The following is a 54,500-nucleotide window of genomic DNA, read 5'->3' on the forward strand; positions in this document are numbered from 1 at the left end:
GGCGAGCACCGCAGCGAAAGGCGGATCAGGGCCGCGCATGTTTGAGCGAAGCGAGTTTGCGCGGACCCCGCCTTTCGTGAGGAGCAGCAGCGAAGTCCGAAGGACCGCAGTCGTCTGCCGCCCACAGGCCTACCGCCCGCCGACGCCCCGACCCCGATGAAGGCACTAAACCAACGTCAGCACCGCCTCACCAATCCCCTCGAACGAAGCCCGCACCGAAGCAGGCCCATCGAGCCAGACCATCCCGCACCAGGACCCCGTGGTGAGCACGCTCCCCGCCGCCAACTGGTCATGGCGCGCCACCGCATGCTGCAGCCATTGCGGCGCCATCCACATCGGGTCGCCGCACGGATGCGCGCCCTGGTAGCGGCCGACCGGCTTGCCGTCGACTTCCAGCGTCGCGACCTGCGCCGCCCAATCGACCGGCCGGATCGGCACCCACTCGCCGATCACCAGCGCACCGTTCGACTGCGCATCGACCAGCCGCAGCGGCGCGGGCGCCTTGTCGGCCCCCTGCCAACGGAAGTCGACCAGTTCGATGGAGACCGTCATCGCGTCGAACAGCGCTTCGGGCGCCTGCACGGCGCGGGCGGCGAGGTCCGGTGCGCTGACGTCGCGCGCCAGGCGGAAGGCGACCTCGATCTCGATGCCGAGGCGGTGAAAGTCCTTGGCTTCGAGGCGGCCGGGCGAGGCCCGGACGAAGGGCGCGGGAATCCGGGCGAAGGTGGCGACCGAGGTGGTCGTCGGGCCGCCGCCCTTCCAGGTGCTGGGTGCAGCCGGGTCGGCGTCCCAGCCGAGTTCGACGGCCACGTGGTCCTGCAGTGCATAGATCTCGTCCGACGACAGCGGCATGTCGTGCCAGGGGGTGTCGTCGGCGGCGATGCCGCTGCGGCGGGCGGCGACCAAAGCGGCCGCAATGTCTTGGAGGGTGTCGTTCATGGCACGCCGAAGTCTGCCCGAATTGGCCCGGCCGCGAGAAACCCGCTAAAATCGCTGGCTATCCAAAATTTGCCGCCGCTTTTCAACTGCAATTTCGGGAATTCGTTTTCGATGCGGCAGAACTGCAATAGCGCCACGGCCTGCCGCGCGCAGCGGCCAACCAGCCAGACAACGTTATGAAAATCGCTCAAGAAATCCGCGCCGGCAACGTGATCATGCACGGCAAGGACCCGATGGTCGTCCTCAAGACCGAATACAGCCGCGGCGGCCGGAACTCCGCCACCGTGCGCATGAAGATGAAGAGCCTGGTGGCCAACTTCAACACCGAAGTGGTCTTCAAGGCCGACGACAAGATCGACCAGATCGTGCTCGAGAAGAAGGATTGCACCTATTCCTACTTCGCCGACCCGCTCTACGTCTGCATGGACGCCGAGTACAACCAGTACGAAGTCGAAGCCGAGAACATGGGCGACGCCCTGAACTACCTCGAAGACGGCATGGCCGTCGAAGTGGTGTTCTACGAAGGCAAGGCCATCTCGGTCGAACTGCCGACCAGCGTCGAACGCGAAATCACCTGGACCGAACCCGCCGTCAAGGGCGACACGTCGGGCAAGGTGCTCAAGCCGGCCAAGATCGCCACCGGTTTCGAAGTGCCGGTCCCCCTCTTCGTCGCACAAGGCGACAAGATCGAAATCGACACGCGCACGGGTGAATACCGCAAGCGCGTCTGAGCGACCTGCACACCACCAAGGCTCCTGACAGGAGCCTTTTTTCATGGCGCCGCACCATCGCGGCCCGAAGATTGCACTGGAGCCCCGCATGACCAGCAAGACCCACGATCTCCACGACAAGCGCCTGGCCGATGCCTGGGCGACGCTGCAGGCCCATTCGGACAAGGGCCTGCCGCTCGATCGCGATCCGTCGCGTCTGGCCTTCGCCGACCCCGAGTTCCTGCTGCGCCGTGAAACCCGCGGCCTGCGCATGCAGCTCGAGTTGATGAAGCCCGACCTGCAGATGCGCGAGCACGGCATCGAGAACACGGTCGTCGTGTTCGGCAGTGCGCGCTTCCGCAGCGAGGAAGAGACCCGCGCCCTGATCGCCCAGGCCGAGGCCGCCGGCGACGCCGCCGCGGCGCAGCGCTGGCAGAAGCTCGCACGCAACGCGCACTACTACGAGCAGGCGCGCGCCTTCGGCAAGCTGGTGGCCCAGTACAGCAACGACAAGGAACCCGAAGACAAGCTCTTCATCTGCACGGGCGGCGGCCCCGGCATCATGCAGGCGGCCAACCGCGGCTCCTACGAAGGCGGCGGCCTCAACATCGGGCTGGCCATCGCGCTGCCGATGGAAGAGGAAGCCAACCCCTACGTCACGCCGGCGCTGAGCTTCAAGTTCCACTACTTCGCCATCCGCAAGATGCACTTCATGATGCGGGCGAAGGCGCTGGTGGCTTTTCCCGGCGGCTTCGGCACGCTCGACGAGCTGTTCGAGGTGGTCACGCTGGTGCAGACGCGCAAGGCCAAGCAGGTGCCGATCGTGCTGTACGGCTCCGACTACTGGAAGCGGCTGATCGACTTCGCCTTCCTGGCCGACGAAGGCGTGATCTCGCCCGAGGACGTGAAGCTGTTCGAGTACGTCGACACGCCCGGCGACGCCTGGGACGCGATCAAGCGCTTCTACGAGCTTTGAGCTTCCAGACGGTGTGGCTGCCCATCGCCACCACGCCGCCGACGATCCAGAACACCCCGCCGATCCCGATGACCGCCCCGGCGGCGCCGAAGAGCATCGGCATGGCGACGCTCGACGCGTTGATGGTCATCAGCCGCAGTCCCAGCGCCTCGCCATGACGGCTGTGCGGCGTGATCTGGTGCAGCATGCTCATCACCATCGGCTGAACGGCGCCGAGCGAGAAACCCAGCACCACCGAGCACAAGCCCATGCTCCAGGCCGACGCCAGCAGCGGATAGACGCAGAACAGCGATGCGGTGACGAGCGTCGACGTGAGGATCACCCCGCGCTCCGAGGTCCGGTTGGCGAACAGCGGCAGTGCCAGCCGCACGACGACGGCGGCGATCGCGAAGGCACCCAGGATGCCGCCGATGACCGACGCCCCCAGGCCGCGCTCGTGGCCCAGGATGGGCAGCACGAAGGCGTGCACGTCCCAGCTCGACGATTGCAGCCAGTTCACGAAGAGCAGGCGGCGGAACATCGGCTCGCGCAGCAGGTCCCAGGCGCGCGTGGTCACGGCGCTGGCCGGCACCGGCGTCGGTGCCGGTTCGTGCGCCTTGCGCACCAGCAGCCAGCACACGATCGGCATCAGCGCCAAAGCCCCGAAGGCCACGCGGAACGCCGTCAGGTCGGCGGGCGCACGCCCCGCATGGTCGATCAGCAGGCCGGCCACGAAGGGGCCGACGAAGTTCGCCGCGGCCGGCGCGATGGCCAGCCAGCTGAACACGCGCTTGAGGTCGTTGGGACTCTGCGCGGCACGCCCGACGTGGCGCTGCAGCGCGATCACGGTGGCGCCGGTCGCGCCGCCGGTCAGCAATGCCGAGACGCACATGACCGGGAAGACCGGCCACACCAGCACGAGGCCGGCACCGAGCGATGCCGCGACCACCGACAGCGCCAGCGGCCGCCGCAGCCCGTGGCGGTCGGCGAAGCGGCCGGCGGGCAACGCCAGGAAGACCTGCGTGAGCGCGAACAGCGAGATCAGCAGGCCGACCGACGCCGCGCTGTAGCCCTGCTGCAAGGCCAGCAGCGGCGTGGCCAGTCGCATGCCGGCCATCGTCGCATGCAGGAAGACCTGCGCCGCGATCAGCCGGAGCAGCTCGCCGCCTCTCACGGCGCGCCGTCGTCCTCGGGGTCGGCCGCGGGCAGCAGGGCCTGCGCCTGCAGTTCGGGCAGCGCCTCCACGCCCTTGAGCGCGCGGCGCATCTGGCGCTGCCGCGTGTCGGCCTTGTCGATGGTGTCGGAGGCCTTGGCGACCTGTTCCTTGATGCGCTCGACCCATTCGCCGAAACGGTTGAATTCGGTCTTGACTGCGCCCAGCACCTTCCACACCTCGGAGGCCTGCTGTTCCAGGGCCAGCGTGCGGAAGCCCATGTGCAGGCTATTGAGCATGGCCAGCAGCGTGGTCGGGCCGGCGAGTGTGACGCGGTGCTGGCGCTGCACCGCGTCCATCAGGCCGGGGCGGCGCAGCACCTCGGCATAGAGGCTCTCGACCGGCAGAAACAGGATCGCGAAGTCGGTGGTGTGCGGCGCGGCCAGGTAGTTCTCGGCGATGGACTTGGCCTCGCTGCGGATGCGTGCCTCGAGCGCCTTGCCGGCCACCTCGACCGCCAGCACGTCGGCGCGCTCGTGCGCGTCGATGAGCCGCTCGTAGTCGTCGCGCGGAAACTTCGCATCGATCGGCAGCCACACCGGCGCGCCGTCGGCGCTGCGGCCGGGGAAGCGCACCGCGAAGTCCACGCGCTGGCCGCTGCGCGGCTTGGTCTCGACCTGCTTGGCGTACTGCTCGGTCGTGAGCACCTGCTCGAGCAGTGCCTCGAGCTGCACCTCGCCGAACACGCCGCGCGTCTTCACGTTGGTCAGCACGCGCTGCAGGCTGCCCACGCCGACGGCCAGCGTCTGCATTTCGCCCAGGCCTTTGTGCACCTGGTCGAGCCGGTCGGCCACCTGCTTGAAGCTCTCGCCCAGCCGCGCCTCGAGCGTGCTCTGCAGCTTCTCGTCGACGGTCTTGCGCATCTCGTCGAGCTTGGCGGTGTTGGTCTGCTGCAGCTGGGCGAGCTGCGTCTCCATGGTCGCGCGCACCTCGGCCAGGCGCCGTGCGTTCGATTCGCTCAAACCCTGGAGCTGCGTGTTGAGCGTGTCGGCCAGCGTCTTCTGCATCAGCGTGAGCTGCTGGGCGAAGGCGTCGATCTGCGCGTTCTGCGTGCGGGTGGCTTCCGCGCCCTGCTGCACCAGCGCGGCCTGGAAGCTGGCGAAGTTCTGGCCCAGTTCCTGGCGCGTGCTGCGCGCCGAATCGGCCACCTCCTGCCGCAAGGCGCGTTCGCTGCGCTCGGTGCCGTCGGCCAAGGTGGCGAAGGTGGCCAGCAGTTCAGCGTGGCGGTCGGGCGCGGGCCGCCGCATCAGCAGCGCGATGAGAAGGATGACGGTCAGGGCCGCGAGGCCCAGCAGGATCCAGAGTCCGATTTCGGCAGTCGACACGTGAGAGCAGTCCGGTTATTTCTTGGGGGTGGCGATGGGCGTCAGCGGACCCTTGCCGCCGAGGAACGAGATCAGGTTGTCGGCCGCCAGGTCGGCCATGGCGCGGCGCGTGGGAAGGGTCGCGCTCGCGATGTGCGGCGTCAGCACCACGTTCGGCACGGTGAGCAGCGCGGGGTTGACCGTGGGCTCGCCCTCGAACACATCCAGGCCGGCCGCGGCGATGGTCCTGTTGCGCAGCGCTTCGGCCAGGGCCGCGTCGTCGACGATGCCGCCGCGCGCCAGGTTCACCAGCGTGGCGGTGGGCTTCATCTGCTTGAGCTCGGCCGCGCCGATGGCGTGGTGCGAGGCGGGCGAATACGGCAGCACCAGCACCAGGTGGTCGGCGCGCTTGAGCAGGTCTTCCTTGCTGACGTAGCTGGCCTTCAGTTCGGACTCGATCGATGCGTCGAGCCGCGAACGGTTGTGATAGATCACGTCCATGCCGAAGCCCAGCGCGCCGCGCCGCGCAATGCCCTGCCCGATGCGGCCCATGCCCAGGATGCCCAGCGTGCTGCCGTGCACGTCGGCGCCGGCGAACATGTCGTAGCGCCATTTCTTCCATTCGCCGCGGCGCAGGAAATGCTCGCTCTCGGTGATGCGACGCGCGGTCGCCATCAGCAGTGCGAAGCCGAAGTCGGCGGTGGTCTCGGTCAGCACGTCGGGCGCGTTGGTGGCCATCACGCCGTGGCGCACCATCGCGTCGACGTCGAAGTTGTTGTAGCCGACGGCCATGTTGGCGCAGATCTTCAGGTCCGGGCAGGCGGCGAGCACGGCCTCATCGATCTTCACGCTGCCGGTGGTGAAGGCGCCCTGCTTGCCCTGCAGCCGGCGGATCAGTTCGTCGCTGGACCAGTCGGCGTCCTCCTGGTTCGCCTCGACCTCGAAATGCTGGGCCAGCTTCTCGAGGGTCTCGGGGAAGACGGCGCGGGTGACGAGAACGTGAGGCTTGTCGGACATGAGCGGCTCCTGTGGATCAGCGAAAGAAGACGAAGGTGACGAGCACGAACAGCGGGATCAGGCAGGCACCCGACCAGGCCATGTAGCCGAAGAAGCTGGGCATGCGCACGTCGCGGTCTTCGGCGATGGCCTTGACCATGAGGTTGGGCGCGTTGCCGATGTAGCTGTTGGCGCCCATGAAGACGGCGCCGGCCGAGATGGCGGCCAGCGTGCTCGCATAGGTCGTCATCAACGCGGCCGGGTCGCCACCTGCGGTGTTGAAGAACACGAGGTAGGTCGGCGCGTTGTCCAGGAAGGAACTCAGTGCGCCGGTCGCCCAGAAGTACATCGCCGGGTCGGGCTGGCCGTCGGGCCGGGTCACCGCCGCCACCACCGCGCCAAAGGGCCCTTGGGTGCCGGCCTTGAGCATCGCGATGACCGGCACGATGGTCAGGAAGATGCCGGCGAAAAGCTTCGCCACCTCGGCCATCGGCCCCCAGCCGAACTGGTTGTCGGCATGCACGGCGGCGGGCGTGATCTTCAGCGACAGCAGCGTGATGGCGATCAGGCCGATGTCGCGTACCAGCCCCGGCAGGCCAACCGGCGTGCCGTAGATGTCGAAGACGACGTCGGACTTCCAGGTGCCGCTCATGAGCACCAGCGCGATCACGGCGCCCAGCAGCCAGAAATTTCTGGCGCCGTCGAAGCCGATGCGCGGGGTGTCGGGCGTGGGGTCGACCGGCAGCACGCCTTCCTTGCGGTAGTAGTGACGATCGATGCACCAGAACATCGCGAGCAGCACGCCCGTCACGAACAGCGTCTCGGGGAAGATGTGGCGCACGGTCCAGAAGAACTCCACGCCCTTCAGGAAGCCCAGGAACAGCGGCGGGTCGCCCAGCGGCGTGAGCGAGCCGCCCAAGTTCGAGACGATGAAGATGAAGAAGACCACCACGTGCGCCTTGTGCACCCGGTTGTCGTTGGCGCGGATGAGCGGGCGAATCAGCAGCATCGACGCGCCGGTCGTGCCCATCAGGCTGGCGAGCACCGCGCCGATCGCCAGGATCGCCGCGTTGAGGCCCGGCGCGCCATGCAGGTTGCCCCGGATGTGGATGCCCCCCGCGACGGCGAAAAGCGCCGTCAGCAGGATGATGAAGGGGATGTACTCCGCCAGCAGCGCGTGCACGAGCTGCGTGCCGGCCAGCGACGGCCCGAAGACGGCGGCGAAGGGCAGCAGGAAGGCGAGCGCCCACGCCGCGGCCACCTTGCCGAAATGATGGTGCCAGAACGACGGCATGAGCAGCGGCATCAGCGCGATCGACAGCAGCAGCCCGGCGAAGGGCACACCCCACAGGGGCGACAGGCGGGCGCCGTCGAATTCGGCGGCATGCGCCAGGGCGGGAGACAGCAAGGGCAGCGCCAGCAGCGCCAGACGGCGCGACACCTTCTTCATCGGTCGATGCACTTTCAGGGCGAGGGTCACGCGATCTCGAAGACCTGGCGCAGGTAGGCCAGGTACTTCTCGTCGTCGCACATGTTCTTGGACGGCGTGTCGGACAGCTTGGCCACCGGCTGGTCGTTGCAGCGGATCATCTTGATGACGATCTGCAGCGGCTCGTAGCCCAGGTCGTTGGTGAGGTTGGTGCCGATGCCGAAGGCCAGCTGGCAGCGGCCGCGGAACTGCTGGTAGAGCTCGATGGTGCGCGGCACGGTGAGGCCGTCGCTGAAGATCAGCGTCTTGGTGCGCGGGTCGACCCGGTTCGCGATGTAGTGCGCCAGCATGCGCTCGCCCCACTGGAAGGGGTCGCCGCTGTCGTGGCGGGCGCCGTCGAACAGCTTGCAGAAGTACAGATCGAAGTCGCGCAGGAAGGCACTCATGCCATAGACGTCGGACAGCGCGATGCCCAGGTCGCCACGGTACTCGCGCGCCCACGACTCGAAGCCGAAGATCTGGCTGTCGCGCAGCCGCGGGCCGAGCGCCTGGCAGGCCTGCAGGTATTCGTGCGCCATGGTGCCCAGCGGGATCAGGCCGAGCTTCATGGCGTAGAGCACGTTGCTGGTGCCGGCGAACTGCGGCAGCTTGGCGCCCAGCTGCACCGGCGCCGTCACCGCGCCCAGGCGGGCGATCAGGGTGCGCAGCACCTCTTCGTGCCATTCCTTCGAGAAGCGCCGGCGCGTGCCGTAGTCGGCGATTTTCAGGTCGGACAGGCCGTCGGCCTGCAACTCGCCGATCTTGGTTTCGAGCCGGCGGCGGCCTTCCTCGATGTCGGGGCGCTTCTGCGTGTTGCGGAAGTAGACCTCGTTGACGATCGCCAGCACGGGAATCTCGAAGAGGATGGTGTGCAGCCACGGCCCCTTGATGCTGATGTCGAGCTCGCCCGTCGGCAGGGGCGTGATGTCGATGTACTTCTCGTTCAGGCGGAACAGCCCGAGGAAGTCGACGAAGTCGCTCTTGATGAAGCGCATCGACCGGAGGTAGGCCAGTTCGGGCTCCCGGAACTGCAGCGAGCAGAGGTGGCGCACCTCCTCGCGGATCTGGCCGGCGAACTGCGCGAGATCGACGCCCGGATTGCGGCACTTGAAGCGGTATTCGACGCGGGCACCGGGGAAGTGGTGCAGCACCACCTGCATCATCGTGAACTTGTAGAGGTCGGTGTCGAGCAGGCTTTGAATGATCATGGTGCGGCGCGCGTGTCTCTGGTGTCGGCGTGCGCTCGATTATCACGGTCCCCGTCGGCTTGTGCCTACGCCCCCCGCCCGGAGCGTCCTACCCGGACGGCGCCCCCCGCCCGTGACAGTGCGTTCACGCCAGCCGGAGTGCCTTCGCCCGTGAAGGTACGGCGCTGGTGAATCGCAACATTCACGAAGGAGAAGCGTCATGAACAAGGACACCATCGAAGGCAACTGGAAGCAGCTCAAGGGCAAGGTCAAGGAGCAGTGGGGCAAGCTGACCGACGACGATTTCGACGTCATTGCCGGCAAGCGCGACCAGTTGCTCGGCCGCATCCAGGAACGTCACGGCATCAGCCGCGACGAAGCCGAAAAGCAGGTCAAGGCCTGGGAGAGCGCCGAAGGCCGCACCCCGGCCGCGCTCTGGTACGAAAAGTACTGATCCGCCCTCTTTCGCCCATCCAAAAATCAATCCAACAGACTCACCGGAGAACTCTCATGAAGAAACATCTGCTCATGCTCGCCATCGCCTCCACCTGCTTCATCGGCGCCCAGGCCGGCGCGATGACGAAGGACGAGTACAAGGTCGCCAAGGAAAAAATCGAGGCCGACCACAAGGTCGCCAAGGCCCAGTGCGACACGATGAAGGACAACGCCAAGGACGTGTGCAACAAGGAAGCCGACGGCAACCAGAAGGTGGCCAAGGCCGAACTGGAGCAGGCCTACAAGCCCACCGCCGCCCACCAGCGCAAGGTGGCCGAAGAAAAGGTCGACATGGCCTATGAAGTCGCCAAGGAAAAGTGCGACGACCAGACCGGCGACGCCAAGGACGCCTGCGTGAAGCAGGCCAAGGCCGACGAAGCCAAGGGCAAGGCCGACATCAAGGCCATGAAGAAGATGTAATTCGCGCCCCCCGCGAGCAGCATGAAACGGCGCCCTCGGGCGCCGTTTGTCATGATGGACGCCGCTCAGGCCTGAAGGTCGGCGACAACCTGCCGAAGCGCATCCGGCAGCGGGACCGGCCGCTGCGTCTGCCGGTCGACGTAGACATGGACGAAGTGGCCCTGCGCGGCCGCCGTGTCGGCCCCCTCGGCGAAAAGCGCGATCTCGTAGCGCACGCTGGACGTCCCCGCCTGAACGACGCGGATGCCCGCCTCCACCGTCTGAGGAAAGGCCAGCGGCGCGAAGTAGTTGCATTGCGTCTCGACCACGAATCCGATGGTCTGCCCCTGGTGGATGTCGAGGGCGCCGCGCTCGATCAGCAACGCATTCACCGCCGTGTCGAACCAGCTGTAGTACACGACGTTGTTGACGTGCCCGTACATGTCGTTGTCGGCCCAGCGGGTGGGAATGCGGCGAAAGGCGCGGTAGCCGTCGCGGCGGTGGGGGCGGGGGCGCGGTGTCGTCATGGCGCGGAATTCTGCCAGCGGGTGCCGGCGGCCGAAACAAGGCCGAAACCCGCCCATAAGGCCGCTTTAGAACCCGCCTTCTAAATTGCATCGCCGTACACCAAAAGGCTTGATCGCCTGGCCCAGCTCCCTATACTGGAGGCCATGCTGCACCGCAACATAGAGACGAGACAGGCGCAGCGCAAACGTGATCCATTCCTCAACCCTTTCCGGAGTTACCACCATGGCACTGACCGCTGACCAAATCCTCGCCGCCCAAAAGGCCAACCTCGAAACCCTGTTCGGCCTGACCACCAAGGCGTTCGAAGGCGTCGAGAAGCTCGTCGAACTGAACGTGACGGCTTCCAAGGCCGCCCTGAGCGAAGCCGCCAGCACCACGCAAGCCATGCTGAGCGTCAAGGACGCACAGGAACTGCTCGCCCTGCAAGCCAGCCTGTTCCAGCCGCTGGCTGAAAAGACCTCGGCCTACAGCCGCCACCTGTACGACATCGCCCAAGGCACCGGCGCCGAGTTCTCCAAGGCCTTCGAAGGCAAGGCGGCCGAAGCCCAGCAAGCCTTCGTCGGCCTGGTCGACAGCGCTGCCAAGAACGCACCCGCCGGCTCGGAAACCGCCGTCGCCGTGATGAAGAGCGCCGTGGCGGCCGCCAACAACGCCTTCGAGTCGGTCCAGAAGGCCGTCAAGCAGGCCTCCGACGTCGCCGAAGCCAACTTCAACGCGGTCCAGACCACCGCCGTGAACGCTGCCAAGAGCACCGCCCAGACCGCTTCGCGCAAGCGCTGAGCCACCCCTTGTCTCCTCGGGTCCCTCGGGATCCGATTCAAGCCCCACCTTGGCGAGAACCTCGGCGGGGCTTTTTTTCGTCCGGCTCTTCGATAATCGTGCGTTCAACATTCTCAGGAGACACACGCATGCAGATCGAAGGCAAGGTTTTCATCGTCACCGGCGCCGCCTCGGGCCTGGGCGAAGGCACGGCACGGATGCTCGCGGCCAACGGCGCCCAGGTGGTGGTGGCCGACATGCAGGCCGACAAGGGTGAAGCGGTCGCGCGCGAAATCGGCGGCGTGTTCGTCAAGTGCGACGTCACGCAGGAAGCGGACGGCCAGGCCGCGGTCGATGCCGCGCTCAAGCTCGGCAAACTGTTCGGCCTCGTCAACTGCGCCGGCATCGCCATCGGCGAGAAGACCGTGGGCAAGAACGGCCCGCATGGGCTGGCGGCTTTCACGAAGACCGTGACGATCAATCTCATCGGCAGCTTCAACATGATCCGCCTGGCGGCCGACGCCATGGCCAGGAACGAGCCCGAAGCCACCGGCGAGCGCGGCGTGCTGATCTCGACCGCCTCGGTGGCGGCCTACGACGGCCAGATCGGCCAGGCCGCGTACAGCGCCTCGAAAGGCGGCATCGTCGGCATGACGCTGCCGATCGCCCGCGACCTGGCGCGCAGCGGCATCCGCAACATGACGATCGCGCCCGGCATCTTCGGCACGCCCATGCTCTTCGGCATGCCGCAGGAGGTGCAGGACGCGCTGGCCGCCAACGTGCCCTTCCCCTCGCGCCTGGGCACGCCGGCCGACTACGCCAAGCTGGCCAAGCACATCATCGAGAACGACATGCTCAACGGCGAGGTGATCCGCCTCGATGGCGCGATCCGCCTGGCACCGAAATAAGCTCTCCCCCGAAGGCTTGCCCACTTCGTGTGGCAGCGCCTCCCCCCGTCCGGGGGCAACACCAGCGGCCCGGCGAAGCCGGTTCCGCGGTGTTCCTGGCGAAGAAGTTCTATGGCGCAGGGACTGGCTGCTCGCGGTCCAGACGCTCGTACTGCGCGATGACCTGGGCGCCGAAGAGCACCAGCGTGGCAGCGATCTCCAGGCTCAGCAGCACCACGATCGCCGTCGTGAGGGAGCCGTAGACGACATTGACCTGGGACAGGGTCGAGAAGTACCAGACCAGCAGGCGGCGCGTCACCTCCCACAGCACGGTGGCCGTGACGCCCCCCAGCAGGGCATGCCGCAGCGACAGGCGCCCCACCGGCATCACCAGGTACAGCGAGGTCAGCATGAAGATCTCGCCCCCCAGCCCCAGCAGGTAGAGCAGCACGCCCGAGACGCCCGACAGCGACCAGCTGTGGCCCAGCAGGTCGACGCTCTCCTGCCCGATGAGCTGCAGCGCGCCCGACACCAGCGTGACCAGCAGCAGCCCCACGCACAGGCTCAGGATGTAGAGGTAGGGCATCACCGCCGACACCAGGAAATGCCGGGAGCGCTCGGATTTGCGGTGATGGAAGATGTTCGCCATGGCGCTCTCCAGCACGGTGAAGGCGAGCGAGCTGAAGAAGATCATCGTCACCAGCAGCACCGGCCCGAGCACGTCGCGGTGCGCCAGGAAGTTGCGCAGTTCGGCGACCACCGCGCGCGACTGCCCCGGCAGCAGCCATTCGAGGTAGCGGCCCACGGTGGTGAGCAGTTCGCCCTGGTCGATGACGTGCGACAGCACGATCACGCTGAGGATGAGCAGCGGCACCATCGACAGCAGGGCGTAATAGGCCACCGCCCCCGCCAGCAGCAGCCCCTGGTTCGCCTTGAAGCCCTTGACGGCCGACCAGAGAAACCGGAACGGGTGCTGCAGCACCAGAGACAGATGGGGGAAGCGGCGGGCGTTCATGGGGCGAGGGCGTGGAGCGGCCAGTATGACCGCGCCGCATGCCCGCGCCATGTCAGGTATCCATTGCGCCGCGCGCCACCCGCAGCCAATGAAACCGGTGCGGCCAGAGGCCAGGGCACCCGCGGAACTGGCTTCGCCAGGCCGCTGGGTGCGCCCCCTTGAGGGGGAGGCGCCGCAAGGCGCATCGGGGGTGGGTTTCATTTCAGCCGCATGCGTATGATTTGCGGCTCCCTCCATGACCATCCCTCCCTCATTCATCCAGGAACTGATCGCCCGTGCGGACGTGGTGGAGATCGTCGGGCGCTACGTGCAGCTCAAGAAGGCCGGCGCGAACTTCATGGGGCTGTGCCCCTTCCACGGGGAGAAGTCGCCGTCGTTCTCGGTCAGCCCGACCAAGCAGTTCTATCACTGCTTCGGCTGCGGCGCGCACGGCAACGCCATCGGCTTCCTGATGGAGCACGCCGGCATGGGCTTCGTCGAGGCCGTGCACGACTTGGCCGGCCAGTACGGCCTGCAGGTGCCCGAGGACGACGCCTCGCCCGAGGAGCGCGCCCGCGCCGCCGGCCAGCGGCAGAAGCAGGCCACGCTGTCCGAGGTGCTGGAGAAAGCCGGCGAGGCCTACCGCAAGCAGTTGCGCCAGTCGCCGGGCGCCATCGACTACCTCAAGGGCCGCGGCGTGTCCGGCGAGGTCGCCCGGCAGTACGGCATCGGCTACGCACCGGCCGGCTGGCGCTCGCTGGCGAGCGTCTTCCCCGACTACGACGACCCGCTGCTGGCCGAAAGCGGCCTTGTCATCGTCGGCGAGGAGGAAGACGGCAAGCGCTACGACCGTTTCCGGGACCGCGTGATGTTCCCGATCCGGAACGTGAAGGGCGAATGCATCGGCTTCGGGGGCCGCGTGCTGGGCGACGAGAAGCCCAAGTACCTGAACTCACCGGAGACGCCGGTCTTCAGCAAGGGCCGCGAACTCTACGGCCTGTACGAAGCCCGTGCGGCCTTCCGCGACCGCGGCTACGCGCTGGTGACCGAGGGCTACATGGACGTGGTTGCGCTGGCGCAGCTCGGCTTCCCCAATGCCGTGGCCACGCTGGGCACGGCCTGCACGCCCGAACACGTGCAGAAGCTGTTCCGCTTCACCGAGTCGGTGGTGTTCAGCTTCGACGGCGACGCCGCCGGGCGCCGGGCGGCGCGCAAGGCGCTCGACGGCGCCCTGCCCTACGCCACCGACGTGCGCAGCATCAAGTTCCTGTTCCTGCCGGCGGAGCACGACCCGGACAGCTTCATCCGGGAGCACGGCGCCGAGGCCTTCGCCCGCTTCGTGAACGAAGCGACACCGCTCAGCCGCTTCCTGGTCGAGGCGGCGCGCGAAGGCTGCGACCTGGGCACCGCCGAAGGCCGCGCCCACATGGCCGCCAACGCCAAGCCGCTGTGGAGCGCCCTGCCCGACGGCGCCCTCAAGCGCCAGTTGCTCACCGAACTCGCCGAACTCGTGCAGCTGGGCGCGGCAGACCTGAGTTCGCTGTGGGCACCCACGGCGCCTCCCCCTGCCCGCCAGCCCCCCCCGCCGCCCGCGGCCGCAGCGCCCCGCTACGAAGACGACGGCACGCCGATCACCTACGGGCGCCAGGGCGGCAAGGGGCGCGGCGACTGGCGCGACAAGCCCGGCCGCGGCAACTGGAGCGATCGCCGCTCGCCATCCTCGTCATCGGGCAGCGTCGGGCGCACGCGGCTTCGACCGCCCGGTCGCGCCGATGTCGCCGCCCGCCTGCTGATGTCGAACATGCACGAATGGGAAGCGCTGTCGCACGAACTGCACGGCATGCTGTGTGACCTGCCCGGCGAGCATGGGCAACTCTTCACCTGGCTCGACGGCCAGTGCCACGAGCACGGCGTGCAGCCCTGGGCCGCCTTGCGCGAAGGCCTGCGCGGCCAGCCCTTCGAGGCATTGGCCGAGCGGCTCATGACCGAACCGGAGGGGGGCTCCATCGCGGAGGCGGAGGGCGAGCAGGACGCCGGCGCCGCCAAGGAACTGCGCAACGTGCTGGATTTCATGCTCGACGACCTGCTCAAGGCTCACCAGAGCGAGGCCATCGCGGCGGTGGGGAGCGACCCCTCCGCCCTGGAGCGCTACAAGGCCCTGGAGGCGCGGCGCCTGGAACTGCGCCACCGCCTGAAGCCCTCCGTGGCGGGCTGAAAGCCCGGTCTCCCTCTTGAAAAGCCGGGATCTGGCTATAATGTAGGGCTTCGTCTCGCGACGAATGAGGCAAGAGCGACAGCAGCACCTCCGGGCCGACCCCACGCGCAATGCACTTCCCGACGGGAAACGGGTCAATACACCGCAAGGACTGCACACCAAATGTTCGCCCGACATCTTGCTTCTTGAGGGACTCGGTTCCTCGTTTCGAGGAAATCCGTTTCCTCGTGTTCCCCTGTGTCCGTGCCCGCGCCGGGTCTGTGGCGCCTGTGATTCCGCTTGTTTCATTCTTGTTCCACGAGGTCGTATGCCCAGTACAAAGAAGCCTGCCGTGTCCGTCGCCAAGAAGCCCGCTTCGGCCAAACCGTTGAAAGCGGCAGCATCGCCTGCACCTGCAAAGAAGAGTGCCGCCGCGCCCAAGGCGACTGCCGCAACGAAAGTGAAATCCGTGCCCACGAAAACGCCCTCCGCCGACCCCGTCAAGACCGCCGCCCTGAAGGCCGCACCTGCTCCCGCCACCGCCAAGAAGGTCGGCCGCCCGCCCAAGGCGGCCGGCGCTGCCACGCCCGCCACCGGCGCCAAGCGCGGCCGCAAGCCCAAGGCCGGCAACGAGCCCAAGGACATCGAAGAAGACTTCTCCGACGTCGAAGCCGAGTTCGCCGAGGAAGAACCTGCGGCTGCAGCAGGCACGGAGACGGCCACCGTCGAGAAGGTCAAGCCGCTGCGCATGAAGATCAGCAAGGCGAAGGAACGCGCCTTGATGAAGGAATTCGGCCTGGACGAAACCGTCCTGTCCGAAGAAGACATGGCCAAGCGCCGTCAGCGCCTGAAGACGCTGATCACGCTGGGCAAGACCCGCGGCTACCTGACGCAGGGTGAAATTTCCGACCACCTGCCCGACAAGCTGGTCGATGCCGAGACCATGGAAGTCGTGGTCACGATGCTCAACGACCTCGGCGTGGCCGTCTACGAACAGACGCCCGATGCCGAGACGCTGCTGCTGAACAACACGGCCCCCACCGCGACCACCGTCGAGGAGGCCGAAGAAGAAGCCGAAGCCGCGCTCTCCACCGTCGACAGCGAATTCGGCCGCACCACCGACCCGGTGCGCATGTACATGCGCGAAATGGGCACGGTCGAACTGCTGACGCGCGAAGGCGAAATCGAGATCGCCAAGCGCATCGAAGGCGGCCTGATGGCCATGATGGAGGCGATCTCCGCATCGCCCGCGACCATCGCCGAGATCCTGCGGCTGGCGGCCGACATCCGTGAAGGCAAGGTCGTCATCTCGACCATCGTCGACGGCTTCTCGAACCCCAACGAAGCCGACGACTACGTGGCCGAGGAAGACTTCGACGAGTTCGACGAGGAAGACGACGACGACGGCAAGGGCGGCTCCAAGGCGCTCACCAAGAAGCTGGAAGAACTCAAGCGCGACGCACTCGAGCGTTTCGACCGCATCGCCGAGCTCTTCGAGAAGGTCCACAAGATCTACGACAAGGAAGGCTACGGCACGCCGGCGTACGCCAAGGCCCAGCAGTCCCTGTCCGAAGAGCTGATGACCATCCGCTTCACGGCCAAGACCATCGAGAAGCTGTGCGACCTGGTGCGCACGCAGGTCGACGACGTGCGCAAGAAGGAACGCGAACTGCGCCGCATCATCGTGGACAAGTGCGGCTTCCCGCAGGACGATTTCATCCGCGACTTCTCGGGCTTCGACAAGAACGGCAACCGCATCGCCTCCAACCTGCTCAACCTGAAGTGGGTCGAGAAGCAGGCTGCCGCCGGCAAGCCGTGGAGCACGGTGATGGCCCGCAACATCCCGCCGGTGCAGGAACTGCAGCAGAAGCTCGCCGACATCCAGTCGCGCGTGGTGGTGCCGCTCGCCCAGCTCAAGGAAATCAACAAGCGCATGAACGAGGGCGAATCGTCCTCGCGCGATGCCAAGAAGGAAATGATCGAGGCCAACCTGCGCCTCGTGATCTCCATCGCCAAGAAGTACACCAACCGCGGCCTGCAGTTCCTGGACCTGATCCAGGAAGGCAACATCGGCCTGATGAAGGCGGTCGACAAGTTCGAATACCGTCGCGGCTACAAGTTCTCGACGTATGCCACATGGTGGATCCGCCAGGCGATCACGCGCTCGATCGCCGACCAGGCGCGCACCATCCGCATCCCGGTGCACATGATCGAGACGATCAACAAGATGAACCGCATCTCGCGCCAGCACTTGCAGGAGTTCGGCTTCGAGCCCGACGCCGGCATCCTGGCCGCGAAGATGGAGATCCCGGAAGACAAGATCCGCAAGATCATGAAGATCGCGAAAGAGCCGATCTCCATGGAAACGCCGATCGGCGACGACGACGATTCGCACCTGGGCGACTTCATCGAGGACAGCAGCAACACGGCCCCGATCGAGGCCGCGATGCAGGCCGGCCTGCGCGACGTGGTCAAGGACATCCTCGACTCGCTGACGCCGCGCGAAGCCAAGGTGCTGCGCATGCGCTTCGGCATCGAGATGTCGACCGACCACACGCTGGAAGAAGTCGGCAAGCAGTTCGACGTGACGCGCGAGCGCATCCGCCAGATCGAGGCCAAGGCGCTGCGCAAGCTCAAGCACCCGTCGCGCTCGGACAAGCTGCGCTCCTTCATCGACACGCTGTAAACGGGCTCTCCCCCAGGTTGGCTCACTTCGTGCAGCCGCCCACCCCCTCACCGGGGGCAACACCAGCGGCCCGGCAGAGCCGGTTCCGCGGTGTTCGCGAAAAGAAGAAACCAGAAGGCGCCCACGAGGCGCTCTTCTTTTTTGGAAGCAGGAGGCACCCATGAACCCCGATGCCCAAACCCTCTGGAAAGCCCCGCGATGGGCGCTGGCCATCCTGCTCGCGGTGCTGGGCATGCTCGGCCCCTTCTCGATCGATACCTACATCCCGGCCTTCTCGGGCATCGCGAAGTCGATCGGCGCGACGCCGGTGGAGATGCAGCAGACGCTGTCGGCCTACCTCTTCGGCTTCGCCTTCATGAACCTGTTCCACGGTGCGCTGTCGGACAGTTTCGGGCGCCGGCCGGTGGTGCTGTGGGGGCTGGCCGTGTTCACGCTCGCATCGCTGGGCTGCGCGATGTCGCAGACCATCGGGCAGCTGGTGCTGTTCCGCGCGCTGCAGGGCCTGTCGACGGGGGCGGGCATCGTCGTCTCGCGCGCGGTGATCCGCGACATGTTCCCACCGGCCGAGGCGCAGAAGGTGATGGCGCAGGTCACCATCTACTTCGGCGTGGCGCCGGCCATCGCGCCCATCGTCGGCGGCCTCCTCTTCGTGCACGCCGGTTGGCACGCGATCTTCTGGTTTCTGGTGGCCGTCGGCGTGGTGCTGTTCGCGGCCAACTACAAGCTGCTGCCCGAAACGCTGCACGTCACGCAGCGCCAGCCTTTCAACGCGCGCCACCTGATGCGCGGCTACTGGGAACTCTGCTCGGACCCGCGCTTCCTGCTGCTCGCCCTGGCCAGCGGCGTGCCCTTCAACGGCATGTTCCTCTACGTGCTGTCGGCACCGGCCTTTCTGGGCGACCACCTGGGCCTGGCGCCCACGCAGTTCTTCTGGTTCTTCCTGCTGACCATCGGCGGCATCATGGCCGGCGCCTGGGCCAGCGGCCGCATGGCGGGCAAGGTGACGCCCAAGCGGCAGATCCGCGATGGCTTCGTCATCATGCTGGTCACCTCGGCCGCCAACGTCGTGGTCAATGCACTGTTCGAGCCGCATGCGCTCTGGGCGATGTGGCCGATCGCGATCTTCGCCTTCGGCTGGGCGCTGATGGTGCCGGTGATCACGCTGCTGGTGCTCGACCTGCACCCCGAGCGCCGCGGCATGGCGTCGTCGCTGCAGGCCGTCATCGGCTCGACCGCCAACGGCCTGGTGGCCGGCGTGATCGCACCGCTGGTGATGCACTCGACGCTGGGGCTGGCCGTGACGTCGATCCTCATGATGGGCGTCGGCCTGGTGGCCTGGGTGTGGCTGCACGGGCGCTGGCCGGACATCGGCCGGCAGGTCGCCCGCTACTGACGCGCTCTCGCGCTCGGCCGCTCAGGCCGCGACGGCCTGCCGGCGCCTGGCGTCGTGGTATTCGCCGGTGCCGCGCGCAATCACGCGGTCGGTCGCCAGCACGTCGCCCGGCTGGTACTCCGGCTGCCCGGCGATGCGTTCGTACAGCGGCGCGAAGTCGATGGTCGCCAGGTCGAGCAGGTCGGCCAGGCTGTCGATGACGAAGTAGCTCTCCTGGAAATCGTCGATGCGGTAGTGGGTGCGCATCACCCGCTCCAGATCAAACCCGATGCGGTTCGGCGACGGGTCGTCCAGCGAGAACACGCTCTCGGTGCGCGACGACGCGATGCCCGCGCCGTAGATGCGCAGCCCGTCCTTCTGCTGGATGAGGCCGAATTCCACCGTGTACCAGTAGACGCGCGCCAGCTTGTCGAGCACGCCCAGCTTCTTCGCGCGCAGGCCGCCAATGCCATAGGCCTGGATGTAGTCGGCGATCGCCGGGTTCATCAGCATCGGCACATGGCCGAACACGTCGTGGAACACGTCGGGCTCTTCCAGGTAGTCGAGCTCGTGCGGCTTGCGGATGAAGTTGCCGGAGGGGAAGCGTCGGTTGGCCAGGTGCTCGAAGAACACCTCGTCGGGCACCAGGCCCGGCACGGCCACGACCTGCCAGCCGGTGCGCTGCAGCAGCACCTCGCTCAGTTCCAGAAAGTTCGGAATCTGGTCGGCACCGATCGGCAGGTTCTTCATGCCTTCGACGAACTCGTCGCAGGCGCGGCCGGGCAGCAGCTTCGTCTGACGCTCGAACAGCGTCTTCCAGACCGCGTGCTCGGCCGGCGTGTAGTTCGCCCAGCCCTGGTCGATGGTCCAGTCCGGCCGGTCCGGCCTGGCCGCGTCGCCTGCGGCGAGGCCGTGCTTGGTCGCCTCGGCGGTCCGCATGCTCAGGCCTCGGCGGTGTCGAGAACGCCGCGGCGGATCTGGTCGCGTTCGAGCGACTCGAACAGCGCCTTGAAGTTGCCCTCGCCGAAGCCGTCGCGGTAGTCGCCGCGGCGCTCGATGAACTCGAAGAACACCGGCCCCAGCATCGGCGTGGAGAAGATCTGCAGCAGCAGGCGCGGCTCGCCGCCCTCCGTGGTGCCGTCCATCAGGATGCCGCGCGCCTGCAGTTCCGGCACGTTCTGGCCATGGCCCGGCAGGCGGCTGTCGAGCATCTGGTAGTAGATGTCGTTGGGCGCCGTGGCCGTCGGTACGCCAGCCAGCGCCAGCCTGTCGACCGCATCCTTCAGGTTGTCGCAGATCAGCGCGATGTGCTGGATGCCTTCGCCGTTGAACTGCATGAGGAACTCCTCGATCTGGCCGCCGCCCTTCCTGGATTCCTCGTTGAGCGGGATGCGGATCTTGCCGTCCGGCGCCGTCATGGCCTTCGACGTGAGGCCGGTGTATTCGCCCGAGATGTCGAAGTAGCGGATCTCGCGGAAGTTGAAGAGCCTCTCGTAGAAGTCGGCCCAGAAGGTCATGCGGCCGCGGTACACGTTGTGCGTGAGGTGGTCGATGAGCTTGAGGCCATGGCCGACCGGGTGGCGGTCCACGCCCTCGATGAACTCGAAGTCGATGTCGTAGATCGACTTGCCTTCGTCGAAACGGTCGATCAGGTATAGCGGCGCGCCGCCGATGCCCTTGATGGCCGGCAGGCGCAGTTCCATCGGGCCGGTGGCGATCTCGATCGGCTGGGCGCCCAGTTCGAGCGCGCGGTTGTACGCCTTGTGCGCGTCCGTCACGCGGAAGGCCAGGCCGCAGGCCGAGGGGCCGTGCTCGGCCGCAAAGTAGGCCGCCTGGCTCTTCGGCTCGCGGTTCACGATGAAGTTGATGCCGCCCTGGCGGTACAGCACGACGTCCTTGGAGCGGTGCCTGGCGACCAGCGTGAAGCCCAGCATCTCGAACACCGGCTCGAGCACGCCCGGCGTGGGCGATGCGAATTCGACGAATTCGAAGCCTTGCAGGCCCATGGGGTTGTCGAAGTGGTCAGCCATCGTGTGTCTCCAGAAATTGCGGGTAGGGTTGTCGTCGATGCTAGGCGCTCGCGGCACACGATTCCTGCAACTTGCGGCCCTGCGATGGTCGATCACGCAGGATTCCTGCAAAATCCAGCGCATGAGCGCTCCAGTCGAACTCGACACCATCGATCTGCGCGTACTTCGCGCGTTGCAGGCCAACGGCCGCGCCACCTACGACGAGCTGGCGGCCCAGGTCAGCCTGTCATCGTCGGCGACGTTGCGGCGCGTCAAGCGGCTGGAGGAATCGGGCGTGATCCAGGGCTACGTCGCCCTGCTGCGGCCCGAGCGCGTCGGCCTGCCGCTGATGGCCTACATCAACGTGCGGCTCGAGAAGCACACCGAGAGCCACAAGCGCAGCCCGATGGACGCCTTCCGCGCTTCGATCCAGGGCTGGCCCGAGGTGATCGAGTGCCACTCGCTCACCGGCGACATGGACTACCTGCTGCGCGTGGTGGTCGCCGACATGGCGCACTACTCGCGCTTCGTGATGGACACGCTGCTCAAGCACCCGAGCGTGCAGGACTGCAAGACCAGCTTCGTGCTCGACCGCGTCAAGACGACGACGGCGCTGCCGATCTGAGGCGTCCGCCGCTCAGGAGGTCAGCTTCGACACGACGACGGAGTCGTCCACCGGCGGATCGATCTCGCCGGTCAGGATCCTCGAGGCCTGGGTCGCGCAGTGCCCGGCGGCGGTCGACTGCGCGCCGATGGCGTGCAGCATGGCCTCGCGCTCAGCGGTCGTCATCTCCATCGAGACCTTGCCCAGGTCGAGCGCCGCCGCCATCGCGTGGCGCGCCGCGACCAGGTACAGGTGGGAAGCGGCGCGCATGCGGTTGGCCTGCTGCGTGTCTTCCCGCGCGGTCGACGAGCCGCGCTGCGCCAGCTCCGACAGACCGGACAGGTCCGTCGGCTCGAAGTGGGTCACCGGCAGGCGGTCGAGTTCGCTGGCGGCGATCACCATGGCCAACGCCTTGTTTGCTGCGGTCACGGTGGACCGGTGACTTTCTCTCATTTTGAAATCCCTCCGCGCTGATGGAGGCGCATTCTCGCGCAACGACGCCGCCGTGGCACGCAGGACGACCCGGGGGCGCCTGCCTCACCCATGACCTCAGCGCGCCACGCCGAGCAGGCGGTCGAGCACCTCGGGTTGCGTGCGCAGCACGTCGGCGCGCTCGGCGTGCACCAGCCGCCCCTGGTCGAGCACCACGGCATCGTCGGAGATCGCCAGCACCGCCTGCGGGTGCTGCTCGACGATGATGGCCGCCAGCCCCTCGTCCCGCGTGATGCGGCGGATGGCGCGCAGCAGCTCTTCCACGATGATCGGCGCCAGGCCTTCGAGCGGCTCGTCGAGCAGCATCAGGCGCGGGTTGAGCACCAGGGCGCGCGCGACGGCGAGCATCTGCTGCTCGCCGCCCGACAACTGCGTGCCCAGGTTGCCCTTGCGCTCGGCCAGGCGCGGGAACATCGCGTAGACGCGCTCGGGCGTCCAGTGGCCGGGGCGTGCCACGGCCGTGAGGTTCTCGTGCACCGTGAGCGACTTGAAGATGTTGCGCTCCTGCGGCACCCAGCCGATGCCCGCGGCGGCGCGGCGGTGCGGTGCCAGCCGGTTCAGTTCGATGCCGCCCAGCGTGATGCGCCCGCCGTGCTGCCGCGTGGCGCCGGCCAGCGTGTTGATCAGTGTCGTCTTGCCGGTGCCGTTGCGGCCGAGCAGCGCCAGCGTGCGGCCTTCGGCCAGCGTGAGCGAGATGCCGGTGAGCACCACCGCTTCGCCGTAGCCCGCGCTCAGGTCGTCGATCTGCAGCAGCGCGTCAGCCATGCGCCGTCCCTTCTGTCCCTTCTCCGAGGTACACCGCCTTCACGCGCGGATCGGCGGCGATTTCTTCCGGCGATCCTTCGGTCAGCACCGCGCCGTTGACCAGCACGGTCATGCGGTCGGCGAAGCTGAACACCAGGTCCATGTCGTGCTCGATCAGCAGCACGGACACATCGGCCGGCAGGGCGGCCACCGTTTGCAGCAGTTCCTCGCGCTCGCCGGCCGGCACGCCGGCCACCGGCTCGTCGAGCAGCAGCACGCGCGGCTCGCAGGCCAGTGCGATGGCGATCTCGAGCAGGCGGCGCTTGCCGTAGGCCAGTTCACGCGTCGGCTGGCGCGCCACCTCGGTCAGGCGGAACTGCGCCAGCAGTTCGGCGGCGCGAGCGACCACCGCCGCATCGCTGCCGAGCGGGCGCCACCACTGCGCCGCCACGCCGCGGCGCTGCGACACCACGAGCGCCAGCGTCTCCAGCGGCGTCATCGAATCGAAGAGCTGGTTGATCTGGAAGGTGCGCACCAGCCCCTGCGCCACCCGGCGGTGCGGCGCCAGGCGGGTGATGTCGCGGCCTTCCAGCACGATGCGTCCGGACGTGGGCGTCAGCATGCCGGTGAGCAGGTTGATCAGCGTGGTCTTGCCGGCGCCGTTGGGGCCGATGAGCGCATGGCGCGCCCCGCGCCGCAGGTCGAGCGTCACGTCGTGCGTGGCCACGATGCCGCCGAAGCGCATCACCAGGCCCTGGGCGGAAAGGACAGTGTCGCTCATCGCTTGAACATCTTCCACGGCTTGAGCAGCCGCTCGCGGCCGACGAGCATCAGCAGCACGAGGATCAGGCCGATCCAGAACATCCAGTACTGCGGCGTGACGGACGACAGCGTGTCCTGCAGCAGCTTGAAGACGACCGCGCCCGCGATGCCGCCGTAGAGCCAGCCCACGCCGCCGATCACCAGCATCAGCAGCACGTCGGCCGAACGGTCGAAGGCCAGCACGTCGAGCGAAGCGAAACCGGTGGTCTGCGCCAGCAACGCACCGGCCGCGCCCGCCACGGCGGCCGCCACGGTGTAGATCACGGCCATGCGCGAGACCACCGGAATGCCGACGGCCATCGCGCGCAGCCGGTTGTCGCGAATGGCCTTGAGCGTGGCGCCGAAGGGCGAGCACACCAGCCGCCGCATCAGCAGGAAAAGCAGCAGCACCACCGACAGCGAATACCACGCAGCCGTGCGGCCGTAGAGGTCGAAGTCGAACAGGCCCAGCACCGGCCCCATGACCACGCCCTGCAGCCCGTCGGCCCCACCGGTGAGCCCGTCGAGCTTGTTCGCCAGTTCGAGCAGCAGCAACGCGGTGCCGAGCGTGACCATCAAGCGCGTGAGGTCACTGCCGCGCAGGATGGTCACGCTGGCCAACGCTCCGAGCGCGGCCGACAGCCCCACTGCGACCATCAGGCCGACCGTCGGGTCGGGCATGACATGCTTGGCGAACAGGGCCGCGGCGTAGGCACCGAAACCGAAGAAGGCCGCATGGCCGAGCGAGACGATGCCGGTGTAGCCCAGGATCAGGTCGAGCGACATCGCGAACAGGGCGACGATGGCGATCTCGTTGACCATCAGCGCGTGCGAGGGCATGGCCCATGGCAGCGCGAAGGCCAACGCCCAGACGACGAACTCCCACGGGCGCCAGCGCGCCGGATCGAGCAGGCGCCTGCGCAGCGCGTCGGTCCGAGGGCCGTCCATCACCTGCCGCCCCGCCGCGTGAACAGGCCCTGCGGGCGCCACATCAGGATCAGGATCATCAGCAGGTAGACCGTGAAGGCGCCCATCTTCGGGATGAAGTACTTGCCGGCCACGTCGGCCACGCCCAGCAGCATCGCCGCCAGCAGCGGCCCGGTGATCGACGAGGTGCCGCCGACCGCGACCACGATGAGGAAATAGATCATGTACTTGAGCGGGAAGCTCGGGTCCAGCCCCAGGATCTCCGCCCCCAGCGCACCGCCCAGCCCGGCGAGCCCGGAGCCGACCGCGAAGGTCAGCAGGAACACACGGTTCACGTCGATGCCCAGCCCGGCCGCCACGCGTGCGTCGTCGACCGCCGCGCGCAGCCGGCTGCCGAAGCGCGTCTTCGACAGGATGAGCTGCAGCACGATGGCCAGCACCGCGCACACCGCGATGATGAAGAGCCGGTAGTGCCCCATGCCGAGCATCAGGGCACCGTCGCCCACCTCGGTGCGGCCGCGCAGCCACTCGGGCAGCTGGATGTTCTGCTGCGACGAGCCGACGACGTAGTCGATGGCCGCCACCGCCATGAAGGTCAGGCCGATGGAGAACAGCACCTGGTCGAGGTGCGACTTGCCGTACATCGGCCGGTACAGCGTGCGCTCGAGCAGCGCGCCGGCGGCGCCCACCACCACGAAGGCCAGCGGCAGGCAGAGCAGGAACGGGATGCCCAGCTTCTGCATCGCGAACACCGTGAGGTAGCCGCCCGCCATGGCGAAGGCGCCGTGCGCCAGGTTGATGAAGTTCATCAGGCCCAGCGTCACGGCCAGGCCGACCGCGAGCACGAACAGCAGCATGCCGTAGGCGATGCCGTCGAAAAGGATGGTCAGCATGGAGCGGCGTGCGTCCCCGCGTTCACTTCGCCTTGCCGGGGTCTTTCACCGCCTTGATCACGTCGAACTCGACGTTGTAGAGCTGGCCGTCCTTCTTCTCGACCTTGCGCAGGTACACGTCCTGCACGATGTCGCGCGTCTGCGCGTCGATCAGCACCTGGCCACGCGGGCTCTCGAAGACCTGGCCCTTCATCTTCTCCAGCAGCGCGGCGCCGTCGCCCTTGCCGCCGGTGGCCTTGAGCGCCTCATAGATCACGCGCATGCCGTCGTAGCCGCCCATGGCCATGAAGTTGGGGCGCATGTTCTTGTTGGCCTTCTGGAAGGCCTCGACAAACTTCTTGTTCATCGCCGACGGGTGCGCCGCCGAGTAGTGGTGCGAGGTGACCACGCCGAGCGCGCCGTCGCCCATGTCGTTGAGCTGGTCGTCGTCGGTCACGTCGCCGGTGGCGATCAGGCGGATGCCGGCCTTGTCCATGCCGCGCTCGAGGAACTGCTTCATCACCGCCGCCCCCGCGCCCGAGGGCACGAAGACGAAGAGCGCGTCGGGCTTGGCGTCGCGCACCTTCTGCAGGAAAGGGGCGAAGTCGGGGTTGCGCAGCGGCACGCGCAGCTTGTCGATCACCTTGCCGCCGTTGAGTTGGAAGCGCTCGCTGAAGAACTTCTCGGCGTCGTTGCCGGGGCCGTAGTCGGACACCAGCGTCACCACCGACTTCACGCCGTTCTTCGGCGCCCAGTCGCCCATGGCGACCGACACCTGCGGCAGCGTGAAGCTGGTGCGCACGATGTACGGCGAGGCCTCGGTGATGCTCGAGGTCGCGGCGGCCATCACGACCAGCGGCGTCTTCGACTGCGTGGCGATGGGCGCGGCGGCGAGCGCGGCCGGCGTGACGCCGAAGCCGGCCAGCACGTTCACCTTCTCGTTGACCACCAGCTCCTGCGCCAAGCGCTTGGTCACGTCGGGCGTGGCGACGTCGTCCTTGACGATCACCTCGATCTTGCGGCCGGCCACGGTGTCGCCGTTCTGCGCGATGTAGAGCTTCACCGCCGCCTCGATCTGCCGCCCGGTCGAGGCCTGCTGCCCGGTCATCGGCAGGATCAGGCCGATCTTGAAGGGCGTGGTCTGCGCCTGGGCGGCGAGCGGCGCGGCCAGTGCGAGGGCGGCGAGGGCGGCCAGGCCGGCGGCCTGGACGAGATGGCGTCGTTGCATGTGTGTCTCCGGTGGGATGGAATGCCGTTTCGCGTCATTGTGGGCAGACGAAACGCCGCCGCGTGCTCCGGCAATCACCTAGGCGCGCGTTGCGACCGGGGCATTCTGCGCGATCTTCACACCGCGTGCGCGGTCATCGCACAACCCGTGGACGGCCGTGCAGACCGTCCCCTTCCCGGGGGCGCCGCCCACGCGCCCGCGAAGGTTCCGCCTGCGCCCGAAGGGGATCACGACGGAGGAAGCCGGCGCGGGGTTAATCTCCGGGGACATGCCGCACCTGCTCGCGCCCTGGCTGCCGTCGCCGTCCCAGCACTTCCTGGTAGTCACCTTCGCGCTGCTCGTCTACGTGCTGACCACCCGCGCGCGGCGCGAGCAGCGGGCGCCGACGACGGCGATCGCCTGGGTCATGGGGCTGCTGCTGCTGCCCTACCTCGCGCTGCCCGTGTACCTGCTGTTCGGTCAGCGCAAGCTCAGGCCCGCGGGCTCGCCGCGGCCGCCGCGCACCCTGCCGGCCGGCCACTGGGCGGCCGAGCTGATCGAGAGCTTCGGCCTGCCGCCGCCGGGGCGGTGCGTCCCGTGCTTCCATGCCGACGGCGCGGCCGCGCGCGAAGCGCTGTGGCAGGTGATCGACGCCGCCCGCGTTCGCCTGGACATCTGCACCTTCATCATCGGCGACGACGCACTGGGCCACGAGGTGGTCGCGCGCCTGGCCCGGCGCGCGCGCGAGGGCGTGCGCGTGCGGGTGCTGCTCGACGGCTTCGGCGCCATCACGCTGCCGCGGCACCACTTCGACGCGCTGCGTTCGGCAGGCGGCCAGGTCGCGGTGTTCCGCCCATTCTTCGGCCTGCGCCGCAGCGGGCCGCGCAACCTGCGCAACCACCGCAAGTTCGTGATTGCCGACGACACCCGGCTGTGGTCCGGCGGGCGCAATCTGGCGGGCGAATATTTCACCGGCAACGATGCCTATCCGGTGCCATGGCGGGACCTCTCCTTCGATCTGCGGGGCAGCGTGGCGGAGGCCGCGGCCCGGCAGTTCGAGCACGACTGGTGCTCGGTGCGCAACGACACGCCGCGCGAGATCGCGCCGACGCACGACATGCCGGACGACGGCTCGCTCGCCCAGTTCCTGCCGAGCGGCCCCGACCAGACGGAGGACACGGCGCACGCGCTGCTCATCGACGCGTGCTTTCGCGCCGAACACCGCATCCTCGCGGTCACGCCCTACTTCGTGCCCGACGACGGCCTGCGCAATGCGCTGCGGCTGGCGGCACGGCGCGGCGTGCAGGTGACCATCGCGATCCCCTCGCGCTCGAACCACCGGCTGACCGACTTCGTGCGCGCGCGGGCCATGCGCGACCTCGCAGGCGCGGGGGTGATCTTCCGCATGCTGCCCTTCATGGCGCATGCCAAGGCCGTGGTGGTGGACGACGAACTGGCGATGTGCGGCTCGATCAATCTCGACCTGCGCAGCCTGCTGCTGAACCACGAGGCCGCGGTGGTGTTCTACGGCCGCGCGCCGATCGACTGGCTGGCGCAGTGGATCGAGACCACCGCGTCGGCCGGCGAGCCCTATCGCGCTCGACGGCCCGGCCTGCTGCGCGACCTGGCCGAAGGCCTGCTGCTGACCGTCGCATTCCAGCTGTAGCGCTCAGCGCCCTGGGTGCCGGGCGGCCTGGGCCGCTTTCGCTTGCCGCTCGGCCTTCTCCTGCCTCTGCAGACGGGCCAGCCGGTCGGGCGTGTTGGTGTAGCTCGCGTTGCCCAGGCCGGTGCCGATGGTGAGCACGGCCCAGTGGTGCACGTCCTGCATGAAGGGCAGCTCGCTCAGGCCCTGCACCACCGCGTCGTTGTGCAGCCGCACCGTGGTCGGCGCGCCGCCGATGGTCGGCAGCTTCTTGCTCAGCTCGCTGGGCAGGTGGAAGGTGTCGCTTTCCCAGTCGCCCGGCAGGTTCTGGGTGCCGCGCGCGATGGAGCCGTCGTCGCGGATGCGCCCCGGGCAGGCGATGCCCACGAAAGGCGCGAGCCGGATCTCCTTCCTCGCGCAGTAGTCGATGAGCGCCTGCAGCATCCCGGACAGGCGGTCGAGCAACCCGCGGCGGCTGGGCCTGTCGTCGGCATGGCGCCATTTGGCGCGCTGAATCACCTTGGCCAGCGACAGGTCCCCGGCCTTCTTGCGCCGCGTCTTCACGATGCCGCAACGCACATTGGTGCCGCCGATGTCGACCGCGAGGATCGCATCGTAGGCGGCCAGCATGTCGGGCGGCACCAGGTGCACCCAGCCGATCAGGCCGCCGTCGTCGACCTCGTGCGACAGGCGCGCGATCGGCACCTTGACCTTCATGTGCTGCAGGATCATCGCGGCCTGCAGGATGGCGCGCTCGCCCACGTCGCTCTCGGGAAAGCCGCCGCCGATCACGATGCGCTGGACCTTGTCCCACGAGGGCTCGCGCAGAAAGCGGCGCACCACGTGGGCCAGTTCCTCGGCGAACTCCTCCATCGCGCCCTCCAGCAGGTCCGCGCCTTCGGAGGCTTTCTTGCGGCCGAGCACCCGGTCGAGTTCCTTCTTGCTCAGGTCGCGCGACGCGACGTCGCCGAAGGGGTCGTCCTTGCGCTTCTGGCGGCGGCGCTTGCGCCATTGCTCCAGCAGCGTCCGGAACGCGGTCTGGCTGGCCGCATCGCCGGCGAAGCCATTCTTGTCGCGCAATTGCAGGCTGTAGCCGTCGACGATGACGGCGGGGAGTTCGCGGGCGCCGTGGGTATCGGCAAGATGGGGCGGCACGGTCTTGGGGGCCATGGGCTCTTTCGAAAATGTGGGAATGCGCAGGGAGATCGAAGCCGCGGGTCGGCCTCCATCCAATGTCGCTGCGCACGCGCCCAAGACGCATCGGCGCCGGGCACGGGTCGCTGTAGGAATGCGGCCTGACCGATACACTGACCGCATGCTGCTGCCGCACCCGCTCCAGCGCGCCTGGCGGTCGGCGCTGCTCCCCTGGCTCTTCCTGGCGATGCTCGCGAGCACGGGCGCCGCGTCGGCGCAAGGCGATGCGCTCCACGTCGGATCGAAGCGCTTCACCGAGTCGTACATCCTGGCCGAAGTGCTGGCGCAGACCGCGGCACCGCACACACCCGTCGCGCCCGTGGTCCGCCAGGGCCTGGGCAACACGGCGATCGTGTACGAGGCGCTGCGCTCCGGTGCGATCGACGTGTATGCCGAATACACCGGCACCATCGCGCTCGAGATCCTGCAGGGTAGCGCCGCCATGACGCGCGCCGAGATGAACGCGCGACTCGCCCCGCTCGGCCTCGGCGTGGCCGTGCCGCTGGGCTTCAACGACGGCTACGCGCTCGCGATGCGCGGCGCCGACGCCGACCGGCTCAAGCTCGCGACGCTCAGCGACCTGGCCCGACACCCCGAACTCAAGCTGGGCCTGTCGAACGAGTTCATCGGCCGCGCCGACGGCTGGCAAGGCCTGGCCGCGCGCTATGGCTTCACGCAGAAGCCCACCGGCCTCGACCACGGCCTGGCCTACGACGCCATCGCGGCCGGGCAGGTCGACGTCATCGACATCTACACGACCGACGCCAAGATCGACCACCTGGGCCTGCGCGTGCTGCAGGACGACCGCGGCTACTTCCCGCGCTACGACGCGGTGCTGCTCTACCGCCTCGACCTGCCGGCCCGGCTGCCGGCCGCCTGGGCCGCGCTGCAGACGCTCGAAGGCCGCATCGACGAGCGCGCCATGATCGCGATGAACGCGCGCGCCGAACTGCAGGGCGCGGGCTTCGACACCATCGCGCGCGACTTCCTCGCCGGCGCCACGGCATCGGAGGGCCAGCGCGGCTTCATGGCCAAGCTGTTCGGCAGCGACCTGGGGCGGCTCACGCGCCAGCACATGGTGCTGGTGGCGGTGTCGGTCGGGCTCGCCATCCTGGTCGGCGTGCCGCTGGCCGTGTGGGTGTCCGCGCATGCACGCACCCGCGCCGTGGTGCTCGGCATCGCCGGCCTGATGCAGACCGTGCCGTCGCTGGCTTTGCTGGCGGTGCTGATCTCGCTGATCGGCAGCATCGGCACCCTGCCCGCACTCATCGCGCTCACGCTCTACGCGCTGCTGCCCATCATGCGCAACACGGTCACCGGTCTGGCCGAGGTGCCGCAAGGCCTGCGGCAGGCGGGCACGGCGCTCGGCATGACGCCACGGCAAGGCATGCGCTTCGTGCTGCTCCCGCTGGCCATGCCGACGCTGGTGGCGGGCGTGCGCACCGCCACGACGATCGCGATCGGCACCGCCACCATCGCGGCCTTCATCGGTGCGGGCGGATTCGGCGAACGCATCGTGACGGGGCTGGCCCTGAACGACCGGCAACTGCTGCTGGCCGGTGCGCTGCCGGCGGCGGCGCTGGCGTTGCTGAGCGAGTTGCTGTTCGAGGCGATCGATCGGCTGCTGCTGCGCCGGCCGGGCTGAATCAGACGTCCCCGAAGACCACCACCGCATCACCCGGTTGCCAGGCCGGAAACTTCGGCATGGCGCTCGCCCAGAGCGAAGATGCTGTGAGCGCCGACAGCCACGCGCTCAACGCAGGCCACGGCGCCGCGGCGAACCAGGCCGCATCGACCTGCGCGAACTGCCGCACGAAGGGTGCGATGGCCATGTCGGCCAGCGCGGGCGCATCGCCGAACAGGTGACGCGACCCGCGCAGCCGCGTCTCCAGCCCGTCGAGGAAGGCAGCGGCTTCGGCCCGGTGCCACAGCGCATCGGCACCCTCGTAGCGGTTCGGGTACTTGTAGCGGTCGAGGTGCCGCTTGAAGCCGCCGTCGCACTGCGCGACGAGCGCGAGCATGTCGTCGGGCGTGCCGCCCGACGGCGTGAGCCAATGCTGCGGATCGCGCTGCGCCAGCGCCCACCGCATGATCGCCAGGCTCTCGTCGATCACCGTGCCATCGACATCGACCAGCACCGGCACCGTGGCCTTGGGCGACGCTTCGCGCAACGCGACCGGCTTGTCGCGCAGCACCACCTCGCGCAGCTCGCAAGCGGTGCCGCTGACCAGCAGCGCGAAGCGGGCGCGCATGGCGAAGGGGCAGCGGCGGAAGGAATAGAGGATGGGCAGCATGGGCAGCGCGGGCAAAGGTATGGACAACGGCCAGGGTGCCGTCATCCCAGGACCGATGTCAGTTGCCACAGCGAAAAGACCACGAGCACTGTGGCGCTGCCCAGGTTGATGCGGCGCTGCCAGCGCAGGTCGAAGCGCTCGCGAAGGCGGCCGACGACGCTGCTGAGGAAGAGCCACCACAGCGCCGAACCGACCAGCACGCCCAGCACCATCGTCCCGGGTGCCGTCACGGACGATCGCCCCGCCATCGCGCCGAAGATCGCGACGAACGAGAGGATCGTCGCCGGGTTGGACAGCGTCAGCACGAAGGTGGACGCGAAGTACTGCCAGCCCTTGCGCGCCGGCGCGCTCGTCGTCGTGCGCGCGGTCACGGGCGCGCGTGCGAGCTTCCAGGCCATCCACAGCAGAAAGCCCGCACCGAACAGCGTGAGCGGCAGACGCACGGCTACCAGGGCCTGGATCAACCAGCTCACGCCGAAGGCGCCGACCGCACCATAGACCGCATCCGCGGCAGCGGCTCCCATACCGGTCGCGAGCCCCGCGCGGGGGCCTTGGTCGAGGCTGCGCTGAATGGTCAGCACGCCGATCGGGCCGACCGGAGCGGCGATCGACAAACCGATCAGCAGTGAAGAGACGAAGACTTTCAGAAGTTCCATGCCAGCGATCGTAGGTCGGCCGCTTCGCGAGCTGAAGTCGATTTTTACGGCACCGGTGAGTGATCGCCAGAATTTTTATGGAGAATCGCGTCGATGACCGAGCCCCTTCAACTCGACGCCAAGGCCTGGAAACTGCTCGAAGCCTTGCAGGCCGATGGTCGCGCGCCGCTCAAGACACTGGCCGAAGCGGCCGGGCTGTCGATCGCTGCGACCGCCGAGCGCCTCAAGCGCCTGCAGGGCGCGGGGGTCATCCGCGGCGTGCATGCCGACCTCGATCCCGCAAAAGTCGGTCTGCCGGTCCAGGCCATCATCGGCATCACGACGGGTCAGCCGCACAAGCAGGCGCTGCTGAAAGCACTGCGTGCACGCGCCGAAGTCCTCGAGTGCCATCACGTCACCGGTGCCGATTCGTACATGATGACGGTCGCCGTGGCGGACATGGCCGCGCTGGAGTCCTTCCTCGGCGACGTCAACCGGTGGGGCGAGACGCGCACCGCGATCATCATGTCCACGCCCATCTTTCGGCGCGGCCCGCGGCACTGGTCGGCCTGAACGCCGGCGGTCGGGGCTCGAGCCTGGCGAGCAGCGGCGGCATCCCCGATGCGCCGCGGACGCCCCCCCCCAAAAAATGCCCGCGGCGCAAGAAGCGCGGCGGGCATGGCATTCAGTGCGGAACGCTCAGGCCAGCGATCAGGCCAACGTATACGCCGTCTTCACGATGGTGAAGAACTCCTGCGCGTACTTGCCCTGCTCGCGCGGGCCGTAGCTGGAGCCCTTGCGCCCGCCGAAAGGCACGTGGTAATCCACACCCGCCGTCGGCAGGTTGACCATCACCATGCCGGCCTGGCTGTGGCGCTTGAAGTGCGTCGCGTACTTCAGGCTGGTCGTGGCGATGCCCGACGACAGGCCGAACTGCGTGTCGTTGGCCGTGGCCAGCGCCTCGTCGTAGTCCTTCACGCGGATCACGCTGGCGACCGGGCCGAAGATCTCTTCGCGGTTGATGCGCATCGTCTTGTCGCTGTCGACGAACAGCGCCGGCGCCATGTAGAAGCCTTCGGTGTCGAGCTTCAAACGGCCGCCGCCCGCGGCCAGCACCGCGCCTTCGCTCTTGCCGATCTCGACGTAGCTCAGGTCCTGCTCGAGCTGGCTCTGGCTCGACACCGGGCCGATGTCGGTGCCCTGCACCAGCGCGTCGCCCACCTTGATCTTTTCCATGCGGGCCTTCATCGCCTCGATGAACTTCGGGTAGATGCCGTCGGTGACGATCAGCCGGCTGGACGCCGTGCAGCGCTGGCCGGTCGAATAGAAGGCGCTCTGCACACTCAGCTCGACGGCCTGCGCCAGGTCGGCGTCGTCCAGGATGACCTGCGGGTTCTTGCCGCCCATCTCGAGCTGCACCTTCTTGTGGTTGGTGGCGCACTGCACCGCGATGCGGCTGCCCACGCCGACCGAGCCGGTGAAGCTGATGGCATGGATGCCGGGGTGGTTGACCAGCGCATCGCCGATCACGCTGCCGCGGCCCATCACCAGGTTGAACACGCCGGCCGGAATGCCCGAGCGGCTGATGATCTCGGCCAGCGCCCAGGCGCAGCCCGGCACCAGGTCGGCCGGCTTCATCACGACGCAGTTGCCGAAGGCCAATGCCGGCGCGATCTTCCAGGCCGGAATCGCGATGGGGAAGTTCCACGGCGTGATCAGGCCGACGACGCCGACCGGCTCGCGCGTGATCTCGACGCCGATGTTGGGGCGCACCGAGGGGAGGGTCTCACCCGCCAGGCGCAGGCATTCGCCGGCGAAGAACTTGAAGATCTGGCCGGCGCGGGTGGCTTCGCCGATGCCTTCGGCCTTGGTCTTGCCCTCTTCACGCGCGAGCAGCGTGCCCAGTTCTTCCTTGCGTGCCAGGATCTCGGTGCCGATCTTGTCGAGCGCGTCCGAGCGCATCTGGATGCCGCTGGTCGACCAGGCCGGGAAGGCGGCGGTGGCGGCGGCCACGGCGGCTTCGACATGCGAGGCGTCACCTTGGGTGTATTCGGCGATGGTGTCGCCCAGGTTCGACGGGTTCAGGTTCGGGCTGTAGCTGTTGCCCTTCTTCCATTCGCCGCCGATCAGGTTGTCGTGTTGTTGCATGTCGGATCCTTGTGGTGAAAAGTGAGAAAGCCGAAGCGAGGGCGCTTCGGCTCGGGAAGAGATGGTGGGTGCCGAGATTAACGCGTCAACGCACCATGCAGGGCCGCTTGTTGTCGAACTGCCAGCCCGGGATCAGGTACTGCATGGCCTGCGCGTCGTTCCGCGCGCCCAGGCCGTGTTGGAGGTACAGCTGGTGCGCTTTCTCGACCTCGTCCATGTCCAGTTCCACGCCCAGGCCGCCTTGCGTCGGCACCTGCACGAACCCGCCCTCGATCTGCAGCGGCGCCTTCGTCAAACGCTGGCCGTCCTGCCAGATCCAGTGGGTGTCGATGGCCGTGACCTTGCCCGGCGCGGCTGCGGCCACGTGGGTGAACATCGCGAGCGACACGTCGAAGTGGTTGTTCGAGTGCGAGCCCCAGGTCAGGCCCCAGGCCTGGCACAGCTGCGCCACGCGCACGGAACCCTGCAGGGTCCAGAAATGCGGATCGGCCAATGGAATGTCGACCGACTGCAGCGACAGGCTGTGCACCATCTCGCGCCAGTCGGTGGCGACCATGTTGGTGGCGGTGGGCAGGCCGGTGGCGCGGCGGAACTCGGCCATCACCTCGCGGCCGGAGAACACGCCTTCGGCGCCGCACGGGTCCTCAGCGTAAGCCATCACGCCGTGCAGGTCGCGCGTGAGGCGGATCGCGTCCTTCAGCAGCCAGCCGCCGTTGGGGTCGAGCGTGACGCGCGCCTCGGGGAAGCGCTCGTGCAGCGCACGGATCGCCTCGACCTCTTCCTCGCCGCGCAGCACGCCGCCCTTGAGCTTGAAGTCGGTGAAGCCGTAGCGCGCATGGCTGGCTTCGGCCAGGCGCACGATGGCCTCGGGCGTCATGGCTTCTTCGTGGCGCAGGCGGAACCAGTCGTTGTCCGCATCGGGCTCGCTGCGGTACGGCAGGTCGGTCTTCTTCCGGTCGCCGACGTAGAACAGGTAGCCGAGCATCTGCACCGCATCGCGCTGCTGGCCTTCGCCGAGCAGCGCCGCGACCGGCACGTTCAGGTGCTGGCCGAGCAGGTCGAGCAGCGCGGCCTCGGCGGCCGTGACCGCGTGGATGGCGATGCGCAGGTCGAAGGTCTGCGTGCCGCGGCCGCCGCTGTCGCGGTCGGCGAACTGCGCGCGCATGGCGTTGAGCATCGCGTTGTGCCGGCCGATCGGCTGGCCGACGATGAGGCCGCGCGCATCTTCCAGCGTCTGGCGGATCTTCTCGCCGCCGGGCACCTCGCCCACGCCGGTGTGGCCGGCGCTGTCTTTCAGGATCAACAGGTTGCGGGTGAAGAACGGGCCGTGGGCACCGCTCAGGTTCATCAGCATGCCGTCGTGGCCCGCGACCGGGACCACGCGCAGTTCGGTGACGACGGGGGTGCCGGACGTCGCAGAGGCGGACTCAGGGCGTGTCATGGGCGACGTCACGCTTCACTGCGGTCCCAGCTTGTCGATCAGCGCCTCGAGCATTTCCATCTCGTCGGGCTTCAGGTCCGTCAGCGGCGGGCGCACCGGGCCGGCACCGTGGCCGACGATCTTCGCGCCAGCCTTCACGATGCTCACCGCGTAGCCCTGCATGCGGTTGCGCAGGTCGAGGTAGGGCATGAAGAAGTCCTTGAGCAGGCGATGCTGCGTGGCCATGTCGTCGTCGCGCACGGCTTCGTAGAACTGCATCGCGGTCTTCGGGATGAAGTTGAAGACGGCCGACGAATACACCGGCGTGCCCATCGCCTTGTAGGCGGCGGCGTAGACCTCGGCCGTCGGCAGGCCACCCAGGTAGGCGAAGCGGTCGCCCATGCGCTGGTAGATCGCGACCATGGTCTCGATGTCGCCGATGCCGTCCTTGAAGCCCACGAGGTTCGGGTTGCGCTCGGCCAGGCGGGCCAGCGTCTCGGGCTTGAAGCGCGTCGAACCGCGGTTGTAGATGATCACGCCGAAGTCCACGCTCTTGCACACCGCCTCGACGTGCGCCGCCAGACCTTCCTGGCCGGCCTCGGTCAGGTAATGCGGCAGCAGCAGGATGCCGTGCGCGCCGGCCTTCTCGGCGGCTTGCGCGCATTCGATGGCGAAGCGCGTCGGGCCGCCGGCGCCCGCGATGATCGGCACCACGCCGCGGCAGGTGTCGACCGCGGTCTGGATGATGCCGGGGTATTCCGCGCCGGTCAGCGAGAAGAATTCACCGGTGCCGCCGGCGGCGAACAGCGCGCTCGCGCCATAAGGTGCGAGCCATTCGAGGCGCTGCTGGTAGCCCTTCTTGTGGAAGTCGCCGTTCGCATCGAAGTCGGTCAACGGGAACGACAGCAGGCCGGAGCCCATGATGGATTTGAGTTCTTGGGGGTTCATCACACGTCCTGTGAATTGAGAAAAAAGAGAGAGGGTGCCGGTCAGTCGAGCTTGAGGTTGGCGTCGGCGACGACCTTGGCCCAGCGCGCGCGTTCCTTGTTGAAGAACTGCTCTTCCTCCGCCGGTGCCATGGTCACGACCTCGGCGCCCTGCCCGGCGAGGCGCGAGCGGATGTCGGCGGCGCGGATGACCGTGATGAGTTCCTTGTTCAGGCGCTGCACCACGGCGTCGGGCGTGCCCTTGGCCACGCGCACGCCTTGCCAGGTGCCGGACTCGAAGCCCGGCACGCCCTGCTCCGCGATGGTCGGCACGTCGCCGATCAACGGCATGCGCGTGCCCTTCGACACAGCCAGCACCTTGAGCTTGCCGCCCTGCACCTGCGGCAGCGTGGCGAGCATGCCGTTCATCAGCACCTGCGTCTGGCCGGCGACCGTGTCCTGGATCGCCTGGACGCCGCCCTTGTACGGCACGTAAGTCCACTTGGCGCCGCTGGCGCGCTCAAGCGCCACGCCGGCCAGGTGCGGTGCGCTGCCGGTAGCCGTCACGGCGAAGTTCAGGTCGCCGGTCTTCGACAGCGCGATCAGTTCCTTGAGGTTGTTCGCCTTCACCGACGGGTGGACGACCAAGAGGTGCGGCGAGTACGCCAGCATGGTCACGCCGCGCAGGTCCTTCGACGGGTCGAACGGCAGCTTGGTGTAGATCGAAGGGCTGATGGCCAGCGCCCCCACGTCGCACAGCAGCAGCGTGTAGCCGTCGGGGGCCGACTTGGCGACGAAGTCGGCACCAAGGTTGCCGTTGGCACCGGGCCGGTTCTCCACGATCACCGGCTGCTTGAGCGCTTCGGACAGCGGCTGGCTGATGGCGCGGGCGATGATGTCCGACGAACCACCCGGCGGGTACGGCACGACGAGCTTGATGGGCTTGGTCGGCTGCCAGGCGGCCTGGGCCACGGCGGCAAGAGGTGCGGCCAGCGCAAGCGTGGCGAGGCAGGCGGAGCCGACGAGGCGGCGGCGAGCAATAGACATTGGGCATCTCCGTTGTTTTGAAAGGCGATCACCCGCTTCACAGCGAAGTGATCAGTCATCGTACAACTCAAGGAATGACTTGTCCAGCATTCCCCGGCCGAATTCAGCCCCGCGCCTCGTCGGCCGCCTGGTCCGCGCGTCGAGCCGCCTCCTGCGCCAGCCGCAGGCGTTCGCGGCTGTTGGTCAGGTGGATGCGCATCGCGGCACGGGCCGACTCGGCATCGCGCCGGGCGATCGCCGCGTAGATCTCCTCGTGCTCGCGGTTGACACGGCTGAGGTAGGCACCGCTTCGATCGGCCGTGCGGATGGCGTTGATGCGGGTGCGCGGAATGATCGTGGTGCCCAGGTGGCTCATGATGTCCGCGAAATACGGGTTGCCGGTCGACTGCGCGATCTGCAGGTGGAAGCGGAAATCGGGCGCTACCGTGTCGCCGGCCACGGCGACGTTGCTCTCGAAGTCGTCCAGCGCCTGGCGCATGGCCTGCAGTTGCTCCTCGGTACGGCGGGTGGCGGCCAGCCCGGCGGACTCGGTCTCCAGGCTGATGCGCAGTTCGAGCACGGCAAGCACGTCGACCGAGGTGGCGATGTCGCCGGCGTCCAGCCGAAAGACGCCACCGGCGCGCTGCGGCAGCACGAAGGTGCCGACGCCATGGTGCGTCTCGACCAGGCCGGCGGCCTGCAGCTTCGACAGCGCCTCGCGCACCACCGTCCGGCTCACGCCGAAGGCCTGCATGATTTCCGACTCGGTCGGCAGCTTGTCGCCGGGGCGCAGCACGCCGTCGCGGATGCGCACACCGAAATCGTCGACCAGGCTGTGCGCCAGCCCCCGCCCACGCTGCCGCGGCCGGGCGACATACGGCACCGAAACCGGGGCATCGGACATGGTGGGAACTTCTGTTGACAGGCGAGCCATGCGCTGATGATAATCGTCCGTTAAGTTGTACGACAACAGATAACTTACGAGAGACAGACAACCGATGAGTGCCTCCGCGCCTGCCGCCGCCTTTTCGATCACGTCGCCCGCTTCGATCGGCACACGCCTGCACCGCCTCCTGCTCACCGGTGCCGCCGGCGGCCTGGGCAAGGTACTGCGCGAACGGCTGCAACCCTACGCCGAGGTCATCCGCCTGTCGGACATCGGCACCATGGCCCCTGCCACGGGCGCCGGGGAAGAAGTCGTGCCCTGCGACCTGGCCGACAAGCAGGCCGTCGATGCGCTGGTGGCGGGCTGCGACGCCATCGTCCACCTGGGCGGCGTGTCGGTCGAGCGGCCCTTCGAAGAAATCCTCGAGGCCAACATCAAGGGCGTGTTCCACGTCTACGAAGCGGCCCGCCGCCACGGCGTGAAGCGCGTGGTGTTCGCCAGCTCCAACCATGTGATCGGCTTCTACAAGCAGGACGAACACATCGACGCCAGCGCGCAGAAGCGGCCCGACGGCTACTACGGCCTGTCGAAGTCCTTCGGCGAAGACGTGGCGCAGTTCTACTTCGACCGCTACGGCATCGAGACGGTCAGCATCCGCATCGGCTCGTCGTTCCCCGAGCCGCTCAACCGCCGCATGATGCGCACCTGGCTGAGCTACCGCGACCTGACGACGCTGATCGAGAAGTCGCTGTTCACGCCGGACGTCAAGCACACGGTGGTCTACGGCATGTCGGCCAACCGCGACGTGTGGTGGGACAACAGCGCCGCCGCGCACCTGGGCTTCGTGCCGCAGGACAGTTCGGAGGTGTTCCGCGACAAGGTCGAGGCACAACCGCCGGTGACAGCGACCGACCCCAACGCCATTTACCAGGGCGGCGCATTCACCGCGCAGGGCCCGTTCGGCGACTGAGCAGTCGGCGCGCGCACCATGCAAGCCGAACTCGTCCTCGACGCCCGCAACGCGACCGGCGAAAGCCCGGTCTGGCACGCTGCCGAACAGGCGCTGTACTGGGTCGACATCCCGGCTCGGCAGCTCCACCGGCTCGTGCCGTCCACCGGCGACCACAGCACATGGACCGGTAACGAGATGCTCGCGTGCGTCGCGCCGCGCGCCGACCATCCGGGGCAATGGATCGCCGGCATGGAAAGCGGCCTCTTCGCCATCGCCCCGAAGGACGACGGCACGCTGGCGACCACGCCGATCGCACGCGCGGCCCATGCGGCCCACGGCATGCGCTTCAACGATGGCCGCTGCGACCGCCAGGGCCGCTTCTGGGCCGGCACGATGCTGATGGACATGGCGGCGGCCCGCATCGTCGGCCGCGTGTACCGCTACCAGCGCGACGTGAACGAGGAAGCCGCGCTGCGCCTGCAGTTCGACGAGTTGATCGTGCCCAACGGCATGGCCTTCAGCCCCGACGGCCGCACGATGTATCTGTCCGATTCGCATCCGACCGTTCAGGCGATCTGGGCCTTCGACTACGACACGGCCACCGGCACGCCGCACAACCGCCGCCTCTTCGTCGACATGAGGCCGCTGCCCGGCCGGCCCGATGGCGCGGCGGTCGACGTCGACGGCTGCTACTGGATCTGCGGCAACGACGCCGGCCTGGTGCACCGCTTCACGCCCGACGGCCGGCTCGACCGCTCGCTGGAAGTGCCAGTGAAGAAGCCGGCGATGTGCGCCTTCGGCGGCGCGCAGCTCGACACGCTCTACGTCACCTCGATCCGCCCCGGCGGCGACCTGTCGGACCAGCCGCTGGCCGGTGGCGTGTTCGCGCTGCGCCCCGGCGTGCAGGGGCTGCCCGAGCCGGCCTGCCAGTTCTGACTTCAAAAGTATTTCGACAACCACCACCCGTAGAGGAAGACAAATGAGACTGCAACGCACACTGATCGCCCTGGCCGCCTGCACTGCCGCCGCGCTGGCGAGCTTCGGCGCGCAAGCGACCGAATTCCGCTCGGCCGACATCCACCCCGACGACTACCCGACCGTCACCGCGGTCAAGTTCATGAGCGAGCGCCTGAAGCAACTGTCGGGCGGCAAGCACACCATCAAGGTGTTCAACAACAGTTCGCTGGGCAACGAGAAGGACACCATCGAACAGACCAAGATCGGTGCCCTGCAGATGGTGCGCGTGAACATCGCGCCGATGAACAACATCTGCGCCGAGACGCAGGTGCCGACCATGCCCTTCCTGTTCCGCTCGGTCGACCACCTGCACAAGGTGCTCGACGGCCCGATCGGCGAAGAGATCCTCAAGAGCTGCGAGAAGCAGGGCTTCATTGGCCTCGCGTATTACGACAGCGGCGCGCGCTCGATGTTCACCGCCAAGAAGCCGGTGCGCAGCTTCGCCGACATGAAGGGCCTGAAGGTCCGAGTGCAGCAGTCTGACCTGTGGGTGTCGATGCTCGAAGCCATGGGCGCCAACGCCACGCCGATGCCCATGGGCGAGGTCTACACGGGCCTGAAGACCGGCCTGATCGATGCCGCCGAAAACAACTACCCCACCTACGAAAGCGCACGTGCTTTCGAAGTCGCGAAGTACTACAGCAAGACCGAGCACTCGATGGCGCCCGAAATGCTGCTGTTCTCCAAGCGCGTTTGGGACAAGCTCACGCCGCAGGAACAGGGCTGGATCCGCCAGGCCGCGAAGGAATCGGTGCCCTACATGCGCACGCAGTGGGAAGCGCGCGAGATCAAGTCGCTCGCCACGGTGAAGGCCGGCGGCGCCGAGATCATCGAGGTCGACAAGGCCCCGTTCCAGGCCGCGATGAAGCCGGTGTATGACAAGTTCATCACCGACGCCAAGCTCAAGGACCTCGTCAAGCGGGTCCAGGACACCAAATAAAGCTCGCCCCCAGGCTTCGCGCACTTCGTGTCGCTTCGCCAACCCCCTACCGGGGGCAACACCAGCGGGCCGGCAGAGCCGGACCCGCGGTGTTTCACGAACAGAGCGGCGCTCTCTTTTTCGCATCGAAAGTTATGTACACCAAACTTTGCCGCACGCTCGCGCGTGCCTGCATGTGGCTGGGCATCCTCGGACTCGTCGCAGTGATCTGCGCCGTGAGCTGGCAGGTGTTCGGCCGCTACGTCATGAACAACACGCCCACCTGGGCCGAGAGCCTAGCGCTGCTGCTGGTGCTCTACGTCACGATGTTCGGCGTCGCCGTCGGCGTGCGCGATGCGGGCCACATCGGGCTCGAATCCTTCCTGGTGCTGGCGCCCGACGGGCTGCGCCTGAAGATGGAATACCTCATCCATTTCCTGATCCTGGTCTTCGGCGCGACCATGGCGTGGAACTGCGCATCGCTCGCCGAATCGGTGTGGGACTACCGCCTGCCCACGCTGTGGATCTCCGAAGGCTGGAAGTACGTGCCGGCTGCCATTTCCGGCGTGCTGATCGTCATGTTCTCCATCGAACACATCATCGCGTTGGCCCAAGGCCGCGAAGTCGAACCCGCCTGGACCTGAGCCCATGACCATCCCGCTTCTCATTCTGTGCGTGTCGTTCACGCTCTTCCTGCTGCTGGGCGTGCCGGTGGCTTTCTCGATCGGCCTCTCGGCCCTGGCCACCCTCGCCTACGAAGGCCTGCCGCTCGCGGTGGGCTTTCAGCAGATGACGTCCGGCATGGGCATCTTCTCGTTCCTGGCGATTCCCTTCTTCATCTTCGCGGGGGAACTGATGCTCTACGGCGGCATCGCCGACCGCATCGTCAACTTCGCGCGCAACCTGGTGGGCCATGTGCGCGGCGGCCTCGGCATGTCGAACGTCGTGGCCTGCACGCTGTTCGGTGGCGTCTCGGGCTCGCCGGTGGCCGACGTGTCGGCCATGGGCGCCGTGATGATCCCGATGATGAAGAAGGAGGGCTACCACGCGGACTACGCCGTCAACGTGACGACCCACGCGGCCCTCGTCGGTGCGCTGATGCCGACCAGCCACAACCTGATCATCTATTCGCTCGCCGCGGGCGGCAAGGTGTCGATCGCCGCGTTGATCCTCGCGGCCCTGCTGCCGGCGTTGATCCTGACCATCAGCAACCTGGCGGCTGCCTACGGCGTGGCGGTGAAGCGCGGCTACCCGGCTGGCACCTTCCCGGGCTGGGCCATCGTGGCGCGCTCCTTCGCAGCAGCGCTGCCGGGGCTGTTCATCGTGGTGCTGATCCTCGGCGGGATCCTGTCGGGCATCTTCACTGCGACCGAATCGGCGGCCGTGGCCGTGCTCTATGCGCTGGCGCTCACGATCTTCCTGTACCGCACGCTCAAATGGGAACACTTCGTCAAGGCGGCCTCGAAGGCCGTGCGCACCACCGGCGTCATCCTGCTGCTGATCGGCATCTCGAGCACCTTCGGCTACCTCATCAGCCTGTACGGCGTGGCCGAGCTCACCGGCCAGATGCTGTCGCAGATCACCAGCACGCCCTGGATGATCTTCCTGATGATCAACGTCATCCTGTTCGTGCTGGGCACCTTCCTGGACATGGCTGCGACCATCCTGCTGTGCACGCCGATCTTCCTGCCGATCGCACAGCAGTACGGCATGACCTCGGTGCAGTTCGGCATCGTGATGCTCATCAACTGCGCACTGGGCCTGAACACACCGCCGGTGGGTACCACGCAGTTCGTCGGCTGCGCGATCGGTGGCGTGTCGGTCGGCACGGTGATGAAGACCATCTGGCCCTTCTACGGCGCGCTGATCTTCGCGCTGGGCTTGGTGACTTTCGTGCCGGCGTTCTCGACCTGGCTGCCCAGCATGTTCATGGTGGTGAAGTAATCCGGACCCGCAGGAAAGACGAGACCATGACCGTCCCGACGCCCCTCACCATCCGCATGCATGCGGCCGACAACGTGGCCATCGTCGCGAACGATGGCGGGCTGCCGGCGGGCACCGTGCTCGCTTCCGGCCTGACGCTGGTCGACAAGGTGCCCCAGGCCCACAAGGTCGCGCTCGAGGACATCGCCGAGGGCGGCGTGGTGCGGCGCTACAACGTGCCCATCGGCTATGCGCTCAAGCCCATTCCGGCCGGCAGCTGGGTGCACGAGCGCCTGCTGCAGATGCCCGCGGCGCGCGAGCTGGTCGGCCTGCCGATCGCCACGGTCAAGCCGCCGGAGATGCCGCCGCTGGAGGGCTACACCTTCGAGGGCTACCGCAACCTCGACGGCTCGGTGGGCACGCGCAACATCCTGGCGATCACGCAGACGGTGCAGTGCGTGGCCGGCGTGGTGGACTTCGCAGTGCAGCGCATCAAGGCCGAGCTGCTGCCCAAGTACCCGAACGTCGACGACGTGGTGGGCCTGTCGCACAGCTACGGCTGCGGCGTGGCCATCGACGCGCCCGACGCCGTCATCCCGATCCGCACGCTGCGCAATATCAGTCTCAACCCGAACTTCGGCGGCGAGGTGATGGTCATCAGCCTGGGCTGCGAAAAGCTGCAGCCCGAGCGGCTGCTGCCGCCGGGTTCGATCCCGCTGGTCGACGAGCGCAACGTGGCCGATGTCGGCGTCAGCGCCGAGAGCCCCCTCGACGTGGTCTGCCTGCAGGACAATGCGCACGTCGGGTTCATGTCCATGATCGATTCGATCATGCGGCAGGCGGAAGAGCACCTCGAACGCCTCAACGCGCGCCGCCGCGAGACGGTGCCCGCCAGCGAACTCGTGGTCGGCGTGCAGTGCGGCGGCAGCGACGCGTTTTCGGGCGTGACTGCCAACCCGGCCGTGGGCTTCTGCACCGACCTCTTGGTGCGTGCCGGCGCCACCGTGATGTTCTCGGAAGTGACCGAGGTGCGCGACGGTATCGACCAGCTCACCTCGCGCGCCACCACGCCGGCCGTGGCCGACGCCATGATCCGCGAGATGGCCTGGTACGACGCCTACCTCGACCGCGGCCGCGTCGACCGCAGCGCCAACACCACGCCCGGCAACAAGAAGGGCGGCCTCTCAAACATCGTGGAAAAGGCGATGGGCTCGATCGTCAAGAGCGGCAGCGCGCCGATCTCCGGCGTGGTGGCGCCGGGCGAGAAGGCGAGCCAGAAGGGCCTGCTCTACGCCGCCACGCCGGCCAGCGACTTCATCTGCGGCACGCTGCAACTGGCCGCGGGCATGAACCTGCATGTGTTCACCACCGGCCGCGGCACGCCCTACGGCCTGGCCGAGGTGCCGGTCATCAAGGTGGCGACGCGCAGCGACCTCGCACGCCGCTGGCACGACCTGATGGACATCAACGCCGGCCGCATCGCCGACGGCGAGGCGAGCATCGAGGACGTGGGCTGGGAGATGTTCCGGCTCATGCTCGAGGTGGCCAGCGGCCGCAAGAAGACCTGGGCCGAGCACTGGAAGCTGCACAACGCGCTGGTCCTTTTCAACCCCGCCCCCGTGACCTGAACCCAGGAGACCACCGATGGAAGACCTTCGAGGAAAAACCGCACTCGTGACCGGCGCCAGCACCGGCATCGGCGCCGCCGTCGCCGTCGCGTTCGGCGCGCGCGGCATGCGCGTGGCGGTGCACTACAACCAGTCGGCCGGGCCGGCGCAGGCGGTGGTCGACACCATCGTGAAGGCGGGTGGCGAGGCCTTCGCCCTGCAGGGCGACGTGCGGAACGCGGCCGACATCGTGCGCGTGGTGCGCGAGACGACAGCGCGCCTGGGCAGCATCGACGTGCTGGTCAACAACGCAGGTAGCCTGGTCAAGCGGGTGCCCATCGCCGAGTTCGACGATGCACTGTTCGACGAGGTGATGCACATCAACGCGCGATCGATGCTCGCCTTCTGCCGCGAGGTGGTGCCGCTGATGCGCACACGCGGCCAGGGTGGCAGCATCATCAACGTGTCGTCGGTGGCCGCGCGCAATGGCGGCGGGCCGGGCGCCTATCTCTACGCGGGCTCGAAGGGCTTCGTTAGCACGGCGACGCACGGTCTCGCCAAGGAACTCGCGCCGGACGACATCCGCGTGAACGCGGTGGCACCGGGCGTGATCCAGACGCCCTTCCAGGACCGCTTCTCGACCCCGGCCATCCTCGAGAGCTTCAAGGCCGGCATCCCGATGGGCCGCATCGGCGATCCCGAAGACTGCACCGGCGCCTTCCTCTATCTCGCGTCGAGGCAGCTCTCGGGCTACGTGACGGGCCAGATCCTCGAAGTGAATGGCGGGCAGTACATGCCCTGAACGTTTTCGACTCGCTGCCGCACACCGACATACAACAACACGGCATCTCACGCCGACGCCCCGCGTCGGCGACACCTTGAAGAACCCCTGAAGGAGACACACCATGCAACGCCGCACCCTCATCCAAGCCGCCGCCGCTTCCCTGGCCGCTGGCACCCTGCCCGCCTTCGCACAGGGCGCCTGGCCCACCGGCAAGGCCATCACCTACCTGGTGCCCTTCCCTGCCGGCGGCACGACCGACACGATGGGCCGACTCATCAGCCAGAAGCTCGGCACGGCGCTCGGCACCAGCGTGGTCATCGACAACCGCGGCGGCGCCGGCGGCAGCGTGGGCTCGGAGCTTGCGTCGCGCGCGACACCGGACGGCTACACGATGCTCGGCGGCACGATCAGCTCGCACGCCATCAACGTGAGCCTGTACCCGAAGATCGGCTACGACCCGATCAAGTCCTTCGCGCCGGTCACGCTGATCGGCACCAACCCGGTCGTGCTGGTGGTGAACGCCGCGAGCCCCTACAAGACGCTCAAGGACGTGCTCGAGGCGAGCAAGACCAAGCCGGGCGGCCTCTCGTCGGCCTCGGCCGGCACCGGCACCTCGCAGCACCTGTCGCTCGAACTGCTGGCCTACAAGTCGGGCGTGAAGTTCACGCACGTGCCGTACAAGGGCAGCGGCCCGGCCATCCAGGACGTGATCGGCGGCCAGGTCGACATGATGTTCGACACCACCGTGGTGGCCGCGCCCCACATCCAGAGCGGCAAGCTGCGCGCCATCGCCGTGACCTCGGCCAAGCGCCTGGCCTCGATGCCCGACGTGCCCACCATCGCAGAGTCGGGCATCAAGGGGCTGGGCGATTTCGAGGTGGTGTCGTGGCAGGCGATCTTCGTGCCCGCCGGCACGCCGGCGCCGATCGTCGAACGCCTGCACAAGGAGATCCGCACGATCCTCGCGCAGCCCGACATGCAGGAGAAGATGAAGGGCTTCGGCATGGAACCGGCCGACCTCACGACCGCGCAGATCGCCGCCTTTCAGAAGGCCGAGGTCGACAAATGGGCCCAGGTCATCAAGGCCGCCAACATCAAGATGGAATGAGTCCTTGCGCCAGGACGGTTAGCGCGGCGAACGCCGCCAGCCGAACCAGGCGCACACCGCGACGGGGAGGCCGAGCGTCACCCACGCCAGCATGTCCCCGGTGCCGCCGTCGCTGAACAGCGCGGAGATCAGACCCACGGTGGTGAGCACGCCCATCACCAGGGGCCAGCCCCACAGGCGCCAGAAGGCATGGCGCGGCTTCATGGCCGGGCCTCCTTCATCACGGCGACCGGCTGCGCGCCCCCGGCGACCTTCGCATCATCGCCCGCGGTCTTCGCCTTCGGCACCGGCACGCTGTTGCCGCGCTTGAGCCACAGGTACAGCCCGCTGCCCAGCACGACAATGGTGGCGATGTCGAGCAGCGCCCACAGGATCTGCATCGGCATGCCGCCGTAGTCGCCGAAGTGCAGCGGCTGCGACACCAGCAGCGCCGTCAGGTACCACGGCAGCTTGGGTGCGGCCGTGACCTCGGTGGTCTTGGCGTCGACCAGCACCGGCTGCAGCAGCTTCGACGTGAACGGCTCGTTGCCCTTGAGGAAGACCGTGGTGTGGTGCGGGCTGGAGAAGGCCGTGCCCGGGAAAGCGATGAACGACAACTTGCTGTTGGGCGACTGCGCATAGGCCGCATCCAGCGACTTCTGCACCGAGCCGCGCTCGGCCACCGGCGTGATGGGCTGGCCCTGGTAGGGGGCCAGCAGCGCGCTGAGCTGGTCGTACTGCCAGTACTTGATCACCAGGTCGGCCCAGGTGTTGATCATGCCGGTGCCGCCCACCACGAAGGCCCACACCAGCGTCACGATACCCAGCAGGTTGTGCAGGTCGAGCCACTTCAGGCGCGGCCGCTTCTCGCGGCGCACCGTGCCGAAGTCGAGCTTGCGCATGAAGGGCGCATACAGCACCACGCCCGAGACGATGGCCACCAGCAGCAGCAGGCCCATGAAGCCGAGGAAGAGCTTGCCCGGCAGACCGGCGAACAGGTCCACGTGCAGCTTGAACATCACGTACATGAAGCCCTCGTCGAACCTGGGCTGCGCCAGCACCTCGGCCGTGCGCGCATCGACCGCGACCGACTTGAAGTCGTCGGTGGGCGCGGGCGTCGGCGTGAGCGTGACGAACCACAGGCCGTCGTCGTCTTCCGGCTGCGAGACGAACTGCACCACGCGGTCGGGGTGCTTGGACTTCGCCACCTCGAGGATGCGGTCGAGGCTGGCGCGCGGCGTGTCGGCCGGCATCTTCGGTGCCTCGACCTCGGTGCCAAGCAGGTGGCCGATCTCGTGGTGGAAGATCAGCGGCAGCCCCGTGATGCACAGCAGCAGCATGAACACGGTGCAGACCAGGCTGCTCCATTTGTGGACCCAGGCCCAGGTCTTGATCTTTCGGCTGTTCATCGTGGGGGTCTTGTCGGGTGAGGTCTGCAGATCAGAAGCGGTAGGTCGCGCTGGCGACCACCTCGCGGCGCTTGCCGTACCAGCAGTCGCCACGCGCCAGGCAGGTGCTCAAGTAGGTCTTGTCGGTGGCGTTGTTGATGTTCAGCGCGTAGCGCCATTGGGCCGATTCGTAGGCAAGCATCAGGTCCAGCAGCGTCACCGAGGGAATGTGCGGCCCCGCGCTCGCGCCGTCGATGTCGCGGAAGCCGCTCATGTAGCGCACCCCGGCGCCAGCCGAGAAGCCGGTGACGCCGGCAATGGCGAAGCGGTACTTGCCCCACGCCGAGGCCTGGTTGCGCGGCATGTCGGTCAGCTTTCGGTCGACGTCGATGCGGGTGTAGTTGGCGACGAGGTCGAAGTCGCGCGCCAAGGTCGTCTTGAGTTCGAGCTCCAGGCCCTCGTTCTTCGTCGCGTCGACCTGGCGCCCATAGTCGGGATCGGTGGCGTCGGAGACGGTGCGGTTCTTTTCCTTGAGCGAGAACACCGAGGCGGTGAAGCTGGTGGCCGAACCCAGGGGCTGGTACTTCACGCCGGCCTCCGTCTGCTCGCCGCGCAAGGGCTTGAAGAGATTGCCGTTGGCATCGGTGCCAGCCTGCGGCGTGAAGGATTCGGTGTAGCTCAGGTAGGGCGACCAGCCCGACGGCAGCGTGTACATCACGCCCAACCGGCGCGAGGTGGCGCTCGTCGTCTCCGACGCGCTGCCCGCGGTGCCGGCCGTGCTGCGGTCGTAGCGCAGTCCTGCAACGAAGATCCAGTTGTCCAGTTTCATCTGGTCCTGGATGTACACGCCGGCATTGCGCTGGGTGGTGCGTGGCCGGTCGGTGAGTTCGGTCACCGGCACGTCGCCGATGCCGTAGACCGGCGCGTAGGCATCGATGGCGCTGTACGTCGCGCCTTCGCGCTTGTCCTGCCGCTGGCGCGAGTACTCGGCGCCCACCAGCAGCGTGTGGCGCAGCGCCCCGGTGTCGAAGTGGCCCTCGACGTGGTTGTCGATACCCGCCATCCGGGTCCACGTCAGCGACTTGTCGTTGACTCGGCCCAGCAGGCGCTGACCGGCCGGGTCCAACCCCCAGCCGCCCGGCGGCGTGAAGAAGTCCGCGTAGTGGTAGTGCGAGTCGTTGAAGGTGCGCGACATGCGGAAGTTCTGGCGGAACGTCCACCGGTCGTCGAACTTGTGCTCGAACAGCCAGCCGAAGGTCTTGCGCTCCGTGTCGTAGCCGTCGCCCGGCTCGCCGATGAAGCGGCTGGTCGGCAGGCGGCCATTGACGTTCGGCAGGATGGTGCCCCCCCAAGGGAGGAACTGCGCCGTGCTGCCCGTCTTGTCTTTCTGCCACAGGGCCTGCAAGGTCAGCGACGTGGCGGCGCTGGGCCGCCAGGTGAGCGAAGGCATGACCAGCGAGCGGTCGTCGGGCACGTGGTCCACCTGCGTGTCGGACTTGCGCTGCAGCGCCACCAGGCGATACGACCAGTCCCCGTCGGCCGTGAGCGCACCGGTGAGGTCGGCCTGTAACTGCTTGCGGTTCCAGGAGCCGAACTGCACGCCCACTTCGCGGGACGTCTGCTGCTGGGGCCGCTTGCTGACCATGTTGACCACCCCGCCCGCGGTGCCCGCGCCGAAGAGCATGCCCGCCGGCCCGCGCAGCACCTCCAGGCGCTCCAGCGTGTAGGGGTCGGGCCGCGCCGTGGCGGTGTACCAGCCCGAGGAATAGAGCTGCAGTCCGTCGAGGTACAGCGAGGGTTCGCTGCCGCGCACCAGGAAGCTGTCGGCGCGTGAATCCAGTCCATAGGCATCCGAACGCACCCCGGCGGCGTACCCCAGCGCATCCTGCAGGTTGGTGGCCCCCTGATCGACGATCTGGTCGCGCGTGACCACGGTGACGGACTGCGGCGTCTCGGCCAGCGGCGTGTCGGTCTTGGTCGCCGTGACGGCGTTCCGGGCCCGGTAGCCGACAACGGGCGAAGTCGCCGATTCGCTTTCCGCGTTCGCGTCGACACGCACTTCAGGAAGGGTCTGGGCCGCGGCCTGGAGCGACAGGAGGCCGAGCACCGCGGAAGCGGCCGCGCGGATACCGAACGGCGAAGTCATGCGAATCGTCATTGGATTTAGAAATGAGAAGGATTCGCATTCTATTCAACACCTCTGTGCCGCTGTCAACGCCGCGCCCACGGCGCGTGGGGGCACTCGAGGTTCAGACCCCTTGAAGGAGCGGCTCAGTCGAGCGCGCGGTCGAGCAGCAGGTCGACCTGTCGGCCCAGCGCGCTGCGCGGCGCGACCAGGCGCTGCAGCAGGCTGAAGTGGTCCGCGCCGGGCTCCAGGTGCAGCACCGAGGGGTTGCCCATGGCGAGCCACACCTCGTGCATGCGGCGGCTCTGCTCACGCATGGCGGGTGTCTCGTCGGCGCCGGCAGCCAGTAGCAGCGGCGGGCCGTCGGGGGCAGCGCGGTACAGGGGCGACGCATCGGCCGCGCTGGCGGCATCGAGCCGCAGGTTCTCGTTGAGCGAGGTCTGCACCAGCGGCGCCAGATCGTAGAGGCCGCTCAGCGCGATCACCCCGGCCACCGTGGCCATTGGCAGGCCACGCGCGGTCCAGTCGGTCAGCGCCATTTCCATCGCCAGATGGCCACCGGCCGAATGCCCCGCTGTCACCAGGGGCAGTGCGGCATCGACCCGCCCGAGCACGGCCGGCACGGCGGCGCGCACGGTCTCCGTCAGCGCGGCCAGCGACACCGTCGGGCACAGCGGGTAGTTCACCATCGCCACGTGCAGCCCGCGCCGCACCAGGGCCGGCGCGATGAAGCGGAAGCCTGCCTTGTCGCGCCTCTGCCAGTAGCCGGCGTGCAGGTAGATCAGCACGCCGCGCGCGGCGGGGCCGGCGTCGAAGAAGTCGAAGGTGCAGCGCTTGGCCGCGCCGTAGCGCAGGTCGAGCTCGCAGGCGCCGTCGCGCACGGCATCGGCGCTGCGCCGCTCGAATTCCTCGAAGAGCGCCGGGAAGCCCGGGCGCGCCTGCCCCGTCAGGTACTGGAACTCGACATCATCCATGGTCCGACTCGCCGCCTGCGTGCGCCACCACGCGGTCGATGCGGCGGCCGTCGAGCGCGACCACCTCGAAGATCCAGCCCGCGCATTCGATGCGCTCGCCCACCACAGGCAACTGGCCCGACACCGACATCAGCAGGCCCGCGACGGTGTTGTAGCGGCCCCGCTCCTCCTCGGGCAGCTCGCGGATCGCGAGGCGTGCCCGCAGTTCCGACACCGGCATGAGGCCGTCGAGCTCCCAGGCGCCGTCCTCGCGCAGGCGCGCCCAGGCGTCGGTCGTGGTGTTGGGCTGCAGTTCGCCGGTGATCGCTTCGAGCAGGTCGCGTGGCGTCATCAGGCCCTGCACCACGCCGTACTCGTCGACCACGAACACCAGCCGGCCGGCGCGCATGCGGAACTGCTCCAGCAGCTCCATGCCGGTCAGCGTCTCGGGCACGAAGGAGGCCGGCTGCGCCACGCTGTCGATGGTGCCCTCGTGCTGCGGCCCGAGCCGCAGCAGATGTGCCACGCTGATCACGCCGACCACGTCGTCGAGCGAGTGGCGGCACACCGGGTACCAGGAGTGCACCAGGTTGAGGGCACCGGCGTCCGCCACCTTCTGCAGGCTGGAGGCCACGGTGTCGGTGGCATCCAGCCATTCGATGTCCGCGCGCGGCACCATCAGCGAGCTGAGCCGGCGGTCGTCCAGGTGGAACACGTTGCGCACCATCTGGTGCTCGTGCATCTCGATCACGCCGGCGTCGACGCCCTCCTCCAGGCTGGCGGAAATCTCTTCTTCCGTCACGGTCCGCGCCGCATTGGCGTCGATGCGCAGCAGCTTGAGCGTCATCGCTGTGGCGCTCGACAGGAGCAGCACGAAGGGCTTGGCGCCGGTGGCCAGCGCACGCATCGGCCGCGACACGAAACGCGCGACCGGCTCGGGGTAGAGCTGGCCGATGCGCTTGGGCACCAGTTCGCCGAAGATGATGGTGAAGAAGGTGATGCAGGTCACCACCACCGCGGTGGACGCGACACTCGCCGTGCCGGCGCCCATGCCCGCGCCTTCCATCCACACCGACAGCGGCGCCGCGAAGGCCGCTTCGCCGACGATGCCGCTGAGCATGCCGATCGAGGTGATGCCGATCTGCACGCTCGAGAGGAACTGGGTCGGGTCCTCCATCAGCTTGAGCGCCGCGGCGGCGCCGGCATCCCCGGTTTCGGCCAACGCCGCGAGCCGCGCGCGACGGCTGGTGGAAAGGGCCATTTCGGACATCGCGAACAACGCATTGAGCGTGGTCAGCAAGGCCAGCAGGAAGACATCCATGAACGGGGGAGAGAATGAGGACATGGCACTTTACTTGATCGGTGACGTGCAGGGCTGCGACGACGCCCTGCAGCGCCTGCTCGACCACATCGACTTCTCCCCGAGCCGCGACACGCTCGTGCTGCTGGGCGACCTCGTCAACCGCGGGCCCGATTCGGCCGGCGTACTGCGGCGCGTGCAGCGCCTCGGCGGCGCGGCGCGCAGCCTGCTGGGCAACCACGACCTGCACCTGCTGGGCGTGGCGCACGGCGCGCGCAAGTCCGGGCGCAAGGACACGCTCGACGGCATCCTCGAGGCGCCCGACCGCGATGCATTGATCGACTGGCTGCGCCACCAGTCGATGGCGCTGCACCAGACCATCGGCGGGCGCGACCTGCTGATGGTGCACGCCGGCGTGCTGCCGCAGTGGAGCATCGGCCAGACGCTGGTGCTGGCGGCCGAGGTCGAGTCGGTGCTGCGCGGCCCGACGCTGGGAGAATTCGTGCGCACGATGTACGGCAACGAGCCGGCGCAATGGAGCGATGCGCTCACCGGCCACGCGCGGCTGCGCGCCGTCGTCAACGGCCTGACGCGGCTGCGCTTCTGCACCGCCGACGGCGTGATGGATTTCGACACCAAGGACAGCGCCGACGCGCCGCCGCCCGGCTACATGCCGTGGTTCGACGTGCCCGACCGCCGTGCCGCCGCTGCGACCATCGCCTTCGGCCACTGGTCGACGCTGGGCTGGATCGCCCGGCCGGGGCTGATCTCGACCGACACGGGCTGCGTCTGGGGCGGCTGCCTCAGCGCCGCGCGCATCGGCGACACGCTCGATGCCATCGAGCACGTCGAGGTGCGCTGCGACCAGGCGCAGAAGCCGGGCTGACGTTCCGCCCGCACGCCACGAAGGAAAAGACACGATGACCCCAGACGCAACCGCCACCCCGCACGTCGCCGGCGCCATCACGCCTTTGCGCGACTTCGTCACCGGCTTCGGCCGCCTGCTCGACACGCGCCCCGACGAGCCACGCATCCTGGCCGAAGGCGGCGCCCTGTTGCGCACGCTGGTCGCCCGCGACGACTGGCTGCCCGCGGCCTTCGCGCAGCCGCATCCGACGTATTACCAGCAGCACCTGCTGCATGCGGACTCGACCGAGCGCTTCTCGATCGTCAGCTTCGTCTGGGGGCCGGGCCAGGCCACGCCGGTGCACGACCACACGGTGTGGGGCCTGATCGGCATGCTGCGCGGCGCCGAGGAAAGCCAGGCCTACGTCGAACGCGACGGCCGTGCGGTGCCGCATGGCGCGCCGGTGCGGCTGGTGCCGGGCGACGTCGAGGCGGTGTCGCCTACCGTCGGCGACGTGCACCGCGTGCGCAACGTCTTCGACGACCGCGTGTCGGTCAGCATCCACGTCTACGGCGCCAACATCGGCGCGGTGCGGCGCCACACCTACCCGGCCGAAGGCGGGCGCAAGCCCTTCGTCTCCGGCTATTCGAACGCCCTGCTGCCCAACCTGTGGGACCGCTCCGCC

53 protein-coding genes are annotated in these 54,500 nt (G+C 68.0%); 23 read left to right on the forward strand and 30 right to left on the reverse strand.

What is annotated here, in order from left to right; genetic code table 11:
* Positions 1-165: 165 nt before the first annotated feature.
* Together N8A90_RS24635 and N8A90_RS24640 are read right to left on the reverse strand one after the other, a co-directional pair.
* Positions 166-939, reverse strand: a complete 774-nt coding sequence (locus N8A90_RS24635) for a fumarylacetoacetate hydrolase family protein (protein WP_262077919.1) — start codon at positions 937-939, stop codon at positions 166-168.
* On the reverse strand, positions 936-1,130 hold the full coding sequence (locus N8A90_RS24640; RefSeq protein WP_262077920.1) for a hypothetical protein: 195 nt from the start codon (positions 1,128-1,130) through the stop codon (positions 936-938). Before N8A90_RS24640 ends, N8A90_RS24635 begins: the two co-directional genes overlap by 4 nt.
* Here N8A90_RS24640 and efp point away from each other — a divergent pair.
* Both efp and N8A90_RS24650 read left to right on the forward strand, forming a co-directional pair.
* A complete protein-coding gene (gene efp, locus N8A90_RS24645) occupies positions 1,116-1,670 on the forward strand; it encodes an elongation factor P (RefSeq protein ID WP_262077922.1) in 555 nt (184 codons plus the stop codon). The two genes, N8A90_RS24640 and efp, sit on opposite strands and share 15 nt — an antisense overlap.
* A gap of 88 nt (positions 1,671-1,758) precedes the next feature.
* Positions 1,759-2,625 (forward strand): TIGR00730 family Rossman fold protein, encoded by an 867-nt coding sequence (locus N8A90_RS24650; protein WP_262077923.1) that lies wholly within the window; start codon positions 1,759-1,761, stop codon positions 2,623-2,625.
* Here N8A90_RS24650 and N8A90_RS24655 read toward each other — a convergent pair.
* The 5 genes from N8A90_RS24655 to pncB all read right to left on the reverse strand — a co-directional run bounded on the left by N8A90_RS24655 (position 2,603) and on the right by pncB (position 8,793).
* The gene (locus N8A90_RS24655; RefSeq protein WP_262077924.1) at positions 2,603-3,778 is read right to left on the reverse strand and encodes an MFS transporter; all 1,176 of its coding nucleotides are present in this window, start codon (positions 3,776-3,778) and stop codon (positions 2,603-2,605) included. The genes N8A90_RS24650 and N8A90_RS24655 overlap by 23 nt on opposite strands.
* A complete protein-coding gene (gene rmuC / locus N8A90_RS24660; RefSeq protein WP_410087745.1) occupies positions 3,775-5,064 on the reverse strand; it encodes a DNA recombination protein RmuC in 1,290 nt (429 codons plus the stop codon). Before rmuC ends, N8A90_RS24655 begins: the two co-directional genes overlap by 4 nt.
* Positions 5,065-5,157: 93 nt before the next feature.
* Positions 5,158-6,138, reverse strand: a complete 981-nt coding sequence (locus tag N8A90_RS24665) for a 2-hydroxyacid dehydrogenase (protein WP_262077926.1) — start codon at positions 6,136-6,138, stop codon at positions 5,158-5,160.
* Between the two features lie 16 nt (positions 6,139-6,154).
* Positions 6,155-7,567, reverse strand: coding sequence for a sodium:proton antiporter (locus tag N8A90_RS24670; protein ID WP_262077969.1), 1,413 nt, complete (start codon positions 7,565-7,567; stop codon positions 6,155-6,157).
* 26 nt (positions 7,568-7,593) lie between these two features.
* The gene (gene pncB, locus N8A90_RS24675; protein WP_262077927.1) at positions 7,594-8,793 is read right to left on the reverse strand and encodes a nicotinate phosphoribosyltransferase; all 1,200 of its coding nucleotides are present in this window, start codon (positions 8,791-8,793) and stop codon (positions 7,594-7,596) included.
* 199 nt (positions 8,794-8,992) lie between these two features.
* Between pncB and N8A90_RS24680 the strand changes: the two genes are divergently transcribed.
* Together N8A90_RS24680 and N8A90_RS24685 are read left to right on the forward strand one after the other, a co-directional pair.
* Complete coding sequence (locus N8A90_RS24680) at positions 8,993-9,226, forward strand: CsbD family protein (protein WP_262077928.1); 234 nt, start codon at positions 8,993-8,995, stop codon at positions 9,224-9,226.
* 56 nt (positions 9,227-9,282) lie between these two features.
* Entirely contained in the window at positions 9,283-9,687 is a 405-nt protein-coding gene (locus N8A90_RS24685) for a hypothetical protein (protein ID WP_262077929.1), read from the forward strand.
* Positions 9,688-9,752: 65 nt separating this feature from the next.
* Here N8A90_RS24685 and N8A90_RS24690 read toward each other — a convergent pair whose 3' ends face one another.
* Positions 9,753-10,193 carry an acyl-CoA thioesterase gene (locus N8A90_RS24690; RefSeq protein WP_262077930.1) on the reverse strand — a complete coding sequence of 147 codons (441 nt, stop codon included), beginning with the start codon at positions 10,191-10,193 and terminating at the stop codon, positions 9,753-9,755.
* Between the two features lie 223 nt (positions 10,194-10,416).
* Here N8A90_RS24690 and N8A90_RS24695 point away from each other — a divergent pair, with 223 nt between their 5' ends.
* On the forward strand, positions 10,417-10,974 hold the full coding sequence (locus tag N8A90_RS24695) for a phasin family protein (protein WP_262077931.1): 558 nt from the start codon (positions 10,417-10,419) through the stop codon (positions 10,972-10,974).
* 128 nt (positions 10,975-11,102) lie between these two features.
* The gene (locus N8A90_RS24700) at positions 11,103-11,861 is read left to right on the forward strand and encodes a 3-hydroxyacyl-CoA dehydrogenase (RefSeq protein WP_262077932.1); all 759 of its coding nucleotides are present in this window, start codon (positions 11,103-11,105) and stop codon (positions 11,859-11,861) included.
* A 109-nt stretch (positions 11,862-11,970) separates the two neighbouring features.
* Here the strand turns inward: N8A90_RS24700 and N8A90_RS24705 are convergent, their stop codons facing one another.
* Positions 11,971-12,855, reverse strand: a complete 885-nt coding sequence (locus N8A90_RS24705) for a YihY/virulence factor BrkB family protein (RefSeq protein WP_262077933.1) — start codon at positions 12,853-12,855, stop codon at positions 11,971-11,973.
* A gap of 235 nt (positions 12,856-13,090) precedes the next feature.
* Between N8A90_RS24705 and dnaG the strand changes: the two genes are divergently transcribed.
* From dnaG to N8A90_RS24720, 3 genes are all read left to right on the forward strand, one after another.
* A complete protein-coding gene (gene dnaG / locus N8A90_RS24710; RefSeq protein WP_262077934.1) occupies positions 13,091-15,049 on the forward strand; it encodes a DNA primase in 1,959 nt (652 codons plus the stop codon).
* A 307-nt stretch (positions 15,050-15,356) separates the two neighbouring features.
* Complete coding sequence (gene rpoD, locus N8A90_RS24715) at positions 15,357-17,714, forward strand: RNA polymerase sigma factor RpoD (RefSeq protein WP_262077935.1); 2,358 nt, start codon at positions 15,357-15,359, stop codon at positions 17,712-17,714.
* 160 nt (positions 17,715-17,874) lie between these two features.
* Positions 17,875-19,107 (forward strand): multidrug effflux MFS transporter, encoded by a 1,233-nt coding sequence (locus tag N8A90_RS24720; RefSeq protein ID WP_262077936.1) that lies wholly within the window; start codon positions 17,875-17,877, stop codon positions 19,105-19,107.
* Positions 19,108-19,128: 21 nt separating this feature from the next.
* On the opposite strand, the gene phhA is transcribed toward N8A90_RS24720, so the two are convergent.
* Positions 19,129-20,025 (reverse strand): phenylalanine 4-monooxygenase, encoded by an 897-nt coding sequence (phhA, locus tag N8A90_RS24725; protein ID WP_262077937.1) that lies wholly within the window; start codon positions 20,023-20,025, stop codon positions 19,129-19,131.
* Positions 20,026-20,027: 2 nt separating this feature from the next.
* Positions 20,028-21,116 (reverse strand): 4-hydroxyphenylpyruvate dioxygenase, encoded by a 1,089-nt coding sequence (hppD, locus tag N8A90_RS24730; RefSeq protein ID WP_262077938.1) that lies wholly within the window; start codon positions 21,114-21,116, stop codon positions 20,028-20,030.
* Positions 21,117-21,237: 121 nt separating this feature from the next.
* Here hppD and N8A90_RS24735 point away from each other — a divergent pair, with 121 nt between their 5' ends.
* Complete coding sequence (locus N8A90_RS24735) at positions 21,238-21,720, forward strand: Lrp/AsnC family transcriptional regulator (RefSeq protein ID WP_262077939.1); 483 nt, start codon at positions 21,238-21,240, stop codon at positions 21,718-21,720.
* Between the two features lie 12 nt (positions 21,721-21,732).
* Here the strand turns inward: N8A90_RS24735 and N8A90_RS24740 are convergent, their stop codons facing one another.
* From N8A90_RS24740 to N8A90_RS24765, 6 genes are all read right to left on the reverse strand, one after another.
* Positions 21,733-22,128 (reverse strand): hypothetical protein, encoded by a 396-nt coding sequence (locus tag N8A90_RS24740; RefSeq protein WP_262077940.1) that lies wholly within the window; start codon positions 22,126-22,128, stop codon positions 21,733-21,735.
* Positions 22,129-22,248: 120 nt separating this feature from the next.
* Entirely contained in the window at positions 22,249-22,956 is a 708-nt protein-coding gene (locus N8A90_RS24745) for an ABC transporter ATP-binding protein (RefSeq protein WP_262077941.1), read from the reverse strand.
* Positions 22,949-23,716, reverse strand: coding sequence for an ABC transporter ATP-binding protein (locus N8A90_RS24750; RefSeq protein ID WP_262077942.1), 768 nt, complete (start codon positions 23,714-23,716; stop codon positions 22,949-22,951). Before N8A90_RS24750 ends, N8A90_RS24745 begins: the two co-directional genes overlap by 8 nt.
* Entirely contained in the window at positions 23,713-24,684 is a 972-nt protein-coding gene (locus N8A90_RS24755) for a branched-chain amino acid ABC transporter permease (RefSeq protein WP_262077943.1), read from the reverse strand. The genes N8A90_RS24750 and N8A90_RS24755 overlap by 4 nt, the downstream gene beginning before the upstream one ends.
* Positions 24,684-25,556, reverse strand: a complete 873-nt coding sequence (locus N8A90_RS24760) for a branched-chain amino acid ABC transporter permease (RefSeq protein ID WP_262077944.1) — start codon at positions 25,554-25,556, stop codon at positions 24,684-24,686. The genes N8A90_RS24755 and N8A90_RS24760 overlap by 1 nt, the downstream gene beginning before the upstream one ends.
* Positions 25,557-25,578: 22 nt before the next feature.
* Positions 25,579-26,763 carry an ABC transporter substrate-binding protein gene (locus N8A90_RS24765; RefSeq protein ID WP_262077945.1) on the reverse strand — a complete coding sequence of 395 codons (1,185 nt, stop codon included), beginning with the start codon at positions 26,761-26,763 and terminating at the stop codon, positions 25,579-25,581.
* Positions 26,764-27,031: 268 nt separating this feature from the next.
* Between N8A90_RS24765 and N8A90_RS24770 the strand changes: the two genes are divergently transcribed.
* A complete protein-coding gene (locus N8A90_RS24770) occupies positions 27,032-28,408 on the forward strand; it encodes a phospholipase D-like domain-containing protein (protein ID WP_262077946.1) in 1,377 nt (458 codons plus the stop codon).
* Between the two features lie 3 nt (positions 28,409-28,411).
* Here N8A90_RS24770 and N8A90_RS24775 read toward each other — a convergent pair whose 3' ends face one another.
* Entirely contained in the window at positions 28,412-29,554 is a 1,143-nt protein-coding gene (locus N8A90_RS24775; RefSeq protein WP_262077947.1) for an ROK family protein, read from the reverse strand.
* Between the two features lie 145 nt (positions 29,555-29,699).
* Between N8A90_RS24775 and N8A90_RS24780 the strand changes: the two genes are divergently transcribed.
* On the forward strand, positions 29,700-31,223 hold the full coding sequence (locus N8A90_RS24780) for a glycine betaine ABC transporter substrate-binding protein (RefSeq protein ID WP_410087744.1): 1,524 nt from the start codon (positions 29,700-29,702) through the stop codon (positions 31,221-31,223).
* A gap of 1 nt (position 31,224) precedes the next feature.
* On the opposite strand, the gene N8A90_RS24785 is transcribed toward N8A90_RS24780, so the two are convergent.
* Both N8A90_RS24785 and N8A90_RS24790 read right to left on the reverse strand, forming a co-directional pair.
* The gene (locus tag N8A90_RS24785) at positions 31,225-31,878 is read right to left on the reverse strand and encodes a glutathione S-transferase (RefSeq protein ID WP_262077971.1); all 654 of its coding nucleotides are present in this window, start codon (positions 31,876-31,878) and stop codon (positions 31,225-31,227) included.
* A gap of 35 nt (positions 31,879-31,913) precedes the next feature.
* A complete protein-coding gene (locus tag N8A90_RS24790) occupies positions 31,914-32,528 on the reverse strand; it encodes a LysE family translocator (protein ID WP_262077948.1) in 615 nt (204 codons plus the stop codon).
* Between the two features lie 93 nt (positions 32,529-32,621).
* Between N8A90_RS24790 and N8A90_RS24795 the strand changes: the two genes are divergently transcribed.
* Positions 32,622-33,080, forward strand: a complete 459-nt coding sequence (locus N8A90_RS24795) for an Lrp/AsnC family transcriptional regulator (RefSeq protein WP_262077949.1) — start codon at positions 32,622-32,624, stop codon at positions 33,078-33,080.
* Between the two features lie 138 nt (positions 33,081-33,218).
* On the opposite strand, the gene N8A90_RS24800 is transcribed toward N8A90_RS24795, so the two are convergent.
* The 5 genes from N8A90_RS24800 to N8A90_RS24820 all read right to left on the reverse strand — a co-directional run bounded on the left by N8A90_RS24800 (position 33,219) and on the right by N8A90_RS24820 (position 38,931).
* On the reverse strand, positions 33,219-34,655 hold the full coding sequence (locus tag N8A90_RS24800; protein ID WP_262077950.1) for an aldehyde dehydrogenase family protein: 1,437 nt from the start codon (positions 34,653-34,655) through the stop codon (positions 33,219-33,221).
* Between the two features lie 85 nt (positions 34,656-34,740).
* Positions 34,741-36,096 (reverse strand): glucarate dehydratase, encoded by a 1,356-nt coding sequence (gene gudD, locus N8A90_RS24805; RefSeq protein WP_262077951.1) that lies wholly within the window; start codon positions 36,094-36,096, stop codon positions 34,741-34,743.
* 15 nt (positions 36,097-36,111) lie between these two features.
* Positions 36,112-37,023: a 5-dehydro-4-deoxyglucarate dehydratase gene (gene kdgD / locus N8A90_RS24810; protein ID WP_262077952.1), complete on the reverse strand. Its 912-nt coding sequence runs from the start codon at positions 37,021-37,023 to the stop codon at positions 36,112-36,114.
* Positions 37,024-37,064: 41 nt separating this feature from the next.
* Entirely contained in the window at positions 37,065-38,048 is a 984-nt protein-coding gene (locus N8A90_RS24815) for a Bug family tripartite tricarboxylate transporter substrate binding protein (protein WP_262077953.1), read from the reverse strand.
* 103 nt (positions 38,049-38,151) lie between these two features.
* Positions 38,152-38,931, reverse strand: coding sequence for a FadR/GntR family transcriptional regulator (locus N8A90_RS24820; RefSeq protein WP_262077954.1), 780 nt, complete (start codon positions 38,929-38,931; stop codon positions 38,152-38,154).
* Between the two features lie 94 nt (positions 38,932-39,025).
* On the opposite strand from N8A90_RS24820, the gene N8A90_RS24825 reads away from it, so the two are divergent.
* From N8A90_RS24825 to N8A90_RS24860, 8 genes are all read left to right on the forward strand, one after another.
* The gene (locus N8A90_RS24825) at positions 39,026-39,883 is read left to right on the forward strand and encodes an NAD-dependent epimerase/dehydratase family protein (protein ID WP_262077955.1); all 858 of its coding nucleotides are present in this window, start codon (positions 39,026-39,028) and stop codon (positions 39,881-39,883) included.
* Positions 39,884-39,901: 18 nt separating this feature from the next.
* On the forward strand, positions 39,902-40,801 hold the full coding sequence (locus N8A90_RS24830; protein WP_262077956.1) for an SMP-30/gluconolactonase/LRE family protein: 900 nt from the start codon (positions 39,902-39,904) through the stop codon (positions 40,799-40,801).
* A gap of 43 nt (positions 40,802-40,844) precedes the next feature.
* Positions 40,845-41,822 carry a TRAP transporter substrate-binding protein gene (locus tag N8A90_RS24835; protein ID WP_262077957.1) on the forward strand — a complete coding sequence of 326 codons (978 nt, stop codon included), beginning with the start codon at positions 40,845-40,847 and terminating at the stop codon, positions 41,820-41,822.
* A gap of 134 nt (positions 41,823-41,956) precedes the next feature.
* Positions 41,957-42,445, forward strand: a complete 489-nt coding sequence (locus N8A90_RS24840) for a TRAP transporter small permease (protein WP_262077958.1) — start codon at positions 41,957-41,959, stop codon at positions 42,443-42,445.
* A gap of 4 nt (positions 42,446-42,449) precedes the next feature.
* Positions 42,450-43,745, forward strand: a complete 1,296-nt coding sequence (locus N8A90_RS24845) for a TRAP transporter large permease (protein ID WP_262077959.1) — start codon at positions 42,450-42,452, stop codon at positions 43,743-43,745.
* Positions 43,746-43,771: 26 nt separating this feature from the next.
* The gene (gene garD / locus N8A90_RS24850) at positions 43,772-45,352 is read left to right on the forward strand and encodes a galactarate dehydratase (RefSeq protein WP_262077960.1); all 1,581 of its coding nucleotides are present in this window, start codon (positions 43,772-43,774) and stop codon (positions 45,350-45,352) included.
* Between the two features lie 16 nt (positions 45,353-45,368).
* Positions 45,369-46,133: an SDR family NAD(P)-dependent oxidoreductase gene (locus N8A90_RS24855; protein ID WP_262077961.1), complete on the forward strand. Its 765-nt coding sequence runs from the start codon at positions 45,369-45,371 to the stop codon at positions 46,131-46,133.
* Positions 46,134-46,236: 103 nt separating this feature from the next.
* Positions 46,237-47,223 carry a Bug family tripartite tricarboxylate transporter substrate binding protein gene (locus tag N8A90_RS24860; RefSeq protein WP_262077962.1) on the forward strand — a complete coding sequence of 329 codons (987 nt, stop codon included), beginning with the start codon at positions 46,237-46,239 and terminating at the stop codon, positions 47,221-47,223.
* Between the two features lie 18 nt (positions 47,224-47,241).
* Here N8A90_RS24860 and N8A90_RS24865 read toward each other — a convergent pair whose 3' ends face one another.
* The 5 genes from N8A90_RS24865 to N8A90_RS24885 all read right to left on the reverse strand — a co-directional run bounded on the left by N8A90_RS24865 (position 47,242) and on the right by N8A90_RS24885 (position 52,989).
* Positions 47,242-47,427 (reverse strand): hypothetical protein, encoded by a 186-nt coding sequence (locus tag N8A90_RS24865; RefSeq protein ID WP_262077963.1) that lies wholly within the window; start codon positions 47,425-47,427, stop codon positions 47,242-47,244.
* Complete coding sequence (locus tag N8A90_RS24870) at positions 47,424-48,611, reverse strand: PepSY-associated TM helix domain-containing protein (RefSeq protein ID WP_262077964.1); 1,188 nt, start codon at positions 48,609-48,611, stop codon at positions 47,424-47,426. Before N8A90_RS24870 ends, N8A90_RS24865 begins: the two co-directional genes overlap by 4 nt.
* Positions 48,612-48,642: 31 nt before the next feature.
* Positions 48,643-50,736 carry a TonB-dependent siderophore receptor gene (locus N8A90_RS24875; RefSeq protein WP_262077965.1) on the reverse strand — a complete coding sequence of 698 codons (2,094 nt, stop codon included), beginning with the start codon at positions 50,734-50,736 and terminating at the stop codon, positions 48,643-48,645.
* Positions 50,737-50,861: 125 nt separating this feature from the next.
* The gene (locus tag N8A90_RS24880) at positions 50,862-51,689 is read right to left on the reverse strand and encodes an alpha/beta hydrolase (protein WP_262077966.1); all 828 of its coding nucleotides are present in this window, start codon (positions 51,687-51,689) and stop codon (positions 50,862-50,864) included.
* On the reverse strand, positions 51,682-52,989 hold the full coding sequence (locus N8A90_RS24885; RefSeq protein ID WP_262077972.1) for a hemolysin family protein: 1,308 nt from the start codon (positions 52,987-52,989) through the stop codon (positions 51,682-51,684). The genes N8A90_RS24880 and N8A90_RS24885 overlap by 8 nt, the downstream gene beginning before the upstream one ends.
* A 22-nt stretch (positions 52,990-53,011) precedes the next feature.
* On the opposite strand from N8A90_RS24885, the gene N8A90_RS24890 reads away from it, so the two are divergent.
* Positions 53,012-53,854, forward strand: coding sequence for a symmetrical bis(5'-nucleosyl)-tetraphosphatase (locus N8A90_RS24890; RefSeq protein ID WP_262077967.1), 843 nt, complete (start codon positions 53,012-53,014; stop codon positions 53,852-53,854).
* Positions 53,855-53,888: 34 nt separating this feature from the next.
* Positions 53,889-54,500 (forward strand): cysteine dioxygenase (locus N8A90_RS24895; protein ID WP_262077968.1); only part of this gene is annotated, 612 nt, incomplete at its 3' end.

It is taken from the genome of Variovorax sp. N23 (assembly GCF_025486315.1).
Taxonomy (GTDB): Bacteria; Pseudomonadota; Gammaproteobacteria; order Burkholderiales; family Burkholderiaceae_C; genus Variovorax.

Bases quoted from the DNA above. Each gene is read 5' to 3' on its own strand.
- N8A90_RS24635 (WP_262077919.1), bottom strand. From the start codon at position 939: ATGAACGACACCCTCCAAGACATTGCGGCCGCTTTGGTCGCCGCCCGC.
- efp (WP_262077922.1), top strand. From the start codon at position 1,116: ATGAAAATCGCTCAAGAAATCCGCGCCGGCAACGTGATCATGCACGGC.
- N8A90_RS24650 (WP_262077923.1), top strand. From the start codon at position 1,759: ATGACCAGCAAGACCCACGATCTCCACGACAAGCGCCTGGCCGATGCC.
- rmuC (WP_410087745.1), bottom strand. From the start codon at position 5,064: ATGCGGCGGCCCGCGCCCGACCGCCACGCTGAACTGCTGGCCACCTTC.
- N8A90_RS24665 (WP_262077926.1), bottom strand. From the start codon at position 6,138: ATGTCCGACAAGCCTCACGTTCTCGTCACCCGCGCCGTCTTCCCCGAG.
- N8A90_RS24670 (WP_262077969.1), bottom strand. From the start codon at position 7,567: ATGAAGAAGGTGTCGCGCCGTCTGGCGCTGCTGGCGCTGCCCTTGCTG.
- pncB (WP_262077927.1), bottom strand. From the start codon at position 8,793: ATGATCATTCAAAGCCTGCTCGACACCGACCTCTACAAGTTCACGATG.
- N8A90_RS24680 (WP_262077928.1), top strand. From the start codon at position 8,993: ATGAACAAGGACACCATCGAAGGCAACTGGAAGCAGCTCAAGGGCAAG.
- N8A90_RS24685 (WP_262077929.1), top strand. From the start codon at position 9,283: ATGAAGAAACATCTGCTCATGCTCGCCATCGCCTCCACCTGCTTCATC.
- N8A90_RS24690 (WP_262077930.1), bottom strand. From the start codon at position 10,193: ATGACGACACCGCGCCCCCGCCCCCACCGCCGCGACGGCTACCGCGCC.
- N8A90_RS24695 (WP_262077931.1), top strand. From the start codon at position 10,417: ATGGCACTGACCGCTGACCAAATCCTCGCCGCCCAAAAGGCCAACCTC.
- N8A90_RS24700 (WP_262077932.1), top strand. From the start codon at position 11,103: ATGCAGATCGAAGGCAAGGTTTTCATCGTCACCGGCGCCGCCTCGGGC.
- N8A90_RS24705 (WP_262077933.1), bottom strand. From the start codon at position 12,855: ATGAACGCCCGCCGCTTCCCCCATCTGTCTCTGGTGCTGCAGCACCCG.
- dnaG (WP_262077934.1), top strand. From the start codon at position 13,091: ATGACCATCCCTCCCTCATTCATCCAGGAACTGATCGCCCGTGCGGAC.
- rpoD (WP_262077935.1), top strand. From the start codon at position 15,357: ATGCCCAGTACAAAGAAGCCTGCCGTGTCCGTCGCCAAGAAGCCCGCT.
- N8A90_RS24720 (WP_262077936.1), top strand. From the start codon at position 17,875: ATGAACCCCGATGCCCAAACCCTCTGGAAAGCCCCGCGATGGGCGCTG.
- phhA (WP_262077937.1), bottom strand. From the start codon at position 20,025: ATGCGGACCGCCGAGGCGACCAAGCACGGCCTCGCCGCAGGCGACGCG.
- hppD (WP_262077938.1), bottom strand. From the start codon at position 21,116: ATGGCTGACCACTTCGACAACCCCATGGGCCTGCAAGGCTTCGAATTC.
- N8A90_RS24735 (WP_262077939.1), top strand. From the start codon at position 21,238: ATGAGCGCTCCAGTCGAACTCGACACCATCGATCTGCGCGTACTTCGC.
- N8A90_RS24745 (WP_262077941.1), bottom strand. From the start codon at position 22,956: ATGGCTGACGCGCTGCTGCAGATCGACGACCTGAGCGCGGGCTACGGC.
- N8A90_RS24750 (WP_262077942.1), bottom strand. From the start codon at position 23,716: ATGAGCGACACTGTCCTTTCCGCCCAGGGCCTGGTGATGCGCTTCGGC.
- N8A90_RS24755 (WP_262077943.1), bottom strand. From the start codon at position 24,684: ATGGACGGCCCTCGGACCGACGCGCTGCGCAGGCGCCTGCTCGATCCG.
- N8A90_RS24760 (WP_262077944.1), bottom strand. From the start codon at position 25,556: ATGCTGACCATCCTTTTCGACGGCATCGCCTACGGCATGCTGCTGTTC.
- N8A90_RS24765 (WP_262077945.1), bottom strand. From the start codon at position 26,763: ATGCAACGACGCCATCTCGTCCAGGCCGCCGGCCTGGCCGCCCTCGCC.
- N8A90_RS24770 (WP_262077946.1), top strand. From the start codon at position 27,032: ATGCCGCACCTGCTCGCGCCCTGGCTGCCGTCGCCGTCCCAGCACTTC.
- N8A90_RS24775 (WP_262077947.1), bottom strand. From the start codon at position 29,554: ATGGCCCCCAAGACCGTGCCGCCCCATCTTGCCGATACCCACGGCGCC.
- N8A90_RS24780 (WP_410087744.1), top strand. From the start codon at position 29,700: ATGCTGCTGCCGCACCCGCTCCAGCGCGCCTGGCGGTCGGCGCTGCTC.
- N8A90_RS24790 (WP_262077948.1), bottom strand. From the start codon at position 32,528: ATGGAACTTCTGAAAGTCTTCGTCTCTTCACTGCTGATCGGTTTGTCG.
- N8A90_RS24795 (WP_262077949.1), top strand. From the start codon at position 32,622: ATGACCGAGCCCCTTCAACTCGACGCCAAGGCCTGGAAACTGCTCGAA.
- N8A90_RS24800 (WP_262077950.1), bottom strand. From the start codon at position 34,655: ATGCAACAACACGACAACCTGATCGGCGGCGAATGGAAGAAGGGCAAC.
- gudD (WP_262077951.1), bottom strand. From the start codon at position 36,096: ATGACACGCCCTGAGTCCGCCTCTGCGACGTCCGGCACCCCCGTCGTC.
- kdgD (WP_262077952.1), bottom strand. From the start codon at position 37,023: ATGAACCCCCAAGAACTCAAATCCATCATGGGCTCCGGCCTGCTGTCG.
- N8A90_RS24815 (WP_262077953.1), bottom strand. From the start codon at position 38,048: ATGTCTATTGCTCGCCGCCGCCTCGTCGGCTCCGCCTGCCTCGCCACG.
- N8A90_RS24820 (WP_262077954.1), bottom strand. From the start codon at position 38,931: ATGTCCGATGCCCCGGTTTCGGTGCCGTATGTCGCCCGGCCGCGGCAG.
- N8A90_RS24825 (WP_262077955.1), top strand. From the start codon at position 39,026: ATGAGTGCCTCCGCGCCTGCCGCCGCCTTTTCGATCACGTCGCCCGCT.
- N8A90_RS24830 (WP_262077956.1), top strand. From the start codon at position 39,902: ATGCAAGCCGAACTCGTCCTCGACGCCCGCAACGCGACCGGCGAAAGC.
- N8A90_RS24835 (WP_262077957.1), top strand. From the start codon at position 40,845: ATGAGACTGCAACGCACACTGATCGCCCTGGCCGCCTGCACTGCCGCC.
- N8A90_RS24840 (WP_262077958.1), top strand. From the start codon at position 41,957: ATGTACACCAAACTTTGCCGCACGCTCGCGCGTGCCTGCATGTGGCTG.
- N8A90_RS24845 (WP_262077959.1), top strand. From the start codon at position 42,450: ATGACCATCCCGCTTCTCATTCTGTGCGTGTCGTTCACGCTCTTCCTG.
- garD (WP_262077960.1), top strand. From the start codon at position 43,772: ATGACCGTCCCGACGCCCCTCACCATCCGCATGCATGCGGCCGACAAC.
- N8A90_RS24855 (WP_262077961.1), top strand. From the start codon at position 45,369: ATGGAAGACCTTCGAGGAAAAACCGCACTCGTGACCGGCGCCAGCACC.
- N8A90_RS24860 (WP_262077962.1), top strand. From the start codon at position 46,237: ATGCAACGCCGCACCCTCATCCAAGCCGCCGCCGCTTCCCTGGCCGCT.
- N8A90_RS24865 (WP_262077963.1), bottom strand. From the start codon at position 47,427: ATGAAGCCGCGCCATGCCTTCTGGCGCCTGTGGGGCTGGCCCCTGGTG.
- N8A90_RS24870 (WP_262077964.1), bottom strand. From the start codon at position 48,611: ATGAACAGCCGAAAGATCAAGACCTGGGCCTGGGTCCACAAATGGAGC.
- N8A90_RS24875 (WP_262077965.1), bottom strand. From the start codon at position 50,736: ATGACTTCGCCGTTCGGTATCCGCGCGGCCGCTTCCGCGGTGCTCGGC.
- N8A90_RS24880 (WP_262077966.1), bottom strand. From the start codon at position 51,689: ATGGATGATGTCGAGTTCCAGTACCTGACGGGGCAGGCGCGCCCGGGC.
- N8A90_RS24885 (WP_262077972.1), bottom strand. From the start codon at position 52,989: ATGGATGTCTTCCTGCTGGCCTTGCTGACCACGCTCAATGCGTTGTTC.
- N8A90_RS24890 (WP_262077967.1), top strand. From the start codon at position 53,012: ATGGCACTTTACTTGATCGGTGACGTGCAGGGCTGCGACGACGCCCTG.